Source organism: Vibrio sp. 10N.222.47.A9, assembly GCF_963872585.1.
Taxonomy (GTDB): domain Bacteria; phylum Pseudomonadota; class Gammaproteobacteria; order Enterobacterales; family Vibrionaceae; genus Vibrio; species Vibrio splendidus.
Map to the genome: position 1 here is coordinate 1 of NZ_CAWNBB010000041.1, position 57,671 is coordinate 57,671.

The following is a 57,671-nucleotide window of genomic DNA, read 5'->3' on the forward strand; positions in this document are numbered from 1 at the left end:
AAAGATGACGCTGCGGGCCTACAAATCTCGAACCGTTTGAACGTTCAGAGTCGTGGTCTTGATGTTGCTGTACGTAACGCGAACGACGGTATCTCTATTGCACAAACTGCTGAAGGTGCAATGAACGAGACAACGAACATCCTGCAACGTATGCGTGATTTGTCTCTACAATCTTCAAACGGCTCAAACTCAAAATCAGAGCGTGTAGCGATTCAAGAAGAAGTAACAGCACTGAACGACGAACTGAACCGTATCGCGGAAACGACGTCTTTTGGTGGTAACAAGCTACTTAACGGTACTCACGGTACTAAATCATTCCAAATCGGTGCGGATAACGGTGAAGCGGTAATGCTTCAACTGAAAGACATGCGCTCTGATAACGCTCAGATGGGTGGTAAGAGCTACCAAACTGAGAACGCGAAAGACAAAGACTGGAACGTTCAAGCTGGCGCAAACGACCTAAAAATGTCGTTCACTGATAACTTCGGCCAAGCACAAGAAATCGATGTGTCTGCGAAAGCGGGCGACGACATCGAAGAGCTAGCAACGTACATCAACGGTCAACAAGATTCTGTTAAAGCGTCTGTAACTGAAGACGGTAAGCTGCAAATGTTTACTGGCAACAATAAAGTTGAAGGCGAAGTGGCATTCTCTGGCAGCCTTGCTGGTGAACTAGGCATGCAACCTGGCAAAGATGTAACGGTTGATACTATCGACGTAACATCAGTTGGCGGCGCGCAAGAATCTGTAGCAGTAATCGATGCGGCACTTAAGTATGTAGATAGCCACCGTGCTGAGCTAGGTGCTTTCCAAAACCGTTTCGACCACGCTATCAGCAACTTAGACAACATTAACGAGAATGTTAACGCATCTAAGAGCCGTATTAAAGATACCGATTTCGCGAAAGAAACGACTCAGATGACTAAGTCTCAGATCCTTTCTCAAGCATCAAGCTCGATTCTTGCTCAAGCGAAGCAAGCACCGAACTCGGCACTTAGCCTACTAGGTTAATCGATTGAAAGGCCACGTTGCTACGTTGGTTATAAGCGCTGTTGATCATAGGCGTTAACGTAAGGCTTCCACAAATTAGCTCGTGGTGAGAGATGAGCGCTAAACAGACCCAGCTTCGGCTGGGTTTTTTATTGCCTGTTATTTGGTAAACGAAGGGCTTGGGAAATAGTAGAGTTGATGATCAGGAGCAAAAGCGAGATTCCCTATCACGTTCGTTCCTCACTGTAGGTAATGACGACTATAGAGAGGTAGCCATCCATTGTTTACTTGAATCGAAGTCGTTGGTCGTCATCCCAGAATCGAGTAGAACGAGATATCAGGGATCTCTGTTTGTTAAAATTCACAAGTGTAATTTGATGTATAGGTGAAATGCCTTGAATAGCGCTTAACAACGTTTAGTAAAAGCCAGGTCGGATAGCAGGGGATAAACGGTCAGTGTAGTTGTCATTGGTTGAGGGAGCCAGGAGAAGGGTTTCGGTGTGATAGTCAGTAATGCCTATCTGAGGTATTGAACAAATATAGCAGGCACAAAAAACGCCACCCTTAGGTAGCGTTTTAATTAAAGCAGAGAAGTAATCGAAATTACTTAGTTACTTTAAGAACTGGAGTTTCGCCAACAGTTACAGAACCAGAAAGCTTGTTCAGCTCCTTGATTTCGTCCATGTTAGAGATAACAACTGGAGTAAGCGTAGATTTCGCTTTCTCTTCTAGAAGCGCTAGGTCGAAAGTGATGATAGTGTCACCAGCTTTAACAGATTGACCTTCTTCAGCAACACGAGTGAAGCCTTCGCCTTTAAGTTCAACAGTATCGATACCGAAGTGAACGAAAAGCTCAACACCGTCGTCAGACTCGATAGAGAATGCGTGGTTAGTTTCGAAGATCTTACCGATAGTACCGTTAACTGGAGCTACCATTTTATCGCCAGCTGGTTTGATAGCGATGCCGTCACCAACGATTTTTTCAGCGAAAACTACATCTGGCACGTCTTCGATGTTTACGATTTCACCAGAAAGAGGTGCGATGATTTCGATTGCACCAGCATCAGCGCTGTCATCAGATACAAGCTTTTTCAGTTTGTCAAACAGACCCATTGTGTCATGCTCCTAACGTTTAGTTTTATTCTGTAGAATATACTATACCAATCTAACAAATTAGACGACTATTTTTAGCCGTCTAACTTTATTAAGCTCTTGGTGATTACTGAGTTTTCTCAGCGATGAATTTTTCTACGCAAGCTTCAATTTCTGCAGCTGTAGGTAGAGATAGCGCTTCGTCAGCCATAGCTTTAACTTCTGCGAAGTTAGAGTTACGGATTACTTTCTTAACTTTAGGGATAGAGATACCGCTCATAGAGAACTCATCTAAACCCATACCAAGAAGAAGTAGAGTTGCACGCTCATCGCCTGCTAGCTCGCCACACATACCTGTCCATTTGCCTTCTTTATGAGAAGCATCGATTACTTGCTTGATTACAAGAAGAACCGCTGGAGACAGTGGGTTGTAAAGGTGAGAAATCATCTCGTTACCACGGTCAACTGCAAGAGTGTATTGCGTTAGGTCGTTAGTGCCGATAGAGAAGAAAGCCACTTCTTTAGCAAGGTGGTGTGCGATTGCAGCAGCTGCTGGAGTCTCAACCATTACGCCAATTTCGATGTCTTCATCGAAAGCATGACCTTCAGCACGAAGTTCAACTTTGTACTCTTCGATTGCTTTTTTCAGTTCACGGATCTCTTCGATAGAAATGATCATTGGGAACATGATACGTAGCTTACCGTGTGCAGATGCACGAAGAATGCCGCGTAGTTGGTCACGTAAGATTTCACGACGATCCAAGCTGATACGTACTGCACGCCAGCCTAGGAAAGGGTTCATCTCCTGTGGAAGATCCATGTATGGTAGATCTTTATCGCCACCGATATCCATAGTACGGATAATCACTGACTCACCGTGCATTGCTTCAGCTACTTCTTTGTAAGCAACGTATTGCTCTTCTTCAGTAGGAAGTGCAGTACGGTCCATGAATAGGAATTCAGTACGGTACAGACCAACACCTTCGCCACCGTTGCGCAGGATACCGTCACAGTCTTTAACTGTACCGATGTTGCCGCAAACTTCTACTTGATGGTTATCAAGTGTGATAGCTGGTAGGTCTTTAAGTTTTGCTAGTTCAGCCGCTTCTGCTTCAAAATCAGATTTGATTTTCTTAGCTTCTGCTAATTCAGCGTCAGAAGGGTTGATGATGATCTTATTGTTCATCGCGTCTAGCACAAGCATGTCGCCGTTCTTAACTTGCTTAGTGATATCGTTAGTACCAACGATAGCTGGAAGCTCAAGTGAACGTGCCATGATTGAAGTATGAGATGTACGACCGCCGATGTCACAAGCGAAACCAAGAACGTAGTCTAGGTTGATTTGTGCAGTTTCAGATGGCGTTAGGTCGTAAGCAACTAGGATAACTTGTTCATTGATATCTGCTAGAGACACAATGTTAATGCCTAGTGCATTTTTAACGAAGCGAGTACCGATATCACGGATATCAGTCGCACGTTCTTTTAGGTACTCATCATCAAGCGACTCAAGTGCAACAGCTTGCTCTTCGATCACTGTGTAGATCGCGTTGTCTGCATGCATTTTGTCTTTCTTGATGAGTGCTAAAATCTCTTCTTCTAGCTCTTCATCTTCAAGCAGCATGATATGGCCTTCAAAGATTGCTTCTTTTTCTTCGCCAAAAGTTTCAAGTGCTTTTTGCTTTACAACTTCAAGTTGTTGAGAAGATTTGTTACGAGCGTCAAAAAAACGCTGAACTTCTGCTTCAACTTGATCGTCTGAGATAGATTGAGTGTTTAGGACAATTTCATCTTCTTGAAGTAGTAGTGCTTTACCGAAAGCAATACCAGGAGATGCTAGGATGCCTGAAATCATAGCCTTACCTTAGTTGTTCAACTGTAAACGGGAGAATGTGTGACTTTAAGTCGTCGACTAATGTCGCGCTTATCGCTATCTATTTCGAACAAAGCCACTTTGCTGTGCAAAATGGCTTTGAAAGAAGGAGACCGTATTAGTGTAGTTGATCCATAAGAGCAACTAGGTGGTCTACTGCTTGCTGAGCTTGAGGGCCTTCAGCAGAAATAGTTACGTTAGTACCTTTTACTAGGCCTAAAGTTTGTAGTTTGAACAGGCTTTTAGCGCTAGCGCTTTTGCCGTTAGAAGTCACTGTGATGTCAGCATCGAAAGATTTTGCTTCTTTAACGAACTGTGCAGCTGGACGTGTGTGAAGGCCGTTTTCTGCTGTGATTTCTACTTGCTTCTCGTACATTTTATATACCCCAATTAATTTATTTTTTGTAAGTTTGTAACCAGATTAGCTTAACTGCTTTAGCCCAAATGCGCTAGAGGCTAGTACGCCATGTTCGTGTTAGAACTTAGACTGGTTATAAATTTTTATCCAGCCATGGTCGTCTTTTGTTGAGTACTCATGACTTTCAGAATTTGTTTATTGCTTCTTTTATTTTGAAGCGAAAAATAAAACAGACCCGATATTACCAAAGGTGGGGCAGGGATCAACAAAAAAGCCCCTAAACGGGGCTTTTTTGGACGAAAAATTGATTTGACCACATATTATTGTTGGTTCTCTTTCTCCGTAAAGATGCCTGCAAATAGGGCTGTACTTAGGTAACGTTCGCCAGAGCTTGGCAGTACGGTGACAATGGTTTTTCCTGCAAATTCAGGTAGTTCCGCGATTCTGTTCGCCGCTACTACCGCTGCGCCAGATGAGATGCCTGCAAGAATACCTTCCTCTTTCATTAGGCGTTGAGCCATCTCAATCGCTTCTTCAGAAGTTACTGGCTCTACACGGTCGATAAGGTCCAAATCTAGGTTTCCAGGGATAAAGCCTGCACCAATACCTTGGATTTTGTGTGGAGCTGGTTTGATTTCTTCGCCAGCAAGCGCTTGTGCAATCACTGGAGACTCTGCTGGTTCAACCGCTACTGAAGTGATCGCTTTACCTTTCTCGCCTTTAATGTAACGGCTTGTACCAGTAAGCGTACCGCCGGTACCTACGCCAGCGACAAATACATCGATTTCGCCATCTGTTGCTTCCCAAATTTCAGGGCCAGTTGTCTTCTCGTGAATTTGTGGGTTAGCTGGGTTGTTGAATTGCTGAAGTAGCAGATACTTTTCTGGGTCTGAAGCGACAATTTCTTCTGCTTTAGCTATCGCGCCGTTCATGCCTTTTGGTGCTTCAGTCAGTACTAAGTTTGCACCTAGTGCTTTAAGCAACTTACGACGTTCTAGGCTCATTGACTCAGGCATCGTTAGCGTTAGCTTGTAACCGCGAGCGGCTGCTACGAATGCAAGAGCAACACCTGTATTACCACTGGTAGGTTCAACAAGCTCGATACCTGGTTTTAAAGTTCCTGCTTTTTCTGCTTCCCAGATCATGTTTGAACCGATACGACACTTAACGCTGAAGCTTGGGTTACGAGCTTCAATCTTAGCTAGAACGTTGCCTTTGCTTACTTTGTTAAGGCGGACTAGCGGTGTGTTACCAATTGTTAGGGTGTTGTCTTCGTAGATCTTGCTCATGCGATATTCCTTCATTTAATGACAGAACTAAACGTAGTATATCAATCACTTTACCGTCTAGTGTCTTTCGATGTTTGTTTAGCTTGAATTTAGATTAAACAAGTTGAAAAAAAGGTAAAAGGATTAAAAAGTTATATCATATAGATATGTAGCAGAGTTCACGCCTATCTTTATTGTGTTCAGAACTTCAAAAAGATAGGCGTTGTTAAAGAGAGAATGAAGGTTATAGACGAGAACGCAGAGCTTGGTCTTTAAACTCAGCAACCCACATTGCAGTAGCGCCGCAGACGGCAACGGGCATGACGATCAGATTTAAAATTGGAATCGTTGTGAAAACAGACACAAGTGCACCGAAGCTGTAGCTCTTACCTTGTTTTTGTTTCAAATTGTTTCTCATATCATCAAATTTGATTTTATGGTTATCAAATGGGTAGTCGGCGTACTGGATCGCTAACATCCATGCTGTGAAAATGAACCATAAAAACGGTGCAACGGTTTGTCCTAGTGCTGGAATTAACAAAAGTAGGAATAAACCTATCGCTTTTGGCAGAATGTAGACAAGCTTGCGCCATTCTCTCGCTAAAATACGTGGGGTATCTTTGAGTGCATCCAGCAAACCATCGTCATTGACTTTTTTGCCACTGAGTAGCTCTTCTACCTTTTCTGCGAGCAACCCATTGAAAGGTGCGGCAATGAAGTTAGCGAGCGTACTAAAGAAATACGAAAACGTGGCTAAGACGGTTAACACAAGTAGTGGCCATAGAATGTATGACAACCACGACAAAAAGCTTGGTAATGCGCCAATCCAGCCCTCAATCCAAGTGTTTAGGTTGGAGAAGATATAAAACAAGGCACCACCAACGAGTAACACGTTAGCAATAAGTGGCATTAGTACAAACTTACGAATGCTCGGCGACAAAGCGATTTTTATTCCGAAAATAAAATAGCCAAAGCCTGAGCGGGGAACAGATTCAATAGTCATATTTAAATTAGGTCACATGTGAATTTGGTTAAATAGCAAACATCCCTAGTGTACTAGACCGAAATTAAGAAAAAAAGCGTGGTGAAAATCACACCATGTAAGGAACTAATTGTATTAAGTTGTTCTAAAACAGTGGCTACTTTTGATAGAGTAGTGAGATTAGCCAAATTAACCCAACTTAGTGACAGCGTGTTTATAGCTAGTCGACTAAGAAAGCTGAGAGCGAAAAATGCAGGAATTGCGATTTGTACTCATTATTGTTGGCGCATTAGCTATCGCCGCATTATTGTTCCATGGTCTATGGACGAGTAAAAAAGAAGGGAAAGCAAAGTTTGGAGATAAGCCGCTTGGTAAGCTTGATAACGACAGCTTAGATGAAGCAGAAACGATCCCAAACCGTTCATTCGCCCCAGAAGATGATTTTGAGATAATCCGAAAAGAGCGTAAAGAGCCGGATTTTGCAGTCTCACCATCTGAGACTGATCCGCTGATTGACTCAGATCCGCTGACAGCGCCACAAACGAAAGAAGTTATCGAAGACGATATCGAATTGAATGATCTTCCTTCTTTCAGTGTTAAAGAAGAACCAGTTCAGATCGAGAGTGAACCTGAAGACATACAAGAGGCCACTGAACCAGAGGTCCCAAGCTTTGAATTGACTGACGAGCAAAAAGAAAGTCATGCTGGTTTTCAAGAGCAGTACGGTTCGTTTGAAGAAGCTTCTGATTCGGTTACAGAGCCACTCGTTCCTAGTGAATCATTGACGCCAAGTGAACCGCTTGTTTCGAAAGAGGTCGTTGCTCCACAAAGCGCCGCGCCTGTTGAAGAAGCTAAGCCAGATGAAGAACTTGGCTTAGAAGTGATTGTTCTTAATGTTCACTGTGCTGGAGAGATCCCGTTTGTAGGGACTGAACTTTTCCGTAGTATGGAGAATAACGGCCTAACTTATGGTGAGATGTCTATCTACCATTGCTTTGCACAATCTAGCGATGAGCCCAAAGTTATTTTCAGTGTTGCGAACATGATGCAGCCGGGAACTCTAGAACATGATGATCCCGCCGACTTTACAACGAAAGGTATTTCGTTCTTCATGACACTGCCTTGTTACGGTCAAGCTGATCAGAACTTCAATGTAATGCTGAGTGCAGCTCAGAAAATTGCTGATGATATGGGCGGAAACGTTTTGGACGAGTCACGTAATTTAATGACGCCCAATCGTTTGTCAGACTACCGTAAGCAAATCAGAGACTTTATGACGGCTACGAATGCCTAGCCGTATTGTTTAGCCTTGTAAATAATCTATATTTATAGAAAAGGGCTCCTAAGGGAGCCCTTTTTGATATTTCAATCACGACAGAGAATGATATGAAAGAATCGATTCAAGTTACCTTAGAGCAGTTAAGAGAAACTCTGCACTATCATGCCGTTCGTTATTACGTAGAAGATAGCCCTGAGATCCCTGATGTCGAGTACGATCGATTAATGCAGCAATTGCTAAAGATCGAAGAAGAGAACCCGGAGCTAGTGACGGTAGATTCTCCGAGCCAACGTGTTGGTGGTCAGCCTCTCGATGGTTTCACTCAAGTGACTCATGAGATCCCAATGCTTTCTCTGGACAATGCTTTCTCTGATGAAGATTTAGATGCGTTCAATAAGCGAATGTCTGATAGAGCGCCAACCGCAAACCTTAAGACTTTCTGTTGTGAACCTAAGCTTGATGGCTTAGCGGTAAGCCTACTCTATGTAAATGGCACCTTAGTTCAGGCAGCAACGCGTGGTGATGGCGCTACTGGCGAAAACATCACAGAAAACGTACGAACGATCAGCTCTATTCCGCTTAAGTTGCAAGGCGAAGGTTGGCCAGAACGCATTGAGGTTCGTGGTGAAGTGTTTATGCCCAAAGCAGGCTTCGATAAATTGAATGAGATGGCTTTGAAGAAGGGCGACAAAGTTTTTGTTAACCCACGCAATGCCGCTGCAGGTAGCCTGCGTCAGCTTGATTCTCGTATTACAGCGAAACGTCCATTGGCTTTCTACGCATACAGTGTCGGTGTTGTACAAGGCGCTGAGCTATCAAATAGTCACTATCAACGCTTTTTACAGCTTAAAGGTTGGGGCTTACCTATGTGCCCTGAGACTAAGCAACTGACCTCTCTTGAAGACGTGAAAGCCTATTACCAAGATATTATGACTCGTCGTGATGCGTTGGCTTACGAGATTGATGGCGTGGTGATTAAGGTTGATGACATTGCCGCACAAGTGACTCTAGGCTTTGTTGCACGAGCACCTCGCTGGGCAATTGCTTACAAGTTCCCCGCTCAAGAAGAGATCACTCTGCTTAACGATGTTGAGTTTCAGGTGGGTCGTACAGGCGCAATTACGCCGGTGGCTAAACTAGAACCTATCTTTGTTGGTGGTGTGACGGTAAGTAATGCCACGTTGCACAACGCTGATGAGATTGCTCGCTTAGGTGTGAAGGTAGGCGATAGCGTGATTATCCGTCGTGCTGGTGACGTTATCCCTCAAATTGTGGCTGTGGTACTCGATCGTCGCCCTGAGTCGGCAAAAGATATTGTATTCCCTGATGCTTGCCCAGTATGTAACTCTGCAGTAGAGCGCGTTGAGGGAGAGGCTGTAGCGCGTTGTACTGGTGGCTTAGTCTGTCAGGCACAGCGTAAAGAAGCGCTTAAGCACTTTGTGTCTAGAAAGGCTCTGGATGTTGATGGTCTTGGCGTAAAAGTGATAGAGCAGCTTGTAGACCGTGAAATGGTAGAAACTCCAGCCGATCTCTTTAAGTTAAGCGCTGGCGTGATTACGGTTCTTGACCGTATGGGGCCTAAATCGGCACAGAATGTAGTGAGTGCGCTTAATAAAGCTAAAGACACGACATTAGCGCGTTTCCTTTATTCTCTAGGGATTCGAGAAGTGGGCGAAGCGACGGCTATGAACTTAGCTCAACACTTTAAGACGCTGGAGTTGGTTCAAGCTGCCACTCATGAACAGTTGGTTGAAGTGTCAGATATTGGTGACATCGTAGCAAGCCACCTCACGAGCTTCTTTTCACAAGAGAAAAACAGAGCCGTAGTCGAACAGTTGTTAGATCTAGGTGTTAACTGGCCTGCAATCGAAGAAGCTGCAGATGATCAAGAACTGCCATTAGAAGGTAAGGTGGTTGTATTGACGGGATCATTATCTAAATTAGGTCGTAGTGAAGCCAAAGCAGCACTGCAAGCTCTGGGTGCGAAAGTAACCGGTAGCGTATCTAAGAAAACGGATATCTTGTTTGCTGGTGAAGCCGCTGGTTCTAAACTGACTAAAGCACAAGATTTAGGTATCGAAATAAGAACGGAAGAAGATCTAATTGCACTTATTTCGTAAGTAAATACAGATAAAAAAAGCTCAAAAGCACTCCTTTAGAGGGAGTGCTTTTTTTGTGTCTGCTACAAATTAGATGTCTTTTTAATTGTTGAGAATTTTGTTCTTATACGAACTCCAAAATCAGGACAGTGACGCTGCTCAACATTAATGAAATACTGTTATGGTTGTATCAAAAATGCGAGTCACTTCTATATTCACAAAAGATAATCGTCACTAATTAATTGATTTTTAATGGTTTTATTGTTTTTGTGTGTGTGCTTTACAATTTATCGATCTGGATCACTAAGTACCTACTAAATTTGCACCAACTCATATTTTTTTAGATGAAAATTAAGTTCTCATTGATCTTTTTGAGGGCGAAGTTAGTCTTAATGCCATGGATGCACACGATGTGCATAACCAGAAAGGAAATAGAGAATTCAGAGTTTAGGGTTCTCAAACAAGAAAAGGTATTTCTCTCTACGGCGGCCAACTTTAGGCGGGGAATATTCAAACAGCTATATCCATTTTTAGGAGTTTTATTCCATGGAAAACAAATTTTTTAAAGTATCTGCGATTACTGCAGCAATGGTAGGTGCACTTTCTGCTGCTCCAGCTATGGCCGAAGATCCAATCGGTCCTGAGTATTCTGGTGAAGTGTCTGAGTTCTTCTCTGAATCTACAATTAGCGGTAATCTTAATTTCATGATGCGTGCTCGTGATCGTGGTAACGTCGATGCGAATGGCAACAATACTAAAAAAGTAACTAACCTAGACCATGGTTCAGTTTTTGCTAATTTAGGTTTTAACTCTGGTTATATTGGTGGTGTTGTTGGTGCAGATGTTGTTATTTATTCAACATTTGACATGTGGAACAATGGTGGTCCAGACCATGAGATGAACTTTTGGGGTGTTGATAACCCATATGATAAGAACCCTTCTGATAGCGGTTGTTCAGGTACTTGGGATTCTGACTGTACTGATAACGGCGTTTCGTTTGCTACAGCAAGTGCTAAATTCAAGTTTGGTGACAGTGCTACAGCTAAACTTGGTTATTTCCAACCATCAGTACCAAGTTCTCTAGGAGTTAACTGGTCTTTTGCCCCTGGTACTTACATGGGTGGTGAAGTTGGTGCGACATTTGGTGATCTATCTCTAGGCTTGGTTGTTGCTGATGAGTACAAAGCTCCTTGGTTCAAAGAAACGTATGAATTCCAAACTACAAATGGCGAAGATGCGGGTACTCTATACTCAATAGGTGGTCGTTATGCTATGCAAAATGGTATCTCAGTTGATGTTGGTTACGGTGCATTGACAGACGGCGATCGTAAGAACTTCCATGTTAAGGTTAAGGGCACCACAGATGGTGGTTTATACTGGTCTCCACAACTTTATGTAGTTGATGATGACGAGCAGTATGACAGCACTGCATTCCAAGCTGCGATGCTAACAGCGTTTTCTTCAGGTCAATACTCTTACCGTGCTGAAGCTACATATACCGCAGCAGAATCAGTTGATTCAGCTCTAGCTGGTAATATGGCTTACCGTCTGACTAGTCAGTATGGTGGCTCAAATGGCGCTTATGACATCTGGTGGAATAACCGTTCTGACTTTAACCATGATGGTGAAATTGCTTTCTTCCTATCAGCAGCTCGTGATTTCTCTGATATCGGTGGTAAAGGCTTTAGTGCTGGTGTGAACGGCGCGTACGGCTTTGGTTCTGAAGCTCAAGGGTTCGAGGATCTAACAGAGTACTCATACAGCTTCTTTGCAAACTACGCAATTCAAGCGGGTGCTTTGAAAGACGCAAACGTTAGTTTCTACTACACTAACTACTACAACGACACCGATGCACCAAACTGGACTGGTTACACGAACTTATTCCAAGATGAAGAAGACTTTAAACTTATGTTAACAATTCCTTTTTCTGTAAAGTAAGTTGATGACATGGTAATTGAAGCTGGGCTAGTGCCCAGCTTTTTTGCTTTTTAGGAGATATTTATGAAACGTATTATTGCCGTTACATTAATCGCTTTTAGTTTAGCCGCATGCACCTCTCCACCGAAAACAGCTTCTGAGTTTTGGTATGGTCAAGGTGAGCGCTTTGGCTCTCGCGGGTATACGATAGATAATGACTCGTTGGCAAGTATCAAAGAAAAGGTAGAGTTTGATGAATCGGCTTACCTTGCTGGTTATGAAAAAGGAAAATCAGAGTATTGTGATCCCTTCAAAGCATTTGAAAAAGGGATTACAGGGACAAGGTATACAGATCAATGCGCGGATATGCCTCAAGAGGTGATGATCAAAGCTGAGTGGCAAAGAGGTTGGGATGCATTTATTGGAGCTGATTTTTACCGAGTTAGGTAGGTTGAGGTATTTTAACCCCTACCTACCAAATGAAGCTTTATTGATGAGAACCACCATATGCCTTACATAATTCTCGGGGGAGATGTTTTACTGCCCCGTCACTAAATGTGCACTGGACACCTGCACCAAATACTTTTCCCGCGCTGTTTTGAGCAATCGAGTTAGGGGCTAAAAAAATAAATACTGAGGCTAACGCTAAAGTTAAAAGTTTCATGTTTGCCATCCTTTAAACTTACCAAAATTAAAATAAATCGCATTTAAACGTCATGCTTAATACTCAATTATGTATACGGTTGATGAAAGATCAAAGTTCTATAAAAATTTTTAATGAAAAATAACAAAAGTTAATTTCAACATATCAATCAGTAACTTATTGATTCTTGGTGTCTGGAAGTGTCCGTAAATGGAAGGTATTTTCTTTGTTGAAAGCAAAACGGTTATAAACAGAAGACTTTATTTTCTCAAATTATATTTGTTATGTATTGACGGACTCTAGGCGTATTATTTTTTCTTGCATCAAAGGCAGTAAAGGTTCATAAATGCATAAAGTGCAACTGGTTATTAGAGTAATATCATGAACATAAGTGAAGCGGCTAAACTTACTAACTTATCAACGAAATCTATTCGTCTTTACGAAGACAAAGGGGTTATCACTGCGCCTTTCCGCTCGGAAAATGGTTATAGAAGTTATGATAAGAAGCAGATTAAAGAGCTTGGGATCGTTGCGAAAGCAAGAAGCGCTGGTTTTTCGCTTGATGAGTGCCGTGCGCTTGTTGAATTAGCTGACAATCCTTGTCGAGAAAGTGCCGACGTTAAAGCAAAAGCGCTTAGTAAATTGGAAGAAGTAAACAAAAAAATTGAAGATCTATTGGCAATTCAGAAGACATTGAAAGAGTGGGTTGAACAATGTCCAGGTGACTCAAATAGCCATTGCCCGATCATTGATTCACTTGTAGAGAAAAAGCCATAATTTGGTTACTTATGGCTTTAATAAGGAATGCTTGAATTACTCTTTAGTTGGAGTAATCGTTAATACTATGCCATCTACAGCAGTGACAATCACCTCTGTGCCTGCTTCTAAGTCCTGAGCACTAACAGCTGACCACGTAGTATCACCTAGACGGATGCGACACTTGCCTTTTTGAATGTCAGTGTCGACTCGAGTTGTTTGCCCTACAAGTTGTTTTTCTCTTTGATTTAGCTCTCGTCCAGCGTCTGACTGCTTGTCATTCGATAGTTGTCTTCTCCACCACAACCAAGTGGTGATAAGTGAAAAACTCGCAAAGGACAACCATTGCATCTGCCAACCGATTGGTAGCGCGCCTAATAGCGCTCCGACCAACATGGCAGATATGCCTATCCACAAAAAGTAACCAGCAGTACCAACCAGCTCTAGGGCTAGCAGCGCTAGACCAAATGCTAACCAATGCCAGTGGTTTACTTGCTCTAGTAACTCGAACATAAGTTAGTCCTTACTACCCTTGTCGTTGCTTTGTGCAAACATCTCTGCGATACCTGCAACAGAGCCCATTAGGCCAGTCGCTTCGAGTGGTAGCATGATTATCTTGCCGTTTTCAGCTTGGCCAATAGACTTCAGTGCGTCGGTGTAACCTTGTGCGATGAAGTAGTTGACCGCTTGCATGTCACCTTGAGCGATGGCCGTCGACACCATTTCTGTCGCTTTAGCTTCTGCTTCTGCTGCACGCTCACGAGCTTCTGCTTGCAGGATGGCTGCTTGCTTTTGACCTTCTGCTTTTAAGATTTCTGATTGCTTATGACCTTCCGCTTTTAGGATCTCAGCTTGTCTGACACCTTCAGCCGATAAAATGTCGGCACGTTTGTTTCGCTCAGCTTTCATCTGGGCATTCATCGCAGCGGTCAGATCGGCTGGTGGCTGTACATCTTTGATCTCGATACGAGTAACTTTTACGCCCCATGGGTTAGTTGCTTCATCCACGATATTTAGCAGCTTGGTATTGATCATGTCACGCTGGCTAAGCATTTCATCTAGCTCCATAGAGCCAAGTACAGTACGGATATTGGTGAGGGTTAAATTACGGATCGCATGCTCAAGGTCATTTACTTCATAAGCCGCTTTCGGTGCATCGATAACTTGTACGAAGCAGACAGCATCAATCATGACATTAGCATTATCTTTGGAGATGACTTCTTGAGCTGGGATATCGAGAACTCGTTCCATCATACTGATGCGTTGTCCGACTTTATCGATAAATGGAATGATCAGGTTTAGGCCTGGTTTGAGTGTCTGTGTATAGCGGCCAAAACGTTCTACGGTCCAGTTATTGCCCTGTGGAACGGTTTTGACACCAGCGAAAATGAACAGTAGTGCGACGACAGTAAAGACGCCAATAGTAATCAATGTATCAATAGCCATACAAAATCCTTTGTAAGTTTAAGTTTTTGATAGTTCACTATTGATACTGGCTCATATTTAAATTCTGAGCAAATTTATAAACGAGAAATGGGCCATAAAATATTGATTTTATGGCCCATTTTATATTGTTTCATTCGATAAACTAATTGATTAAATTATCAGTTTTCGATGTTTAATCTAACGATTTTAGGGTTTTGTTAGTAAAGCAGAGAGTACAGTTGTCGACGGTACTTACTGGCAACTGGGTTTCCTTGCCCAAGCGCACTTAAGATGTCCATGAACTCTTTTTTCATATCGCCATCGCAAGCATTTAGATCTTTTGCTAGGAAAGACCACAGCAGCTCCATCGCTTCTTCGTTGCGGTTCACTTGGTGATATTGCAATGCTAACTCAGAGGCAGTCTTAGCATCATTCGGGTCTTGCTGCAGAGCTGTTTCTAATGCCTGTATTTCAGGGCTGTCTGCTGCTTGCTTGTGAAGTTCAAGTTTCGCGACTAAGCCTTTGTAGTAGTTGTCTTGGTACTCTAGAGGAATGGTGGCTAGCTGAGTTTCAGCAAGATCAAACTGTTGCGTTTCTAACAAACACTCTGCGATCGCCAGTTTTACTTCGCCTTTGCTTGTTAGCGCAGCTGGAAGTTGTTGCATTGCTGCCAGTGCTTGTGTGTGCTCACCTGCTTGCATTTGCTCTAGAGCTTGACGTAATGCAAGTTCATCTTGGCTAGGGAGGTGCTTGTTTAGCATTTCAACAATGGCTTCTAAGCTCTGAGGGCCACCAAGGCCATCGACAGGCTGACCGTTAACAAACAGTGCAATAGTCGGTAGTGCTTGAACCCCAAATTGGCTAGCAATGGCTTGCTCTTGCTCGCAGTTCAATAAAGCTAGGGTGAAAGCGCCATTGTATTGCTGAGTTAATGTTTGCAGTTCAGGAATGACTTGGGCGCTCTCTTGGCTCATTGGTGCCCAAAATTGGATGAGTACAGGGGTCTGCATCGAACCTTCTAATACTTGACGAAAGTTCTGCTCATTAAGTTCAACAATATGCGGAGATTGCATTTACGTTCCTTGAGGTTTGTTTATGGATACGTTGCAAATATGGGGGGATAAGTCGGTAACTTCAAGATCTAACTGGGGTATCTCAGATAAAAAGAGACAAAAATAGAAAAACGCTATGCTTCGATGTTGGTAGGATGTTTATCTCTACATAGAAGGCATAGCGTAATCATTGAGGTGGTCAGTGAGGTATTGCGTGAGATACTCAAAACAGAATAAACAACGTAATCGCCAAACTCACGCCTACCCAATTAAGGCGGTTTAAAGTCATGAAATATCCAGATTAGATTCACCAATTGGGAGTAATTGATGAGATAGCATAAATGATGACATCTTATTGTTACGGAAAAATTACATCGTTACATTAAAGTTTGCGACTGTGCATTCAAAGTTAGAAAATTATGCAGCTTTTCTCAAAATAGGGTCTAGCCAGCGACTCGGTAGAATCCTTTTCAATACCGCGAACACTTTAGTCGGGGTCGTAACTCGGTATCTTAGCTTGGGTCTATTGGCCGTAAGTGCGTGAAAAACAGGTTCGATACAACTCTCAGGTGGCAGAACAAAAGCGTTGTTCGATGACTCCTTTTCAAGTCGGTCTTTTTGTTGTTGATAAGCTTCTTGATGAGCGCTGCCAGCAATGGTGATCCATTTATTGAAGGCTTTCAGGGCATTATTTCTAAATTGGGTTTCTATTGGACCTGGCTGTAATAACGAGATATGAATACCGCTGCCATGCAGTTCTAAACGTAACGTATCTGTCCAGCCTTCTAGCGCGAACTTTGAAGCGTTGTAAGCGCCACGATATTTCATTGCGGCAAAACCTAATACGGAACTGTTTTGCACGATTCGGCCTTCACCACGTTCGCGCATGTGCGGGAGGATCTGACAAACAAGATGATGCCAACCAAAGAAGTTGGTTTCGAATTGCTCCCTGAGCCCCTGGGTAGGTAAGTCTTCTAGCGCGCCTGCTTGACCGTAAGCGCCGTTATTGAATAATCCATACAATCCGTTAGGTGCGAGTGCAATCGCAACCTTGGCGCCATTCTCGATACTCTCTTGGTTGGAAAGATCTAATTGAATACAAGTGAGGCCTTCATCTTGAAGGCGTTGAACATCTTGTGGGTCACGGCAAGATGCAATGACATGAAAGCCACGCTTTTGTAGTGCATGCGCACATGTATAGCCAATACCCGTTGAGCAACCGGTGATCAGAATCGACTTGTTCACGCTTAATCCTTCATTAGAGTCTTTATCGCTCTAGGGTAAAGAATTAGTCTTGATGTTGTAACAAGTTTTTTAAGGCTGGTTCTATTCTTGAGTAACTAAAGATAAACCCCATTTCAGTGAGTTTCTTTGGTTTGGAACGAATGCTGTCAAAGAGCAGGCAAGAAGATTCACCCATCAGAAGCGACATTGCCCATTTCGGAGTGAATAAGAAATGAGGTCGGCGCAGTTGCTTGGCGAGTGTGCTGCTGAACAGTTTGTTGGTGACAGGGTGTGGGGCACACATATTAAATTCCCCTTGAGCGTGAGGAATCGACAATAAGTGGTTGATGGCTCTCACCATATCAAGCATGTGAATCCAAGGCATGTACTGTTCGCCTGAACCAAGTGGCCCGCCTACTCCGAGTTTGTACGGCATTAGCATCTTCTTTAAAGCACCACCATTTTCACCTAACACAATCCCCGTTCTTAGTAGTATCACACGCGTCTCATCGGATTGGGCTCTCTTGGCTATCTCTTCCCAGTGCGCACAGACTTTATGAGGAAAACTTTCGTCTTCTACTTGTAGTGATTCATCAAATGGGTGTTGCTGTTGATCGCCATAGTAACCTACAGCCGAACCGCTAATAAAAGCCTCCGGTGGGTTGCTACTGGCATGAATTAACTCGACCAGTTTTTCGGTAATGTGCCAGCGGCTATTGCAGATCCTCTCTTTTTGCTCCGCACTCCAACGCTTGTCAGCGATCGGTTCGCCAGCAAGATTGACCACAACATCGAAGTCATTGAGATCGCTGAGTTCATCAAGAGATTGAATGTAATGAAGGTTATTCTGGTTCAGATGATTTAGGTTTTGCTTCGCTTTTTCGGGGCTCCGCGTCAACAATGTCACGTCGTCAGTATTCCAACTTTTGACCAATTCAGAACCAATAAATCCCGTACCACCCGTTAACAATATCTTCATACCAATCTCCCTATTAAACATAATTATAGACATGGCTTGTTTTTGAACGCCAATCAATACGAAAAAATCACTATAACGATCAGTTGGTTTCAATCGTGTGATACCTAATTTACGCCTTATGCAATTTACTCAGGAGTGAAATTAAATCCACCTAGCTCGTTTGCAAACTAGGCAACTCTCGCTGAGCCACGCATCTTGAGGTTACTTGGGTATATACCGCTATCACATTTATGCACTTTACTCCGATATGTTACCAACTGCGTAATATTTGTCACATAAGGAATGATAAGGATTTGTCATGATTATTAGTAATTAATAACCAGACACAATTTCAGTCACAAGGAGTTGCGATGACGGCAGTGCTTGCTTTGTTTCGAGCCATGTTAGGTAGCCTAAGGGATCTCTTGCCGATCGTGGCGGTGATTGCTTTCTTCCAACTTGTCGTCCTGCAAGAACCACTCCCTCATCTTTTGTCTATTCTAACCGGCTTAGGGTTGGTGGTCTTTGGGCTGACTTTCTTTATCTTTGGCCTTGAAATGGGGTTGTTCCCGATTGGCGAATCGATGGCGCAAGCATTTGCCCGCAAGGGAAGTGTGGTCTGGTTATTGACCTTCGCTTTCTGTTTAGGTTTTGGTACCACCATTGCCGAACCCGCGTTAACCGCAGTGGCTGCTGAAGCAGCAGAAGTTGCAGCTGAAGGTGGTGTTATTCCCAACTCTTTAGATGAAAGGGAACAATATGCCGATGGCCTGCGCTTCACCGTGGCGTTATCGGTCGGTATTGCCATTCTATTAGGAGTACTTCGGATCTTAAAAGGTTGGCCAATCCAGTACATGATCATCGGAGGTTATATTGGAGTGGTGGTGCTCACTGCATTTGCCCCGGAAAACATTATTGGGATTGCGTACGACTCTGGCGGTGTCACAACATCGACGATCACCGTTCCGTTAGTGACCGCATTAGGGGTGGGTTTAGCCTCGGCGATTAAAGGACGAAATCCTATGATTGATGGCTTTGGATTGATCGCGTTTGCTTCACTGCTGCCGATGATGTTTGTCATGGTGTACGGGATGGTGGTGACATGATCAGTGTGCAGCAATTTATCGACACCTTTCTAGGCACTGTGATGGATGTGATTCCGATTGCGGTGATCATCTTCGGTTTTCAGTTAGCGGTACTGCGTAAGCCTGTCAATAACCTTGCCAAAGTGCTCATCGGTTTCTTTTACGTCATTCTTGGCTTATCACTCTTTTTGATGGGGTTGGAGCTCGCGTTATTCCCTCTAGGGGAGACGATGGCAATGCAACTCACCGAACCAAGCTTTTTGACTGAGTTTAAGATCAGCTCTGGTCTTTCATTGGCTTGGTTTGATTATTACTGGGTTTACCTGTTTGCGTTTTGTATTGGTTTTAGTACCACGATAGCCGAGCCTTCTTTGATTGCTGTAGCGATTAAGGCAAACCAAGTATCCGGTGGCAGTATCAGTGTTAACGGACTGAGAATCGCTGTGGCATTAGGCGTTGCCATCGGTATCTCATTGGGTAGCTACCGTATTGTTGCGGGCGATCCTATCCATTACTACATTATTTGTGGCTATGTCATTGTGGTGATTCAAACCTTTTACGCCCCCAAATTGATCATTCCATTGGCCTACGATTCAGGCGGGGTTACGACATCTACCGTGACTGTACCTTTAGTGACGGCTCTTGGATTAGGGCTTGCTTCAACTGTACCGGGACGAAATCCAGTAATAGACGGTTTCGGCTTAATCGCCTTTGCGAGTTTGTTCCCCATCATTTCGGTGATGAGCTACGCCCAAATAACCCAATGGTTAAACCGTTTACACACCTCTAAGGAGAGCAAAGATGCGCTTTAAACTTATCCTAGCGTTTGTAGAAGAGAGCAAAACCGACATTGTGCTCGATGCCGCGCGTGATGCGGGCGCAACCGGAGCAACCGTGATTAATAATGCCAGAGGGCAGGGCTTAAACCAAAAGCGCACCTTCTTCGGATTAACATTAGAGGTGCAAAAAGATGTGCTGCTGTTTGTCGTTGAGGAGCATCTAGCAAGGCATATTCTTGAAAGAATTAGTGAGGTGGGGGAGTTTGACCAAGAATCGGGACAGGGTATTGCAGTACAGATAGATGTGGAAGATGCAGTCGGCGTTGCGCATCAAGTTGAGACGTTAACAAAGGTTGTGGAGGATGAGCTATGAGTACCAGTGAAAAGATCCGAGTAGGCGATGTCATGGCCAATACGTATGTGATTATCGATGGGCTAACTACGGTGTTAGAAGCGATAGAGATGGCTAAGAAGCACAAAGTGAAAGCAATCATTGTCGATAAACGCCACGAGGATGACGAGTACGGTATCGTGTTGATGAATGATATAGCAAAGAAAGTGTTGGCTAAAAATCGATCTCCGAAGCGAACTAATGTTTATGAAATCATGACCAAGCCAGCGCTAAGCGTGTCTGCTGAGATGAACGTAAAGTATTGCGCTCGCCTGTTTGAACGCTTTGGTATCAGTCGCGCGCCAGTAGTTCGTGATCACAAGATAGTCGGTATGGTTAGTTACAATAATATCGTGATCAACGGTATGGCGAGAGATGACGTGTAGCATTTAGATACGTACAATAGGCTCATAAATTTTATGGAGAAGTACGTGTGAAATTATTTTTTGCTTCAGACCTACACGGTTCGCTGCCAGCAACAGAAAAGGTATTAGAACTCTACCAAGCATCTGGTGCGCAATATTTAGTGCTATTGGGTGACATTCTGAATCATGGGCCAAGAAATCCGATTCCAGAAGGATACAATCCACCGGCGGTTGCAGAGAAGTTGAATGCGTTTTCTCAAGAGATCATCGCCGTTCGTGGTAACTGCGACAGTGAAGTGGATCAAATGCTGTTGTCTTTTCCAATGATGATGGATTACTCATGGGTGTTATTGGAATCAGGTCAGCGTATCTTTCTAACTCATGGTCATTTGTATAACACCACTAAACGACCAGCACTAAAAGCGGGTGATATTATTGCCCATGGGCATACCCATATTCCAGTTGCCGAATACCAAGATGATATCTTTATCTTTAACCCTAGTTCGGTGACATTCCCACGAGATGGTCACGCAGCGAGCCATGGCATCTATGAAAATAATACCTTTAAAGTCATTAGCCTTGAAGGTGACGTAATTGTGAGTGGCGAGCTTTAAATAAACTCAATCGGCGGAGTTAGAAAAGGCTCACTTTGAGTCTACGTGGCCGAGGTCCCTGTCTGGAGCAATGATGTTTCGCACTCTTTGCTTCAGAACTTTCGCTTCTGGAAAACCTTCATCCGCTTTTCTTTCCCAAATCTGCACACCATTACAAAAGATTTCGAACCTGCCTCCGGTGTCTGGATGCAAGCTCACTTGTTCAATTTCTTCGCTAAAGGTATGCAGCAGCTCTTGGCATAACCAACTAGAACGAAGCATCCAATTACACTGACGGCAATAGTGTATTGCGATTGTCGCTTTTGTTGCTGTCTCTTTAGCTGGCGTCAGATTTGGTTGATCCGTATTCATAGTTAATCCTTAAAATGCTACATCCGTAATTTGATACCAACGGCTAACAAAAAAAGGGGCATCATGCCCCTTATCTATTGGTTTACCGTTTAATGGTATTCAGCTATTTTTATACAAAAATAACTGCAGAGTTTTAGTTTGAGAACAAAACGGTAGAACCGTGATTTAAGCTAGTGAGCAGCAGTGCTTTCTGATTAATAATATCAATGCGTCGGCTTTGCTCTGCATCCATCTTAATCACTTGAGTGATAAGCTCGAGTTGCTCTTCCGAAAAGTCTTGGCGCTCAGCCGAAGTTACATCTTTAAACTCCGTTGGCGAAATCAGTAAATAGTTATCGTTAATATCCCACTGACCTGTTTCTGATATGTTGATCACATTCGCAGGTGCAGTTTGAGTGCTGTACAGCCTAACCACTGACATTCTCAGGTACGTACCATTTGGTAGGTATTTCGCATTCGATGATAGTTCAACTCTACGCAGCGGGCCGATTGCATCAGCTTGCTTGTTGTCGCTAATCAGAGTCACCATTTTCGATTGCCACTCATGCTGAGTGAGTAAGCGCTCTACTTTTGCGTCGCTGCCCCAATATAACCAACCACTTAAGAATGCAGATAGAACCAGTAAAATAATCGATACTTTTAATTTCATGTTACTGACCGCCGTTACAAATGTCGTTTACATCCGACTGGTTTGCGTAAATTCTTAGGGTTACATTTTCGCTAGAGTAATCTTGCGGGTGAATGTAGTTGAGGGCAAGGTTGTTGGTTTGTCCGCCTGTTGCAATCACCTCAGTCGGTTTCAACATACCAGTGTGATTGGTGTTGTAGCGCAATACACACTTCTCTATCGCAGGTAGCCAACTACTGAGATCAGGATGATTGATTGGGGTTTGAATCTTTACACCATCCACTTCAGTCAATGTTCTGAACTCGGATTCTGCGGGGTTAGTAAACGTTAAAACCAGAATTGGCATGATGAAAGCCGCAAGCAATAACGAAAACGCTAACCACTTATTGGTGCTTTTAACCGGGGTAGCAGTTGGTGTTGTTGCTGGTTCCACTTCAACTTTGGTTTCTTGAAACTTTGTAATTGACTCGAGCTCGACAGCTTCAGTCATTGCTTCTTCGGTCATTGTAGGCGTTGCAAACGTTAAGATAGGTTCTACGTCATTTTCTGCAATTTCAGCCGCTGCTGGCTGATCATTTGATGAAAGTGGTGCAGAGCGTTCAACGGTTGCAATAAATTGGTAACCGCGTTTAGGTACCGTTTTTACGAATTCTGGAGATTTGGTTGAGTCCTTGAGCATCTTTCTCAGGGTCGAAACTGCTTGCGTTAAGCTTGAGTCATCAACCTCAAAGCCTTGATCTCGCCAAACATACTCGTGCAATTCATTACGAGTGATAACTTCATTGGGTCTTTCTGACAGCATCAGGAGAATGCGGCTTTCATTGCTGCCAAGGCGCACGACTTCGCCGTCGCTCATTTGGTCAACAAGTGAATTGCTATTTGGATCGAATACGAACCGCTGTGCGAGAATAAACTTTGTGCCGATATTGCTCATTGAATTCTTCTATTTTGGATGATTTTGAGTGCGAAATAGACAAATCTCAGGTGAAGTTCCGTTAATTCTTCACCAAATCATGGCTTCTTTTATGTTCTTTTATATTTATCAGGCTCAAGGATAATAAAAACAGATCAAAAAAACAGTGTTTTTATGATTTTTGACCTTGAATTTACATTTGTCATCCTCATGTTAATGAACATAAGAGTGGCATCAAGTGTTACGCCCCTATGGTATTCAACATAAAGTATAGATGTTTTGGAGTAAAAATGAGCGAAACAGCAACGCAAAATAAAGAGACTCGTGGCTTTCAATCTGAAGTAAAACAACTACTTCACCTAATGATTCACTCACTGTATTCAAATAAAGAAATCTTCCTACGTGAGCTGATCTCTAACGCATCTGACGCGGCTGATAAGCTTCGCTTCCAAGCCTTGTCAAACGGTGACCTTTACCAAGGTGATGCAGACCTAGGCGTAAAATTATCTTTTAGCGCTGAAACCAATACTTTAACGATTTCTGATAACGGCATCGGCATGAGCCGCGACAACGTTATTGAGCATTTAGGTACGATTGCTAAATCGGGTACTGCAGACTTTTTCTCAAAGCTGTCTGAAGACCAAAGCAAAGACTCTCAATTGATTGGTCAATTTGGTGTTGGTTTCTATTCTGCATTCATCGTTGCAGACGCGGTAACGGTTCGCACACGTGCAGCAGGTCTAGCGAGTAATGAAGCTGTTCAGTGGCACTCTGCAGGGGAAGGTGATTACACCATCGAAGACATCACTAAAGAGTCTCGTGGTACTGATATCATTCTTCATATGCGCGAAGACGGTAAAGAATTCCTAAATGAATGGCGTCTGCGTGAAGTCATTGGTAAATACTCTGATCACATCGGTATCCCTGTTTCTATCTTAACTGCGGTTAAAGATGACGAAGGTAAAGACACCGAAGAGAAACATTGGGAACAGATTAACAAGGCTCAAGCGCTTTGGACTCGTAACAAGTCTGATATCGAGAAAGAAGAGTACCAAGAGTTTTACAAGCACGTATCTCACGACTTTGCTGATCCACTAACGTGGAGCCATAACAAAGTTGAAGGTAAGAACGACTACACAAGCCTACTTTACATCCCAGCTAAAGCACCTTGGGATATGATGAATCGTGACCATAAGAGCGGCCTTAAGCTTTATGTACAGCGAGTATTCATCATGGATGATGCAGAGCAGTTCATGCCATCTTACATGCGTTTCGTTCGCGGCTTGATTGACTCAAACGATCTACCACTGAACGTGTCTCGTGAAATCCTGCAAGATAATAAGGTAACTCAGTCTCTTCGTGGCGCATGTACCAAGCGTGTCCTGACTATGCTTGAGCGCATGGCGAAGAATGACAACGATAAGTACCTAGAGTTTTGGAAAGAGTTTGGCCTTGTACTGAAAGAAGGCCCAGCGGAAGACATGGCGAACAAAGAAAAAATTGCTGGTTTACTTCGCTTCTCATCAACGGAAGTTGACTCTGCTGACCAAGCTATCAGCCTAGTGTCTTACGTTGAACGTATGAAGGAAGGTCAAGACAAGATTTATTACCTAACAGCAGATAACTACGCTGCCGCTAAGAACAGCCCGCATTTGGAGCAGTTCAAAGCAAAAGGTATCGAAGTGGTTCTAATGTACGATCGTATTGATGAGTACGTAATGAACTACCTGACTGATTTTGATGGTAAGCAGTTCCAATCGATCACTAAAGCGGGCTTAGACCTAAGCAAATTCGAAGGCGAAGAAGAGAAAGAGAAGCAAAAAGAGGCAGAAGAAGAGTTCAAATCTGTTGTTGAGCGCACTCAATCTTACCTAGGTGATCGTGTTAAAGAGGTTCGCACGACATTCAAGCTAGCAACTACGCCTGCTGTTGTTGTTACCGATGATTTCGAGATGGGCACTCAAATGGCTAAGCTTCTTGAAGCTGCGGGTCAAGCTGCTCCTGAGGTGAAGTACATCTTTGAGATTAACCCTGAACATGCGCTAGTTAAGCAGATGGCTGATGAAGCGGACGAACAAGCGTTTGGTCGCTGGGTTGAGCTATTACTTGGCCAGGCTATGCTGGCTGAAAAGGGCTCAATGGAAGATCCGTCACAATTCTTAGGTGCAATCAACGAACTACTGACAAAACGTTAGTCTTTCGACTTTGGGCTAAGCCCATAATTATGAATAAAAGCTCGCGAATGCGGGCTTTTTTTATGAACGTCGCTTAACTTCATCGAAATGTCGCTAAAGTTGCTAACAAGACGAACGCGAACGCTGTCGATACATTCTTTAGTCTTAATTTCAGCCAAATTGAATATTAATGTGATAGAATGCTCGACCTAATCAGCTGGTACTATGAACCTATCGTCTCCAGTTGTATGATTTTTAAACGTTATACCGAAACTTACCGTTTTGCTTCTGTTTACAGTTGTGCTTAGCCTCAGTTGTTACCTAACCTCTCTTGTTTGACCTAAATTAAACCAGAAAGGCGGGATAGTGAGCTTCGGTATAAATCATAATTTTTATAAGAGGATTAAACATGCGCATCATTCTTCTAGGTGCTCCTGGCGCGGGTAAAGGTACTCAAGCTAACTTCATCATGAACAAATTTGGTATCCCTCAAATTTCAACTGGTGACATGCTACGTGCTGCTATCAAAGCGGGTACTGAGCTTGGTAAGCAAGCAAAATCAGTAATCGACGCTGGTCAGCTAGTTTCTGATGAAATTATCCTTGGTCTTATCAAAGAGCGTATCGCTCAAGATGACTGTGAGAAAGGTTTCCTACTAGACGGTTTCCCACGCACAATCCCACAAGCGGATGGCCTAAAAGAAATGGGTATTGCTGTTGATTACGTTGTTGAATTCGACGTAGCTGACGATGTGATTGTTGAGCGTATGGCTGGTCGTCGTGCTCACCTTCCTTCTGGTCGTACATACCACAGTGTGTACAACCCACCTAAAGAAGAAGGTAAAGATGACATCACTGGCGAAGAGCTTGTTGTACGTGATGACGACAAAGAAGAAACAGTTCGTGCACGTCTAGGCGTATACCACGATCAAACGGCTCCGCTTATTTCTTACTACGGTAAGGAAGCAGAAGCAGGTAACACTAAGTACCTTAAATTTGATGGTACTAAGCAAGTTGCTGAAGTTAGTGCAGAACTTGAGAAAGCACTAGCATAATTGGCTAACAGCCAGTTTTAGAATTTGATATATTGGAAGCGACCGTTAAGGTCGCTTTTTTTGTTTCAATTTTTAGTAATATACCAATCTAGATAAATCGATTGTGTACTGTTTTCGCGGTGCGGCTTAGATTCGCGAGGCTAACGCTCAAGGTGATGTTGTGATAACCCAGGTTAAGAACGATTATTCTTAAATTTAGTGGCACAACAATGATCTTAAACTTATGCCGATTAGTATATTACGTTCCAGAAAATCACACATTGGTCTCAGGTATCTATGGAAAATAATAAAAAGCAGGGCGTTTTACTGGTGAACTTAGGAACACCAGATTCGGCGACCCCGGCTGGCGTTCGTCGATTTTTGAGTGAATTCTTACACGATAAGCGAGTCGTAAATCTAACGCGTTGGCTTTGGTGTCCTATTTTACATGGGGTGATCTTACCGATTAGAGCGCCGAAAGTGGCTAGGCTGTATCAGTCTGTTTGGATGGATGAAGGCTCACCACTGCTTGTATATTCTCAAAGACAAGCCGACAAGCTCCAGAAAAAATTAGAGATGCCCGTAGCGCTGGGTATGACCTATGGCAACCCAAGCCTTAAGGCGGGGGTCGAGCAACTGATGGAGCAGGGCGTTGAAGACATTATCGTCCTGCCTTTATATCCTCAGTACTCAGGTACAACCACAGCGGCTGTTTCTGATGGTTTAACCAAAGCCTTTAAGCAAATGCCTGTGATTCCGAGCTATCGCTTTATTCGCGACTACTACGCTCACCCAAGCTACGCAAAAGCATTGGCTGAAAGTGTTCGTAGCCATTGGGATAAAAATGGCAGAGGTGATCATTTAGTGTGTTCCTTCCACGGTATTCCGAAGCGACTCGCTGATGAAGGTGACATCTACCCTCAGCATTGTGAAGCGACGACAAAATTACTTGCTGCTGAGTTAGGCTTATCAGCGGACGATATCACCATGACATACCAATCTCGATTTGGTCGAGAAGAGTGGTTGAAGCCTTATACTGACGAGACACTTGAATCACTGCCGAGTAAGGGCATCAAGAAGATTGATATCATGGCTCCTGCGTTCTCGGTTGACTGTTTGGAAACGTTGGAAGAGATTTCTGACCAATGTAAAGAGACGTTCATTGATGCTGGTGGCTCAGACTTTAGCTACATTATGTGTCTTAATGACAGAGACTCACACATCGATATGATGGCTGAGCTAGTGGCACTTCATCGCTAACTGATATGCCAATAGAATAAATAACAAAAGGGCTGCTCATTGAGCAGCCCTTTTTGATCTTGATGTTTCTTCTTGAAATCGATCTAGCTATTAAGCGACCGAAGTTTCTGCTTTTGGTTCTGCTTCAAGCGTCATGTTGGTTTCTACACCATGCATCCATGATACAAGCTTGCCAGCACAAAGAAGCAGTAAGACGCCACTTATTGTCGCTGTAATTGCGATACCACCGAAGATAGACATTGCGCCAAGCTCACCAACGTGAGAACCCACAAGGCCAGCTACGTAGTTTGCGACAGCATTGAAACCAAACCATGCACCCATCATTAACGATGCTAGACGAAGCGGAGCTAACTTAGTGACCAACGACAGGCCAATAGGAGATAGACAAAGCTCACCAAGAGTATGGAAGAAGAAAGCACCGACTAGCCACAGCATTGATGTTTTCACTGTTAGGTCGCCACCTTGCTCCATTACTGCGCCCATCATGCACACAAAGCCTAGTGCTAAGAAAAACAACGCCATCGCAAATTTCACTGGCGAGTTTGGTTCACGCTTACCAAGCTTGACCCAAAATGCAGCAATGATTGGTGCAAGTGTAATGATGAAAAATGGGTTCAGAGATTGGAACCAAGCTGCAGGAACTTCAAAGCCACCAATCATACGGTCAGTATATTGTTGAGTGTAGATGTTCATCAAACCGCCAGCTTGTTCAAAGCCAGCCCAGAAAACGATTACGAACAGACCCATAACAAGAATAACTTTTAGTCTGTCGAACTCTTCTTTGGTCAGTGGTGTTTTCTCTTTCGATTTGTTCAGCGCTTTCGCACGTGCAGCTGCAGGTACTGAGCCAATGTTGCCTAACCATGACTGAGCCATCGTCAATTGCATAACTAAGCTAATAACCATACCGATACCAGCGGCTAGGAAGCCAGCTTTCCAGCCGAATGAATCGACTGCAGCACCTGAAATTAAGCCACCCAGTAGCGCGCCTAAGTTGATGCCCATGTAGAAAATGGTGAAAGCGCCGTCACGTCGGTTATCGCCTTCTTGGTATAGGTCGCCAACCATGGTCGAGATGTTTGGTTTAAACATACCGTTACCACTGATAAGCAGTGCTAAACCTAGATAAAGAGCATTTACTTGGTCTAAGCCAATAGCGCCGTTAGGAAGAGCAAGTGTAAATTGGCCTAATGCCATTAATACACCGCCCACTAGGATCGATTTACGTTGTCCTAAGTAGTTATCGGCAAGCCAGCCGCCGATTAATGGCGTGATATAGACTAAACCAGTATAGATACCATAAAGATCGAGGGCATCTTTTGTTGACCAACCAAGGCCACCATTGATAGTGGTATCGGTAAGAAATAAAACAAGGATCGCACGCATTGCATAGTAGGAGAAACGTTCCCATAGCTCTGTGCTAAAAAGTAGAAATAGGCCTCTAGGGTGGCCAAAGATGTTGTGATTGCTTGGCATAAGTTTTACTAATTTTAGGTATTAAAAGATTTTATAGTTCCTTATGTATACAGAGTGGAATAACCATCTGCAATAGGCGTCTTTTATGGTCACGATAACTGGTTTTTTATAAGTTTATGAAAATAATGGGTTTTATTGATAATGTTGCCCAGATAATGCGTGCTGCAAACTAATTTTCCAGTTTTGAGTTGAGCGCATAGTGTTCTTTTTAAAAGAATTATCGAATGCTAACCGTCGAATTGATTGGTTTGTTGGATGGTTTCTGGGTTTAAATGGTATCGCGTTCCTTTTGTGTGTCGCATACATAGCCTTACAATAATGCATCTTTTTATCTGTAAATGTTCCCTGTACAATGCTTAACCACTTTTTGTCCCTATGGCTTTTTGTTGATAAGTTGGTCTGTTACGCATAATTTATTGCTTATCAGGATTCATTTTATTAACGGTGATTAACGGTTTTAGGCTTGTGGTAATATGTCCCAAAATAGAAAATGGCTAGTAAAATGAAACGTTGGTATTTACTTTACTGTAAGCGTGGTGATCAAAAACGCGCTCAACAGCACCTAGAAAACCAGGGGGTAGAGTGCTTTTATCCTCAAATCGATGTCAAGAAGGTCGTGAGAGGGAAAGAGAAGCAGGTCAAAGAACCGCTGTTCCCGTCTTATATCTTTGTTCGCTTTGATTATGAGCAAGGCCCTAGTTTTACGACAGTTCGTTCGACTCGTGGCGTTGTCGACTTTATTAAGTTTGGAGCAAGGCCACATGAAGTCCAAGGCGACTTAGTGTATGAACTGAAAGAGTTTGAGAAGTGTTGCGAAGATGAACCTGAAGAGTGCTGTGTTGAGTTTGAATCAGGGCAAGTGGTCAAGATCAATAGTGGTCAGTTTGCTGGGGTTGAAGCTATTTTCCATCAGAAAGATGGTGAAGCTCGATCTATTATGCTGGTAAAAATGATCAGCAAAGTGGTTCCGATCAGTATTGAGAACGAAGCACTACAAGCTCACGCATAAGTGCAGTAATACAAAGCAAAAAATAGGCTTAAAACAAAAAGGCGCATAATGCGCCTTTTTAGTCTTTAGGATTTGTTCAAAACGCGCTAAGCGTTGTAAGCATCGTTGTGAACGGCTTGTACTGCACGACCTGATGGGTCGACACAGTTTTTGAATGACTCATCCCACTCAATCGCTTTCGCTGATGAACAAGCAACTGAAGGACCACCAGGTACACATTCTGCCGCTGATTCTAGAGGGAATAGCTCCTCAAAAATTTCACGGTAAGCATAACCTTCTTTGGTTGTTGGCGTGTTGTAAGGGAAACGGAACTTCGCAGCTTCCATTTGTTGATCCGTTACTTTTTCTTCAGCCGTTGCTTTTAATGTGTCAATCCAATCGTAGCCAACACCATCAGAGAACTGCTCTTTTTGACGCCATGCAATTGAATCTGGTAGGTAGTCTTCAAAACACTCACGTAGAATGTGTTTCTCCATTTTACCGTTACCACACATCTTATCTTCAGGGTTCAAACGCATTGCTACATCGATGAACTCTTTGTCCAAGAATGGAACACGACCTTCAACACCCCATGCCGCAAGAGATTTATTGGCGCGAGCACAGTCAAACATGCTTAGAGCAAGAAGTTTACGCACGGTTTCTTCGTGGAACTCTTTTGCGTTTGGCGCTTTATGGAAGTACAGGTAGCCACCAAAGATCTCATCAGCACCTTCACCAGACAGTACCATTTTGATACCCATTGCCTTGATCTTACGAGCAAGCAAGTACATCGGCGTTGAAGCACGAATCGTCGTTACATCGTAAGTTTCAATGTGGTAGATAACATCACGGATTGCATCTAAGCCTTCCTGAATGGTGTAAGTCATCTCGTGGTGTACGGTACCAATCTTATCAGCAACTTCACGAGCAGCGATCAGATCAGGCGCGTTTTCTAGACCTACTGCGAATGAGTGCAGTTGTGGCCACCAAGCTTCTGATTGCTCATCGTCTTCGATACGCATTGCAGCAAAACGTTTAGCGACTGCTGAAGTGATTGAAGAATCAAGACCACCAGATAGAAGTACACCATAAGGTACATCTGTCATTAGTTGACGTTTAACTGCAGCTTCTAGCGCTTCAGTCAGTTCTTCTTTACTTGTGCTGTTACCTTGTACCGCAGCGTATTCATTCCAATCGCGGATGTAGTAGCGTTGAGGCTCTGCATCTTTCGAAGAATAGAAGCTACCAGGAGGGAACTCACTGATCGTCTTGCATACTTCAACGAGTGCTTTCATCTCTGAAGCAACGTAGTAGTTGCCGTGCTCGTCGTAGCCTTGGTAAAGCGGGATGATACCAATATGGTCACGGCCGACTAGGTACTCGTCTTTCTCTTCGTCGTATAAAACGAATGCGAAAATACCGTTAAGTTCTTCTAAAAGGTCCGCGCCCATTTCTTGGTATAACGCTAGGATAACTTCACAGTCAGAGTCAGTCTGGAACTGGTACTTATCTTCATAGCGTGCACGAAGTTCTTTGTGGTTATAAATTTCGCCATTCACTGCAAGAATGTGCTTTTTATCTTGGCTGTATAGTGGTTGTGCACCACTGTTAAGACCAACGATAGCCAAACGCTCGTGCGCAAGAATTGCTTTTTCACCAGCATAGATACCAGACCAGTCTGGGCCACGGTGACGAAGCTTTTTAGACATTTCTAAAGCAATAGGGCGAAGTGCTGCGGCATCACTTTTAATGTCGAGAATGCCAAATACTGAACACATAGAACTTCCTTTTAAATAATTTCTAAATCAACTGTATTCAATTTGCCATTCTGGCTAAAAAAAGCAACCGAATGTGAGCAAAAAAATAATATAAAGGGGTTTATGTTAGAAATTATCTAATTTTAAGGTGGTTTTGGTGAGTGGTGTCTAATTGCGGTTGGTTTTTTAAACAAAAACCTCTCAAAAGTGTAAAAGAACAGCAATTTTGAGAGGTTAACTAGACAATGTTTAGGATTAGATCTTATTGATGTTAGGGTTTAATTGCTCACATACGTGTCGAGCAAAACCACTACCAGCTTCACTGTAGATGTTGAATGCTGCATCGACACCATTCTCTTTCAATGTTTCTAGCTGGTCGGAGTATTCAGCAATGGCTGCGATTTGACCTTTAAAATTACGTGATTTTAGCTGTTCTAAGGCTGTTTGATTACCTTGGTGATGAGGCATCGCCAAGATCACTAGCTTCACGTTTGCTGTATCTAAGATACGCTCCCAGAAATCTGGGTCAGTTGCATCGCCAGAAATAACGTTTCTTCCAAGGCTTCTATGGTTGTGTGCGGCTTCTTCACGAACTTCGACACCTAAGCTAACCTTGCCATAGCGAGAACGCAATTCATCGTAGGCGCCGGTACCAATGCGCCCCATACCAAGAATAAGCACTTGTGCGCGACCAGGATCTATTCGTTTATCACGTTGGTGAAGCTTTTCAGCAGCGTGCTCTTTGAGCCACTTACCTGACTGTTGATAAAGCTTATGACCCGCTTTGTTTAAAGGAGCAGCGATTAAGAACGATAACGAAACCGCAATTGCCACCGCTACTAATATATCGCCAGACATCCACCCCATCTTAAAGGCAAGACCACCGACGATAAGACCAAATTCACTGTAGTTAAATAGTGATAGAGAGGCGAGTAGAGAGGTTCGAACACGGAATTTGAAGCGGTTGAGTACCAAGAAGTAAAGCACGCCTTTCACTGGCAGCAACAGCAAGAATAAGATGGCGAGCATAAAGCCTTGAATGGTAGGTTGCTCGGATAATCCAATATTCAAGAAGAAGCAGACAAGGAAAAGCTCTTTGAGGTTAAACAGCGATTTCGACAGCTCTGAAGCTTTTGGGTGACCGGCTAACAACATACCTAAGATCAGAGCACCTAGATCTGGTTTAACCCCTACAAACTGGAACAAGCCTGCACCGACGACCAATGCGAAGAAAATGCCGAACAGCACCAACATTTCGCCGTGACCAACCCAGTCGAGGACTTTGTAGAACAATGGACGACAGAATGGCAAAGCGAACAGTGCGATGGCATACCACTCTGGAATTTTGCCTGTCGATGCCGTTAAGAAGACCACGGCAAAGATATCCTGCATGACCAGAATACCGATCGCTAATGTTCCATAGGTCGCATTCATTTCCCCTTTTTCTTGCAGAGACTTAACTGCGAATACGGTACTAGAGAATGAAAGGGCAAAACCGAGTAGAACAATCTGTTCTATTGACATGGCTGCCAACGAGGAAATACCTAGGAATTTAAAACCAAACAGGGCGACCGCAAAAAACAGAGTGGATAAAAGGTTGTGGATTGTTGCGCCAGCCCAGATCTCTTTAGAGAGCAGGGTTTTGATATCGAGCTTTAAGCCAATCGTAAATAGAAGCAGGGTGACACCAAGGTCTGCCAAGGTAATGATGGTGTCATTGGTTTCAAAACCCAGAGCAAAGAGCCCAAAACCAGCGACCAAAAAGCCGACCAATGGGGGAAGGTGACACTTTAAAGCAATAAATCCTGCAATAAACGCAGTGGATATTAATATAAGTTCCATAACTTGTAGTAGTAGTTCCCTAGCTTAAAAAAACGGGCCGTGTTTATACAAACACGGCCCGCGGAAAATCAGAGTTGTTTTTCTTTAGTCTTCAAGAAGCTTTTGAAGTAACACACCGTTGAGCATGGCGCGCTTAATCATGGCAAAAGCTCCCATCGTAGGATGTTTATCGATCTGTGATGCTACAATAGGCAGGCCGCTATGGAAAGCCGTTAACGACTGATTCTCTACATTGCGCTTAATTGCAGGGAAAACAATCTCTTGTGCCTTTGTAATATCACCAGCAATGATAACTTTTTGAGGATTAAACAAGTTAATCGTCATTGCGATAGCTTTACCCAGTTGATTACCTACTCGAACCAAACTTTGCTTAGCCAGTTCGTCGCCATTGATAGCATGGTCACATACATCTTGAATGGTAATGTGTTCAATCTCTGTTAGCGAGGACTCATAACCTTGCTTAATTAGCTTTTGGACACGTTCAACAATGGCAGGGTTTGCCGCTACGGTTTCAAGACAACCGAAATTACCGCATTGGCATTGCTCGCCAAGTGGATCAATTTGGATATGACCAATTTCACCCACGTTGCGGTTATGGCCAAGAAAAACCTGACCATTAACAATAATACCAGCACCAGTACCACGGTGAACGCTAACCAAAATAGAATCTTGGCTGTCTTTACTTGCACCGAAGTAGTGCTCAGCAAGCGCCATTCCTCGAACGTCATTACCAACAAAACAAGCAACATGGAATGTGTCGCGAATAATGTCGCTTAACGCAAGGTTATCGATGTCTGTATTTGGCATGTACTCAACGACACCTGTCGTTGGGTTAACCAAGCCTGGAAGAGTGACACCAATGGCAATCAGTTGGTCGATCTTTGGTTGGTGTTCAGCAATGAAAGCCTTCAAGTTATTGACCAAGCCTTGGGTGAGGTCTGATTGGTCTGAGTAATTCAGGTCTTGCTGTTGGAAAGCCAGCTCACGACCGCCAAGGTCATGCAGGCTTATTTGAATGTAGTCTCGACCCAAGCGCACAGCGACAGAGTGAAAAGGCTCTACTTCTGTGGTTAGGGAGATAGCGCGTCTACCGCCAGTAGACGCTTGCTGCGCAACCTCTTTAATTAGGCCGCGCTCTAAAAGTTGGCGGGTAATTTTTGTAACACTTGCCGGTGCGAGTTGGCTTACATCAGCCACTTGTATACGACTGATAGGCCCTTGTTGGTCTATAAGTCGGTATACCGCCGCACTGTTTAGTTGTTTAACTAAGTCTACGTTACCTATTTGTCCGCCATTCATACTTAATTGTGCTCGTATTGTCCGTTAACAACAGTCGCTTTAACGTTAAAGTCTCGGTCAAATACAGCTAGGTTTGCAACCATGCCTTTTTTGATTCGACCTAGCTTGCTTTCTACACCGATAGCCGTAGCTGGGTATAGCGTAGCCATGCGAAGAGCTTCGTCTAAAGCGATACCGGCGTGCTCAACTGTATTCTGAACTGCTTCAATCATAGTCAGAGCTGAGCCGCCCAGTGTGCCGTTTTCATCAACACACTTACCATCACGGTAATATACTTTCTTACCGACAAAAATAAAGTATTCCATGTCAGCACCTGCAGGAGCTGTGGCATCCGTCACTAATACCAACTTTTCTCCCTTGATTTTATGCGCAATTCTGATGTTTGCGTAATCAACGTGGAAGCCATCGGCAATAATGCCAGCATAAACCTCAGGTGTATCGTAAATCGCGCCAACAACGCCAGGTTCACGACCAACCATTGGTGTCATCGCGTTGAACAGGTGAGTGGCAAATGTAATGCCTGACTCAAAACCTTGACGCGCTTCTGCGTACGTTGCATTCGTATGACCAATCGAAACAACCACACCAGCTTTGCGCAGACGCTCAATGTGTTCTGGGTCGTTGAGTTCTGGAGCCAATGTTACTTTTGCAACAAGGTCATTGTTCTCACAGATAAGCTCAATCATTTCGCTGTCTGATTTACGAATGTGATCGACGCTGTGAATGCCTTTTTTCGCAACGTTTAAATACGGACCTTCAAGGTGTAGGCCAAGAGATTGGTTTTGGTATTGGTTGTGATATTCACGAGCTGCGGTAATAACCGCGCGCATGTCTTCGTCAGAAGAAGTGATTAGCGTTGGCAGGAAGCTAGTACAGCCAGATTTAAGGTTTGCTTTGTGCATGATCTGCATTGTGTCTGCAGTGATCTCATCGTTAAGCATTACACCGCCACAACCATTCAATTGTAGGTCAATGAAGCCTGGGCTTAGGTTTGCTCCGTTTAGGTCGCGAACTTCGATTCCTTCTGGTAATTCAGAGATAGGACAGACTTTTTTGATCAGTTCGTTTTCGATTACAACAGCATGATCGGTTAGAACATCACTACCAGTGTAAATTTTACAGTTACTTAGCGCGTACATAGTCAGCTAATCCTTATTTCGTGAGATCTTTAAAATTTGTTCGTTACCTAAATGTGGACTTAGTTTGCGAGCATCATTTACGTAACGATTTATCTTTTATGGGCAAACGGCTTCAAAACGGGAAGCGATTTAAGTTGTTGAAAAGTATAAGAACAATTGATTATCGATATACATTTAGGTTCACTTTTAATGATTATTTATTGGACAGTGTAAACCCAGAGATAGCATCATTTTGTCTAATGATTAGGTTTAGATTTTATCTATAAACGTTCATTTTTTTGAATGATAAAATAAGTTTTATGATCTCGCTAGCAAAAACCTCTGGATTTGGTAAAAACTGGTGATTACGATCACAAATGGTAAGGTTTTAATTTGCGGAGCAAAATTAATTGAATACACTGAATAGGACTAAATTGAGCGACTAAAATAAGTTTCTCAAACGAATTCTAAAAAATCCTATAGGGGGAAACAACTGGTGAATATTCTAGGATATGCACAGAAGCTTGGTAAGGCGTTAATGCTACCAATCGCAACGCTTCCGATTGCGGCGCTTCTTTTACGTTTAGGTCAAGGCGATCTACTTGATATTCCATTCATGGCAGAAGCTGGTGGTGCTATCTTCGGTAACCTACCATTGCTATTTGGTCTAGGTATCGCGATTGGTCTTTCTAAAGACGGTAACGGCGCAGCGGGTCTTGCTGGTGCAGTTGCTTACTTCGTACTAACAGCAACAGCAACGACAATTAACGCAGACGTTAACATGTCATTCTTCGGCGGTATCTTCGCAGGTATCATCGCAGGTCACTCTTACAACGCTTTCCATGCAACACGCCTTCCTGAGTGGCTGGCTTTCTTCGCGGGTAAACGTTTAGTACCTATCATGGCCGGTCTATTTGCACTTGTTGCAGGTGCTGTGTCTGGTGTGGTTTGGCCTGGTATTCAATCTGGTCTAGATGCACTAGCTCACGCGGTATCAACGTCTGGTGCTGTTGGCCAATTCGTTTACGGTACTCTTAACCGTGCACTAATCCCTGTAGGTCTACACCACGTATTGAACTCATACTTCTGGTTCGGTATGGGTACGTGTCAAGAAATCATCGTGGCTGGTCAAGGCGCATTCGCTAACATCACTCAACTTTGTGTTGACCCTGCACTGGCTAAAACTCTAGTTGTTGGTCAAGAGCATACATTCACATTCGCTAACTCAGTAACTCCAGAGATTACTACTGTTGTTAAAGAAGTGACTGAAACAGTTAAATCTGGCGACCTACACCGTTTCTTCGGTGGCGATAAAGGCGCTGGCGTATTCATGAACGGTTTCTTCCCAGTAATGATGTTCGGTCTACCAGGTGCTGCACTTGCAATGTACCTAGCTGCTCCTGCTGAAAAACGTAGCCAAGTTGGTGGCGCATTGTTCTCAGTTGCATTCTGTTCATTCCTAACAGGTATCACAGAGCCGCTAGAATTCATGTTCGTATTCCTAGCTCCTGCTCTATACGCAATGCACGCGGTATTTACAGGTCTGTCTCTAGTAGTGGCAAACATGTTTGGTACTCTGCACGGTTTCGGTTTCTCTGCTGGTCTAATCGACTTCGTACTGAACTGGGGTCTAGCAACTAAACCATTCACTCTACTATTGATTGGCTTAGCATTCGGTGCTCTATACTTCTTCACTTTCTCTTTCGCAATCCGCGCTTTCAACTTGAAATCGCCAGGTCGTGAAGATGATGACGAAGCTGCAGCAGCTCCTGCTGGTGACGCTCCAAAAGGTGACGTTGCTCGTCAATACCTGAAAGCTCTAGGTGGTCACGAAAACCTGACTTCAATCGATGCTTGTATCACTCGTCTACGTCTAACGCTTAAAGACCGCTCTATCGCTGATGAAGTTGTTCTTAAGAAACTTGGCGCTAAAGGTGTGGTTAAACTAGGTGAGAACAACCTACAGGTTATCCTAGGCCCACTAGCTGAAATCGTCGCTGGCGAAATGAAAGCTATCGGTGCAGGTGAAGACCTATCTGATGTAAAACTTCCATAGTAAGGGAAGTACTTATTAAGACGTAACAACGGCTCTTAAGTAAGTTTCAAATTGAAAGCCTCCCACACGGGAGGCTTTTTTGTACTTGTCATTTACAGCCAGTGAGCAAGGTTCGTTCTATTCTTCATCGAATAGCAGAAATAATCACAATTAACTGATGGTTCTTATTGTGCAAAGGCGAAGAATTGTGGATGATTAGCAACAATGATCTTTCTATCTTTGATAGGCAGCAAAAGCGGCCTTTGTCTCGGATATGAAAGATAACTTTCTCTGACAATACTAAATACATAGAGGTGCTATAGATGAGTGAAGCTGAGGCTCGTCCATCGAATTTCATTCGCCAAATTATCGATAAAGATTTAGCGGATGGTACACACAGTAGCGTGCATACTCGTTTCCCGCCGGAGCCAAATGGCTACCTGCACATTGGTCACGCTAAATCTATTTGCTTGAACTTTGGTATTGCTCAGGACTACCAGGGACAATGTAATCTTCGTTTCGATGATACAAACCCTGAAAAAGAAGACGTTGAATACGTTGAGTCAATTAAGAATGATGTAAGCTGGTTAGGCTTCGAATGGTCGGGTGATATTTGTTACTCATCAAACTACTTCGATACGCTTTACGCTTATGCTGTGGAATTAATTAATAAAGGCTTAGCGTATGTTGACGAGCTAAGTCCTGAGCAGATCCGTGAATACCGTGGCACGTTAAAAGAGCCTGGTAAAGCGAGCCCATATCGTGATCGCAGCCCTGAAGAAAACCTAGCGTTGTTTGAAAAAATGCGTGACGGTGGCTTCGAAGAAGGCAAAGCATGTTTACGTGCTAAGATCGACATGAGCTCATCTTTCATGGTTATGCGCGATCCAGTGATCTACCGTGTTCGTTTTGCTCACCACCATCAGACTGCAGACAAATGGTGCATTTATCCAATGTACGATTTCACACACTGTATTTCTGATGCGTTAGAAGGCATTACGCACTCTATCTGTACACTTGAGTTCCAAGACAACCGTCGTTTGTATGATTGGGTTCTAGATAACATCACGATTGATTGTCAACCTCGTCAATACGAGTTTAGCCGACTGAATCTTGAATACACGGTAATGTCGAAGCGTAAGCTGAACCAACTTGTGGTTGAAAACCTAGTTGAAGGTTGGGACGATCCACGTATGCCAACTATCTCTGGTTTACGTCGTCGTGGTTTCACTTCAAGCTCTATCCGTGAATTCTGTAAGCGTATTGGTGTGACTAAGCAAGAGAACATGATTGAGTTCGGTTCACTTGAATCTTGTATCCGCGATGATCTGAACGAAAATGCACCTCGTGCAATGGCTGTTCTTGATCCGATCAAGGTCGTGATTGAAAACTACGATGCTGATACGGTAGAAACACTGACAGTGGCAAACCACCCGAACAAGCCAGAAATGGGTACTCGTGAAGTTCCATTTACACGCGAAGTTTGGATTGAGCGTGACGACTTCCGTGAAGAAGCAAACAAGAAATACAAGCGTTTGGTTCTTGGCAAAGAAGTTCGTCTACGTGGTGCTTACGTGATCAAAGCTGAACGTATCGAAAAAGATGCAGAAGGCAACATTACGACTATCTTCTGTTCTTACGATAACGAAACACTCGGTAAGAACCCAGCAGATGGCCGTAAAGTGAAAGGTGTTATCCACTGGGTATCAGCTGATAAAGCGCTACCTGCTGAGATTCGTTTGTACGATCGTCTATTCACAGTGGCAAACCCAGCCGCTGCTGATGATTTCGCTGCAACGCTTAACCCTGAATCACTTGTTACGCTAAACGGGTTTGTTGAACCTAGCCTAGCAGAAGGTGTGGCAGAGCAAGCGTATCAGTTTGAACGTACAGGCTACTTCTGCGTAGATTCGAAAGACTCGAAAGCAGACGCGCTAGTATTCAACCGTACGGTTGGCCTACGTGATACTTGGGGTAAAACTGAAGCTTAATGGCTTTGTTTTTCTCAGCTCTGTTTTTCCAAGCTTAGTGTCTTAAAGCTTAGTTTCTCAAGATACGCTTAATAAAAAACCGGCTTAGAGCCGGTTTTTTTGTGTCTGGGAAATAACCAAATTGTGGGCCAAGTTACTGTGATTCTTAATACGGTATCAGCCCAAATAAAAAACGCCGGCCTAAGCCAGCGTTCTGTGTTACTTCTTCGCTTTATGCGCGTCTGGGTTGCCTTTGCAATCCCCAGTGATGCTTTTACCATACAGATATAAACTGTGGTTAGTTAACTGTACGTTGTAGCGTTGAGCGATTTCTTTTTGTCTTTCTTCGATAAGATCATCAGAGAATTCGATAACTTCACCGCAGTCTAAACATACTAGGTGATCGTGGTGATGCTGTGTTGAAAGTTCAAATACAGACTTGCCGCCTTCGAAGTGGTGGCGAGTTACAATGCCAGCATCATCGAATTGGTTCAGTACGCGATAAACGGTCGCAAGACCTATCTCTTCACCTAAGTCGATCAGCTTTTTATATAAATCTTCAGCACTAATATGTTGGCAGTCTGGTTGTTGTAATACTTCTAAAATTTTGAGCCGTGGGAGGGTCACTTTAAGACCAGCATCTTTTAGCGCTTGATTATTGTCTGACATATACTTTCCTGTTGATGATCTGCAGCAATTAACAGAATTCAATATTAATACCATTATAGTTTAGTCAGGCATAACAATAAACCACGAACTTCAAAGGGTTACTTACTGACATCACAATCTGTTTTGTAAATTGGAAGTATCTCACTTATAGTGGAGGTACGACCAGTCAAGCTGACGGTGTTTCTGATATGAACATGGAATGTTGTTATGAATAAGCAACTCGCAAAAATATATAAACCCAACATTGTAAAATTTGCTCTCAATATTTGGCCTCCTTTTTGGGGATCGGGAATTCGAATCGCTCACATTAGCCCTGACTTTAGGGTTGTTAAGACGATACTAAAGCTGCGCTGGTGGAATAAGAACGCCAATCGTACTCAATATGGCGGCAGTATCTTTTCTCTTACCGATCCAGTTTACTCTTTGATGTTAATAGGAATTTTAGGTGAGCGGTATTATGTTTGGGATAAAGAGGCGAGTATTAACTTTATCAAGCCGGGTCAATCTGACTTGTATGCAGATTTTGAGATAAGCCAAGGGCAATTGGATGATATCTATCGTCAGACACAGCTTGGTGAGAAGTGTTTCCCCGAATTTATTATCCACGTTAAAGATAAGCAGGGGAATGTAGTGTCAGAAATTCAGCGAACCCTGTATGTGAGAAAGAAACCACAATTTAGAGATGATGACGAAGCATTAGAAGCTGAATGTTGATTGGTGAACATTAAATAGCAAAAAACCTCCTATAAGGAGGTTTTTTCATATCTACATATCGGTCATTAATTGTAACAATTAACAATCGCTAGAGAATTAGTCTTCTAGCTCTGCTAGGCACATTTCTTCGTGGATTTGTTTAACCCAGTTAGATACACGCTCATCAGTTAGCTCAGGTTGACGGTCTTCATCGATACATAGACCAACGAATTGGCTGTCATCGCCTTCAACTAAGCCTTTCGATGCTTCGAATTCGTAGCTTTCAGTTGATGTGTGACCTAGGATAGTACCGCCTTTCGCTTCAACGATGTCACGGATAGTACCCATAGCATCACAGAAGTATTCTGCGTAATCTTCTTGGTCGCCACAACCAAAGATAGCAACAAGCTTAGTTGAAAAATCAATAGCTTCTAGCTCAGGGAAAAAGTCGTCCCAATCACATTGTGCTTCGCCGTAGTACCACGTAGGGATACCAAGCAGCAGTAGATCGAAGTTATCGATATCTTCTTTGCTGCTTTTTGCAATGTCTTGAACTTGAACGAGCTGCTTGCCCAATTGCTTTTGAATCATCTTAGCAACAGCTTCAGTGTTACCTGTATCGCTACCAAAGAAGAGACCTACACTTGCCATAGAATCATTACCTTTCATTTTGTCTGTTGTCGGTGTAATAAAGTTCGGAGGAAATCGTTAGATTCCAGTTCCTTCCCAGCTTAGTTGGATTATCCCTTTTGCGATAAAACCTGCGCAGCCAAGGAAAAGTACTAACCATACGATGCGACGACCAAATGCAGGAACATTTCCTTCCTTTAGAACGTCTTTAATTGCCATTCCGATTAGAAAGAAAATCGCGGCAAACAGAAGATCTAAACCAATAGATTCAATGATGTTCATGTAGTCGTAAAGCATGGGAACCTTATATACCAAATTTGCTTGGGCGCACTATATCACTGTTGTGAGATAAAGTTAATCTGCTGTGATTACACAGCTCTCATTTATATCGACTAATCAACCTATCTAAGCGATGAATTTTCTTATTGCACGGAGTACTTCAGCTGGCTTTTCCGCGTGTAACCAGTGTCCCGTGTTAGCGATAACATGAGCCTTTGCGTTGGAAAACTGCTGTTGAACGGCGGTTTGATGCTCAGCTGTGAGGTAATCAGAATCCCCACCTTTTATTAACAAGGTTTTGACCGAGGTTTTCTCGATCGGTTCCCAACCAATAATTTGTGGATAGTTGCTCAATAACGAAGCAACGTTGAAGCGCCATTCCATGATGCCTTGTTCCGTTTTGAACAAAGATTTGGTCAAGAACTGGCGAACCCCATCAATTTCGATATGTTTTGCGAGGATCTTAAGCGCGTCTGAGCGTGATGTCGGTTTTTCTTCTATCACGGCTTGTAGGCCGGCGAATACGTTGTCGTGACGACTTTGGGTGTACGCGACTGGTGCCATATCCAAGACAATCAATTTATGCAGCGTAAGATGTTGTGTCAGCGCCATCGCTACCTTGCCACCCATGGAATGACCAATCACAGTGACATCATTTAACTCAAGATCATTCAGTAGTTGAGCCACATCTTGTGCCATTGCTTGATAGTCGTGAGTGTCACTATGGAAGGATTGGCCGTGGTTGCGTAGATCGATACTAAGTACCTGGTGTTCGGCTTTTAGATCCCTAGCGAGCAAGCCAAGGTTGTCCAGATTACCGAATAATCCATGGATCAAAACAATGGTGTGACCCGCACCTTCTAATTTATAGTTGAGCTGTACTGACATTTTTATCTTATTCATGGTGGGTTTGACGTAGAGTATCCGCGCGGATCTCGCTATAATCCCCCTGAGTTTAAACATTGAGATTGTGAAAAGCGAATGAAAACAATTGAGGTTGATGAGGACCTATACCGTTTTATTGCGGGTCAGACAGAACGTATTGGCGAAAGCGCTTCAGATATTCTGCGCCGCTTATTACAGGTTGATAGCCAAGGCATGGTTCCGATCGAAGAGATCGTTGAGCCAAAAGGTATCGTTGTTAGCAAAGAGGTAGGCTTTACTCCAGAGAAGTTCGATGGTGTTAAAGAAATGCGCTCACTACTAATATCAGATGAGTTTGCATCACTGAAGAAAGCCATTGATCGTTTCATGCTTGTGTTATCGACACTGCATAAAATCGACCCTTTAAGCTTTTCAGAAGCAACTCAAGTAAAAGGCCGCAAGCGTGTTTACTTTGCAGACAACGAAGAGACCTTGCTAGCAAACGGCAACACAACTAAGCCTAAAGCCATTCCACAAAGTCCTTTTTGGGTTATAACTAACAATAACACTAGCCGTAAAAGACAAATGGTTGAACAGCTTATGAGCCGCATGAGTTTCCAAGCAGAATTGATAGAAAAAGTAACAGGTTCAATTTAACGAAATCTGATTTAAACCTCATAATATCCATGGATAAGAAGATATTATGAGGTTTTTTTGTTTTTAAATTTTATATATAAGGATGTCGAAAAATGGCTATGCACCCTCGTGCTGGGCAGAAAGCTCAGCAGGAAGATCTTCATAATATTCCGGCTTTAGTGGCTAACTATTTCTTACAGCAACCGGATGCTACTAACCCAGACCACAAAGTACTGTTCGGTACTTCAGGTCACCGTGGTACAGCAGACAAATCAACATTTAATGAAAACCACATCCTAGCGATCGCACAAGCGGTGGCTGAAGTTCGTGCTGAGCACGGTACAACAGGGCCTCTTTTCCTAGGTAAAGATACTCACGCTCTCTCTGAGCCTGCGTTTTCTACTGTAATCGAAGTGCTTGTAGCCAACGATGTTGAAGTTATTATTCAAGAAAACAATGGCTTTACTCCAACACCAGGTATCTCGCACGCGATTCTTACGCATAACTTAGTGAATGAAAAAAAAGCAGACGGCATTGTTATCACGCCTTCGCATAACCCACCACAAGACGGTGGTATTAAATACAATCCGACACACGGTGGCCCTGCTGAGGCTGAGCTAACTCAAGCGATTGAAGATCGTGCGAACGTCATCATTGCTGAGCAAATGCAAGGTGTAAAGCGTACTCCTATCGCACTGGCTAAACAGTCTGAGCTAGTGAAAGAAGTTGATTTAGTTGCACCATACGTTGCTGACTTGGTTAACGTGGTTGATATGGAAGCGATCCAGAAAGCAAACATCAAGATTGGTGTTGATCCACTGGGTGGTAGCGGTATTGATTACTGGCGTCAAATTGGCAAAGCGTACAACCTAGATCTCACTCTGGTCAGTGAAGCGGTTGATCCTTCGTTCCAATTTATGTCTCTAGACAAAGATGGGGTGGTTCGTATGGATTGTTCTTCTCCGTACGCAATGGCAGGTTTACTGGCGCTTAAAGACGACTATCAACTAGCGTTTGGTAACGACCCTGATTACGATCGCCACGGCATCGTTACGCCAAAAGGCTTGATGAATCCAAACCACTTCCTAGCGGTTTGTATTGACTACCTATACCGTAACCGTGAAGGTTGGGGCAAAGACGTTGCAGTGGGTAAAACACTAGTATCAAGTGCACTAATCGACCGTGTTGTTGCTGACTTAGGCCGTGAACTTTGTGAAGTGCCAGTTGGTTTCAAATGGTTCGTTGATGGCTTATACAACGGTCAGTTTGGTTTCGGTGGTGAAGAGAGTGCGGGTGCATCTTTCTTACGTAAAGACGGAACGCCTTGGTCAACAGATAAAGATGGCCTAATTCTTTGTTTGCTTGCGGCTGAGATCACAGCAGTAACGGGTAAGAACCCACAAGAATATTACGAAGAGCTTGCTGCTAAACACGGCGAATCTAAGTATAACCGTATTCAAGCGGTAGCAAATGGTGCACAAAAAGACGTACTTAAGAAGCTGTCTCCAGAGATGGTTTCTGCTGAGACGCTGGCTGGTGACCCAATTACTGCACGCCTAACGCACGCTCCGGGTAATGGCGCTGCGATTGGTGGCCTAAAAGTGACGACTGAAAACGGTTGGTTTGCTGCTCGTCCATCAGGTACAGAAGACATCTACAAGATCTACTGTGAAAGCTTCAAAGGTGAAGAGCACCTGAAAGCAATCGAAGCAGAAGCTCAAGAGATTGTTAATCAAGTATTTGCAGCTGCTGGCCTATAATCGAATACCGATTAGTAGAGTCACAAGGTAAATAGTGAAAGGGTTGATGTGAAAGCATCAGCCCTTTTTATTTGTCTGTAAGCAAGTGGCTAAGGCTAAGTCTACTCAATGGCTGAATAGATTATCCGTGTGGCCAGCTTTGTGGCATCACAAACCAGAATTGACCAGATTTGGTTTGCCCATGAACGAAGCGATCACCAAACTCAGAAAGAGGTTCACAGCTGAAGTCATCAGTGCCAGCTGCCCATTGCTCTTTGGTGAGAGGGTAGAGCACGTCAGTAATTAAATGGGCTTGGTTTTGATAACACCAAAAACCGTTTACTTGGCTTGAATTAATGTCATAGCCCAAACATTCAGTAGGTACTTTTTGATCTAAGAATGGGTTGGTATATAGACGACCCTGCATGAGGAGATGTTTTGAGTCGACATCGATCTCTGGATATTGCTCCACAAACGCCGCTGAAGAGGACATGCCAAGTTGATGGGTGAGCATCCTGTCTAACTTCTTATCCAATTGGTCGTGAGAGTTAGGACCAAACCATGTCTGTTCATGGAGCAGGTAAAACTTGATCGCGACTTCCCAGTGTTGCAGCTTTTGGTTGTTCTCTTTTTCAAGAATAAAGTCGATAGCACCGAGTGTTCTTCCCTCAACATTAATTTGAATCTCATCGTACTTGACCGAATACTCAGGTGAGGCTTCAATGACTTGTTCACATAGATGCTGGTAGAGGAAGCCTAACCTTGGGTTTCCGTTATAAGTGTGTGATGAGTCGATGGCATGGGGGCTTAAGAATGCACCAAGATCGGAAATCGGTGGCTTAATTTTCAGTAACGGCGGTGAGTCGATGACCCATTGGTAAAAACGTTGCAGTGCTGTCATCGGTTCCTCATAAACTCATCGTGGGGCTTTCGACATTCTACCCGTAAATTGATATAACGACGTTATTATAAAGTTAAGCTGGAAAGAAAAATGAATAACTTACAATTAGAAAAGCTACTTAACGAAAAACTTCAGCCACAGCAGATTAAAGATTACTGTCCTAATGGTCTTCAAGTGGAAGGTACTTCTCAAGTAAAGCGGATTGTTACTGGTGTGACAGCTTCTCAAGCATTAATTGATAAAGCGGTAGAACTGAACGCAGACGCTTTATTGGTCCATCACGGTTTCTTTTGGAAAGGTGAGTCAGAAGCCATTCGTGGTATGAAGGGTAAGCGCATTCGTACCTTGATTAAAAATGACATTAACCTTTTGGGTTACCATTTGCCTCTTGATATTCACCCTGAGTTAGGCAACAACGCCAAGCTTGCTGAGTTGCTTGATATCGAAGTTGAAGGCGGTTTAGAAGGGCACCCACAATCAGTTGCGATGTTTGGTAAGTTGAGTTCACCAATAACTGGTGCGGAGTTCGCAGAAAAGATTGGCCAAGCTTTGAACCGCAAGCCATTACATATCGCTCCAGAAAACCAAGATAAAATGATTACGACTGTCGGTTGGTGCACTGGTGGTGGTCAAGATTACATTGAGTTAGCTGCGTCTCAAGGTATTGATGCGTTTATCTCTGGTGAAATTTCAGAGCGCACAACGTACTCAGCACGTGAACAAGACATTCATTACTTTGCCGCAGGCCACCATGCAACAGAACGCTACGGTGTGAAAGCGCTAGGTGAATGGCTAACGAAAGAACATGGCTTAGACGTAGAATTTATCGATATTGATAATCCAGTGTAGCCACATTTAGAGGTTATGACTTTCTGGATATTTGTACCTTCATTGAAGTGATACGAAATACTGGAAGACAAAAAAGGGTTGATGTTAATACATCAACCCTTTTGGATTTCAATCGATTAGAAAAGTCTAAACTTTACTATTCGCGCTCGTGTAGAGCTTGGAAATCACGCTGTTCTTCACCAGTATACAACTGACGAGGACGACCGATACGGTTCGTCGGATCGCTGTGCATTTCGTTCCAGTGTGCAATCCAACCGATAGTACGAGACATCGCGAAGATTACTGTGAACATAGATACTGGAATACCGATCGCTTTCAGAATGATACCTGAGTAGAAATCTACGTTCGGGTATAGCTTCTTAGAAACAAAGTACTCATCAGAAAGAGCGATGCGCTCAAGTTCCATTGCTACGTCTAGTAGTGGATCTTGAATGTTTAGCTCTTTAAGTACTTCGTGACACGCTTCACGCATTACCGTTGCACGTGGATCGTAGTTCTTGTAAACACGGTGACCGAAGCCCATTAGGCGGAATGGGTCATCTTTGTCTTTTGCTTTTGCTACATATTCTTCAATGTTGTCTACGCTACCGATCTCTTCAAGCATCATTAGACAAGCTTCGTTAGCACCACCGTGAGCAGGGCCCCACAAAGAAGCGATACCAGCAGCAATACAAGCAAATGGGTTTGCACCCGAAGAACCTGCTAAACGAACCGTTGACGTTGAAGCATTTTGTTCGTGATCAGCATGTAACGTAAAGATTTTGTCCATTGCGCGAGCCACAACAGGATTTACTTCGTATTCTTCACATGGGTTTGCATACATCATGTGTAGGAAGTTTTCTGCGTAGCCTAGGTCATTGCGCGGGTAGATAAACGGTTGACCGATAGAATATTTGTAACACATTGCAGCCAGTGTAGGCATTTTTGAAATTAGGCGGTATGCCGCAATTTCACGGTGTGTGTCGTTATTAACATCTAATGAATCATGATAGAACGCAGCAAGCGCACCTACCACACCACACATAACAGCCATTGGGTGAGCATCACGGCGGAAACCGTGGAAGAAACTAGCAATTTGCTCATGAACCATGGTGTGACGTGTGACTGTCGTCTTGAACTCTTCGTATTGAGCTCGAGAAGGGGCTTCGCCGTATAAAAGAATGTAACAAACTTCTAAGTAATCAGCGTTATTGGCCAGTTGATCAATTGGATAACCACGGTGTAGAAGAATACCTTTTCCACCGTCAATATAAGTTATTTGCGATTCACAAGATGCAGTGGCAAGAAAACCAGGATCAAAAGTGAAAAAACCATTAGAACCCAGTGTACGAACGTCGATGACCGGAGTACCAAGTACACCTTCTGTAATCGGCAATTCGATCGGTGCTTGACCTTCAATATGAAGGGTAGCTTTCTTATCCGCCATAACAATCTCCTTTGTTATTATTAATCCGTCCAGGATGTTTATGTGCCATTTTTTTACTGGTCTTACGTGAAAAAGTCAATTTTTCTGCAGCTTTGTGTGCACTTGTTAGTGTTTTTTACATTAAATTCGTTAAAAATCTGTTCTGTGTAGCATTATTTGTTGCATCAATTGTATTAGAATGTTGCCAGCCGTATAGTGGCGCTGAAAAGTTTGGTTAAAACCTTATAAATGCAAGGCTAAGAAGAAATGTGAGGTGTCTTCAGAAACCTAGCTGTTAACAATTATTTTACAATTATCTAAGGCTCAACTTACGTTATTTGTTAAGTTAATGTTAAATTTTAAAGGTTTGCAATCAAATTTTGTCCATAACAATACATAAGGTTATTTAATGACCATCATGCTCAATGGAGCTGAGTGAGCGAGCCCGTGAAAGAAAGAAAGACAAGACCTGTTAATTTAGATTTACAGACCATCCACTTTCCTATCACAGCAATAGCTTCCATCCTACACCGTGTGTCTGGGGTGATTACTTTTGTTGCGATCGGAATTCTGCTTTGGTTACTATCCATTTCCCTCTCTTCCCCTGTAGGCTTTATGGAAGCTAGCGACATTGTCGACGGTTTCTTCGTGAAGTTTATTCTGTGGGGCATTTTAACCGCTTTGGCTTACCACATTGCTGGTGGTATTCGTCACCTTCTTATGGACCTTGGTCACTTTGAAGAGCTGGAATCTGGCGCTAAGAGCGCGAAGGTTGCATTCGCAGCAACAGCGGTATTGTCTCTACTAGCGGGGATCTTAGTATGGTAAACAACGTTTCTACTTTTGGTCGTAATGGTGTGCATGATTATCTATTGATTCGTGCAACAGCCATCATTATGACGCTTTACACTATCTACCTAGTGAGCTTCTGTGCTTTCTCAGGTGATATTTCTTACGCATCTTGGACGCAATTCTTTGGTGGTACCTTCACTAAAGTTTTCACCATGTTAGCACTTACTTCAATTTTGGTTCACGCGTGGATCGGCTTGTGGCAAGTACTAACTGACTACATCAAATGTGCAAAATTGCGCGTTGGTCTTCAAGTCGGTGTTGTTGCGGTTCTTCTAGGATATTTCTTCTCTGGTCTGTTTATTTTGTGGGGTGCGTAAGTGACTATTCCTGTTCGTGAGTTTGATGCTGTAGTAATCGGTGCTGGTGGTGCTGGTATGCGCGCCGCGCTACAAATTTCTGAGCAAGGCCTATCTTGTGCGTTGCTTTCTAAAGTTTTTCCAACTCGTTCTCATACTGTATCTGCGCAAGGTGGTATCACCGTTGCTCTTGGTAATGCGCATGAAGATCACTGGGAACAACACATGTACGATACGGTTAAAGGTTCCGATTACATCGGCGACCAAGATGCTATCGAATACATGTGTAAAAATGGCCCTGAGTCGGTTATCGAATTAGAAAAAATGGGTCTTCCATTTTCTCGTTTTGATAACGGCAGTATTTACCAACGTCCGTTTGGTGGCCAATCTAAGAATTTTGGTGGTGAGCAAGCGGCTCGTACAGCAGCGGCAGCCGACCGTACTGGTCACGCACTGCTACACACGCTTTACCAACAAAACATTAAACACAAAACGACGGTTTTCTCTGAGTGGTATGCACTGGATCTTGTTAAAAACGAAGATGGTGCAATCTTAGGTACTACCGCGCTTTGTATGGAAACGGGCGAGGTTTGCTACTTCAAAGCGAAGGCAACAATCCTTGCTACCGGCGGTGCTGGTCGTATCTACGCATCAACAACGAATGCACACATTAACACTGGTGACGGTGTTGGCATGGCAATTCGTGCTGGCGTTCCAATGCAAGACATCGAAATGTGGCAGTTCCACCCAACGGGTATCGCTGGCGCAGGTGTTTTGGTAACAGAAGGTTGTCGTGGTGAAGGTGGTTACCTTCTCAATAAAGACGGCGAGCGCTTCATGGAACGTTATGCTCCGAATGCTAAAGATTTAGCAGGTCGTGATGTGGTAGCTCGTTCGATGATGGTTGAGATTCGTGAAGGTCGTGGTTGCGATGGCCCATGGGGTCCTCATATTAAGCTGAAACTTGATCACCTAGGTAAAGAGACGCTTGAGTCTCGTCTACCGGGTGTATGTGAGCTGTCTCGTACGTTTGCTCACGTTGATCCAGTTAAAGAACCAATTCCTGTAATCCCAACGTGTCACTACATGATGGGTGGTGTTCCAACTCAGGTTTCTGGTCAAGCAATTAAACAAACTGAAGATGGTTCAGACGTTGAAATTCAAGGTCTATTTGCTTGTGGCGAAATCGCTTCAGTATCTGTACATGGTGCAAACCGTCTAGGTGGCAACTCGCTACTTGATTTGGTTGTGTTCGGTCGTGCGACAGGTCTTCACCTTGGTGAGACTCTGAATAAGCAAGCTGAAGCAAAACCTGCAACTGAAGCCGACATTGAACGTTCACTAGAGCGATACAATCGTTGGGAAAACAGTACAGACGGTGAAGACCCTGCGGTAATTCGTAAAGATCTTCAGCAATGTATGCAGAACAACTTCTCTGTATTCCGTGAAGGTAAAGCGATGGCTGATGGCTTAGAAGAGCTTAAAGTGATTCGTGAGCGTCTTAAGAATGCACACCTTTCAGACAAGTCGACAGAGTTCAACACGCAACGTATTGAGTGTTTAGAACTTGAAAACTTGATGGAAACGGCATTCGCAACTGCGGTTGCAGCAAACTTCCGTACAGAGAGTCGTGGAGCGCATGCTCGTTTTGACTTCCCAGACCGTGATGATGAGCAATGGCTATGCCACTCACTTTACAACCCAGAATCAGAAAGTATGACTAAGCGTGGCGTGAACATGGAACCTATCCATCGTGAAGCATTCCCGCCGAAAGCACGTACGTACTAAGGAGATATGACCATGAAACTGAATTTCTCTTTATACCGTTACAACCCAGATGTGGACCAGAAGCCTTACATGAAAGAGTACACCCTAGAGGTGGAAGAAGGCTCTGACATGATGCTTTTGGATGCGCTTATTCTTTTGAAAGAGCAAGATCCAACGATTTCATTCCGTCGTTCATGCCGTGAAGGTGTATGTGGTTCTGATGGCTTGAACATGAATGGTAAAAACGGATTGGCGTGTATTACGCCTCTGTCTGCTCTTACTGGCCAAGATAAAATCGTAATTCGCCCACTTCCAGGTTTGCCTGTGGTACGTGATTTAATCGTAGACATGACTCAGTTCTACGATAACTACGAAAAAGTTAAGCCGTTCTTAGTGTCTGATGGCAATGTGCCACCGGCTCGTGAAAACCTACAAAGCCCTGATGAGCGTGCTCATTTAGATGGTTTGTATGAATGTATCATGTGTGCATGTTGTACGACTTCGTGCCCATCATTCTGGTGGAATCCAGATAAGTTCATCGGACCAGCTGGCTTGCTTGCAGCATACCGTTGGCTAATAGATAGCCGAGATACGGCGACAGACGAACGTCTGTCCGATCTTGATGATGCATTTAGCGTTTTTCGTTGCCATGGCATCATGAATTGTGTAAGTGTTTGTCCTAAGGGATTAAATCCGACGAAAGCGATTGGTCACATCAAGACCATGCTTGTGAATCGTTCGGTTTAAGTTATATAAAAATTGCCGCCCTAGAAGTTTTGGGGCGGCCTTTTAATAGCTCGGCATAGACCGCAGCAAACGTGAAAACTACTGGTTAAGGGAAAATATGCACAACGGCGTGATGAAGGCATGGCTCGAGTCTTCACACTTGGCTGGCGCCAATGCAACGTACGTAGAAGAACTCTATGAACTGTATCTAAGTGACCCCGATTCGGTAAGTGACGAATGGAGAAGTGTTTTTGAAGAACTGCCTGTGCAAGCTTCAGAAGCAGTGGAACAACCACACTCTCGTGTTCGTGAATACTTCCGTCGACTCGCTCAAGAAACAAAGCATTACAGTGTCCAAGTTAGTGATCCAGATGTCGATGCGAAACAAGTAAAGGTTCTGCAACTTATTAATGCCTATCGATTCCGAGGGCATCAATCAGCAAATCTAGACCCCCTAGGTTTATGGGAAAGAGATACAGTCGCTGAACTGGATCCTTCTTTTCACACTCTTACCGAAGATGACCTCAATGAGACGTTTAACGTCGGCTCTTACGCCATTGGCCAAGAGACGATGGTGCTTCGAGATTTGTACAAATCTTTAAAGCAAACTTATTGTGGTTCGATTGGTGCTGAATACATGCACATGACTAACACAGAGCAAAAGCGTTGGATCCAACAACGTTTAGAGTCTGTTTCTGGTCAACCCTCTTTCGATAAAGAAGAAAAGCAAGCTTTCCTAGAAGAGCTAACTGCTGCTGAAGGTCTTGAGCGCTATCTTGGTGCTAAATTCCCAGGCGCAAAACGCTTCTCGTTGGAAGGTGGTGATGCGTTGATCCCAATGACGAAGGAAATTATTCGTCATGCAGGTGGACAAGGCATGCGTGAAGTTGTTGTTGGTATGGCTCACCGTGGTCGTCTAAACATGCTGGTCAATGTGCTTGGTAAAAAGCCACAAGACCTGTTTGACGAGTTTGCGGGCAAGCACAGCGATGACTCGTGGGGCACTGGTGATGTGAAATACCACCAAGGTTTCTCTGCGGATTTCGCAACACCAGGCGGCAACGTTCACTTAGCACTTGCATTTAACCCATCTCACTTAGAAATCGTAAACCCGGTAGTTATCGGTTCGGTACGTGCTCGCCAAGATCGTCTAGACGATAAAGATGGCAGCCGCGTACTTCCAATTACTATCCATGGTGATTCAGCTATCGCTGGCCAGGGTGTAGTACAAGAGACGTTCAACATGTCTCAAGCTCGTGGTTTCTGTGTTGGTGGTACGGTTCGTATCGTTGTAAATAACCAAGTTGGTTTTACAACGTCTAACCCTCGCGATACACGTTCTACGATGTACTGTACCGATATCGCGAAGATGGTTCAGGCTCCGATTTTCCACGTTAACTCTGATGATCCAGAAGCTGTCGCTTTCGTAGCACGTCTTGCATTAGATTACCGTAATACGTTTAAGCGTGATGTTGTTATTGATTTGGTTTGTTACCGTCGCCACGGTCACAATGAAGCCGATGAGCCGAATGCAACGCAGCCTTTGATGTACCAAAAAATCAAGAAGCATCCAACGCCACGTAAGCTTTATGCTGACGTGCTAATGGAACGCGGTGAGTTTGGTATTGATACGGCAACTCAACTCGTTAATGAATATCGTGATGCACTTGATCACGGTGAAGTTGTGGTTAAAGAATGGCGCCCAATGGCACTTCACTCAGTGGACTGGTCACCTTACTTAGGTCATGACTGGAACATCGAATGGGACAACAAGATTGATATCGAGCGCCTGAAAGAGCTTGGTAGCAAACTTTGTCAATACCCAGACAGCCATAAGCTGCAAAGCCGAGTAAACAAACTGTACAACGATCGTACTGCCATGGTGAATGGTGAGAAACAAGTCGATTGGGGTATGGCCGAGACTCTGGCTTACGCAACACTTGTTGATGACGGTAAGCGTATTCGTATCTCAGGCCAAGATTCAGGTCGTGGTACGTTCTTCCACCGTCACTCAGTACTGCACAATCAATCAGATGCAAGCACGTATGTTCCTCTTGCGAACATTCATGATAAACAAGGGCCATTCCAAGTATTTGACTCTGTGTTATCTGAAGAAGCGGTACTCGCATTTGAGTATGGTTATGCAACGGCAGAACCAAGCGGTCTAACCCTTTGGGAAGCACAATTTGGTGACTTCGCAAACGGTGCACAAGTTGTAATCGACCAATTCATTTCGTCGGGTGAGCAAAAGTGGGCACGTTTATGTGGTCTAACTATGCTGCTTCCTCACGGCTATGAAGGCCAAGGCCCAGAGCACTCATCTGCTCGTCTTGAACGTTACCTTCAATTATGTGCTGAACAAAACATGCAGGTTGTTGTTCCTTCAACGCCGGCACAGGTTTATCACATGATTCGCCGTCAGGTTGTTCGACCAATGCGTCGTCCACTGATCGTAATGTCACCTAAGTCATTGCTTCGTCACCCTCTATGTACGTCTTCTATGGAAGATCTAGCAGAAGGTACGTTCCAACCAGCTATCGCAGAAATTGATGATCTGGCTCCTGAGAACGTAAAACGCATCGTGTTCTGTTCAGGTAAGGTTTACTTTGACCTGCTTGATCAAAGACGTAAGAACGAGCAAGACGATGTCGCTATTGTACGTATTGAGCAACTTTACCCGTTCCCTTACGAGGACGTGAGAGCTGCAATCGCACAGTACACAAATGTAGTCGATTACGTTTGGTGTCAAGAAGAGCCACAAAACCAAGGTGCTTGGTACAGTAGCCAACATAATTTCCGAGCTGCTATCCCAGTGGGTGCTGATATTCAATATGCAGGTCGTCCTGCATCAGCATCACCAGCTGTTGGCTATATGTCGGTACACTTGAAACAACAAAAAGCGTTAGTTGACGACGCTTTGACCCTACTTAAGAACTAGAAGTAAAAGGAAAATACGCACATGACAATTGAAATTCTGGTTCCAGATTTACCTGAATCTGTGGCTGATGCAACAGTGGCGACTTGGCACAAAAAACCAGGCGAAGCCGTTGCACGTGATGAAGTCATTGTAGACATCGAAACAGATAAAGTAGTTCTAGAAGTACCTGCTCCTGAAGCGGGTGTTCTGGAAGCTATCCTAGAAGAAGAGGGTGCTACGGTACTTTCTAAGCAGCTTCTTGCAAAGATCAAACCTGGTGCTGTCGCTGGTGAACCAACGAAAGATACCACTGAAGATACAGAAGCTTCTCCTGATAAGCGCCACAAAGCGGCACTGACAGAAGAAAGCAACGACGCACTAAGCCCAGCTGTTCGTCGTCTTCTTGCAGAACATAACCTACAACCAGCTGACGTCAAAGGCACTGGTGTTGGTGGTCGTATTACTCGTGAAGACATCGACGCGCACCTAGCAGCAGCGAAAGCGGCTCCGGTAGCAGCATCTGCACCAGCAGTTGAAGCGCCAGCAGCGGCTCGTAGCCAAAAACGCGTGCCTATGACTCGCCTACGTAAGACCGTTGCAAACCGTCTTCTAGAAGCGAAGAACAGCACAGCAATGCTGACTACTTTCAACGAAGTGAACATGAAACCAATCATGGACCTTCGTAAGCAGTACAAAGACCAATTCGAGAAGCGTCACGATACGCGTCTTGGTTTCATGTCTTTCTATGTGAAAGCAGTAACAGAAGCGCTGAAGCGTTTCCCAGAAGTTAACGCTTCGATTGATGGTACAGATATCATTTACCACAACTACTTCGATATCAGCATGGCGGTATCTACGCCACGCGGTCTAGTGACTCCAGTACTGAAAGACTGTGACACACTAGGTTTTGCTGATATCGAAAAAGGCATCAAAGAGCTAGCAATCAAAGGCCGTGACGGCAAGCTAACTGTTGATGAGCTGATGGGTGGTAACTTCACTATCACAAACGGTGGTGTATTTGGTTCTCTAATGTCTACGCCAATCATCAACCCGCCTCAAGCGGCAATTTTGGGTATGCATAAGATCCAAGATCGTCCAATGGCTGTTGATGGCAAGGTAGAAATTCTACCAATGATGTACTTAGCGCTTTCTTACGATCACCGTCTAATCGATGGCCGTGAATCAGTTGGCTTCCTAGTGACTATCAAAGAGCTTCTAGAAGATCCTGCACGTCTGTTATTAGACGTTTAGTATCGCTAAAACGTCTAGTTAACCTCGTTAGCTAGACGTAAAAAGTTTCAAAGGCTAGGCTGCTCAACGTCTGGCCTTCACTTGAACTGTAAAGCCATTAGAAAATGGACAGCAGTTGATTTGAGAAGACCCTACAGACGTACCACAGGAAACTGTGTCGTTATGGAAATAATAATCCCTTAAGGGAAAATAAACGGAATATCAAAATGAATTTGCATGAATACCAAGCCAAACAGCTGTTTGCAGAATTCGGTTTGCCTGTACCAGAAGGTTTCGCATGTGATACAGCACAAGAAGCTTTCGAAGCTGCAGGTCGTATCAGTACAGCCAAGAAAGTCGTTAAGTGTCAAGTACACGCTGGTGGTCGCGGTAAAGCGGGCGGCGTAGAGCTACATGACACTAAAGAAGGCGTTAAAGAGTTTGCACAAAAGTGGCTAGGTAAAAACCTAGTGACTTACCAAACAGACGCTAATGGTCAGCCTGTAACAAAGATCCTAGTTGAAGAAGCATCAAACATTGCTAACGAACTTTACCTAGGCGCTGTTGTTGACCGTGCAACTCGTAAAATTGTATTCATGGCGTCAACTGAAGGCGGCGTGGACATTGAGAAAATCGCTGAAGAAACTCCAGAGTTGATTCACCAATCTGCGATCGATCCTCTAGTTGGCCCTCAAGCTTACCAAGGCCGTGAATTGGCATTCAAACTTGGCTTAGCTGGCGATCAAATTAAACAGTTCGTTAAGATCTTCATGGGTCTTGGTGAAATGTTCGCTCAGTACGACCTAGCTCTACTAGAAATTAACCCGCTTGTTATTACAAATGAAGGTAATCTTCTTTGTCTAGACGGCAAGATCAACATTGACTCAAACGCAATGTACCGTCAGCCAAAGCTTCGTGAAATGCACGATCCTTCACAAGAAGACGAGCGCGAAGCGCACGCAGCTCAGTGGGAACTGAACTACGTAGCACTTGATGGCAACGTTGGCTGTATGGTTAACGGTGCAGGCCTTGCTATGGGTACGATGGATATCGTAAACCTACACGGCGGCAAGCCAGCAAACTTCCTTGATGTAGGCGGCGGCGCAACTAAAGAGCGTGTAGCTGAAGCATTCAAGATCATCCTTTCTGATGACAATGTTAAAGCAGTACTCGTAAACATCTTCGGTGGCATCGTTCGTTGTGACATGATCGCTGAAGGTATTATTG

The 57,671-nt window shown here is 43.7% G+C and carries 54 protein-coding genes (1 of these 54 running past the window's edge); 29 read left to right on the top strand and 25 right to left on the bottom strand.

The features are described 5' to 3' along the window. Positions 1–1,011: flagellin (locus AACT19_RS12140; protein ID WP_076646474.1), on the top strand; the 1,011-nt coding region annotated here is incomplete at its 5' end. A 582-nt stretch (positions 1,012–1,593) separates the two neighbouring features. Here AACT19_RS12140 and crr read toward each other — a convergent pair. The 5 genes from crr to cysZ form a co-directional block, all read right to left on the bottom strand. Then, positions 1,594–2,103, bottom strand: coding sequence for a PTS glucose transporter subunit IIA (gene crr / locus AACT19_RS12145; protein WP_004737851.1), 510 nt, complete (start codon positions 2,101–2,103; stop codon positions 1,594–1,596). A 106-nt stretch (positions 2,104–2,209) separates the two neighbouring features. Next, positions 2,210–3,934: a phosphoenolpyruvate-protein phosphotransferase PtsI gene (gene ptsI, locus AACT19_RS12150; protein WP_017079443.1), complete on the bottom strand. Its 1,725-nt coding sequence runs from the start codon at positions 3,932–3,934 to the stop codon at positions 2,210–2,212. Positions 3,935–4,070: 136 nt separating this feature from the next. After that, positions 4,071–4,328: an HPr family phosphocarrier protein gene (locus tag AACT19_RS12155; protein WP_004734263.1), complete on the bottom strand. Its 258-nt coding sequence runs from the start codon at positions 4,326–4,328 to the stop codon at positions 4,071–4,073. 302 nt (positions 4,329–4,630) lie between these two features. Further along, positions 4,631–5,599 (bottom strand): cysteine synthase A, encoded by a 969-nt coding sequence (cysK, locus tag AACT19_RS12160; protein ID WP_017079444.1) that lies wholly within the window; start codon positions 5,597–5,599, stop codon positions 4,631–4,633. 223 nt (positions 5,600–5,822) lie between these two features. Next, positions 5,823–6,581 carry a sulfate transporter CysZ gene (gene cysZ / locus AACT19_RS12165; RefSeq protein WP_004734260.1) on the bottom strand — a complete coding sequence of 253 codons (759 nt, stop codon included), beginning with the start codon at positions 6,579–6,581 and terminating at the stop codon, positions 5,823–5,825. A gap of 229 nt (positions 6,582–6,810) precedes the next feature. Between cysZ and zipA the strand changes: the two genes are divergently transcribed. From zipA to AACT19_RS12190, 5 genes are all read left to right on the top strand, one after another. After that, on the top strand, positions 6,811–7,854 hold the full coding sequence (gene zipA, locus AACT19_RS12170) for a cell division protein ZipA (RefSeq protein WP_004734259.1): 1,044 nt from the start codon (positions 6,811–6,813) through the stop codon (positions 7,852–7,854). A gap of 92 nt (positions 7,855–7,946) precedes the next feature. Then, positions 7,947–9,959 carry an NAD-dependent DNA ligase LigA gene (ligA, locus tag AACT19_RS12175; protein ID WP_076646476.1) on the top strand — a complete coding sequence of 671 codons (2,013 nt, stop codon included), beginning with the start codon at positions 7,947–7,949 and terminating at the stop codon, positions 9,957–9,959. Positions 9,960–10,348: 389 nt separating this feature from the next. After that, positions 10,349–10,504 (top strand): hypothetical protein, encoded by a 156-nt coding sequence (locus tag AACT19_RS12180; RefSeq protein WP_004734257.1) that lies wholly within the window; start codon positions 10,349–10,351, stop codon positions 10,502–10,504. Then, positions 10,485–11,876 (top strand): hypothetical protein, encoded by a 1,392-nt coding sequence (locus AACT19_RS12185; protein WP_004734256.1) that lies wholly within the window; start codon positions 10,485–10,487, stop codon positions 11,874–11,876. Before AACT19_RS12180 ends, AACT19_RS12185 begins: the two co-directional genes overlap by 20 nt. A 63-nt stretch (positions 11,877–11,939) precedes the next feature. Next, complete coding sequence (locus AACT19_RS12190; RefSeq protein ID WP_004734255.1) at positions 11,940–12,305, top strand: DUF2799 domain-containing protein; 366 nt, start codon at positions 11,940–11,942, stop codon at positions 12,303–12,305. Positions 12,306–12,342: 37 nt separating this feature from the next. Here the strand turns inward: AACT19_RS12190 and AACT19_RS12195 are convergent, their stop codons facing one another. Further along, complete coding sequence (locus AACT19_RS12195; RefSeq protein ID WP_004734254.1) at positions 12,343–12,519, bottom strand: hypothetical protein; 177 nt, start codon at positions 12,517–12,519, stop codon at positions 12,343–12,345. Between the two features lie 360 nt (positions 12,520–12,879). Here AACT19_RS12195 and cueR point away from each other — a divergent pair, with 360 nt between their 5' ends. After that, complete coding sequence (gene cueR, locus AACT19_RS12200) at positions 12,880–13,275, top strand: Cu(I)-responsive transcriptional regulator (protein WP_017085964.1); 396 nt, start codon at positions 12,880–12,882, stop codon at positions 13,273–13,275. Between the two features lie 36 nt (positions 13,276–13,311). Here cueR and AACT19_RS12205 read toward each other — a convergent pair whose 3' ends face one another. From AACT19_RS12205 to AACT19_RS12225, 5 genes are all read right to left on the bottom strand, one after another. Continuing rightward, positions 13,312–13,767: an NfeD family protein gene (locus AACT19_RS12205; RefSeq protein ID WP_004734252.1), complete on the bottom strand. Its 456-nt coding sequence runs from the start codon at positions 13,765–13,767 to the stop codon at positions 13,312–13,314. A 3-nt stretch (positions 13,768–13,770) separates the two neighbouring features. Further along, positions 13,771–14,700, bottom strand: a complete 930-nt coding sequence (locus tag AACT19_RS12210; RefSeq protein ID WP_004734251.1) for an SPFH domain-containing protein — start codon at positions 14,698–14,700, stop codon at positions 13,771–13,773. Positions 14,701–14,897: 197 nt separating this feature from the next. Then, positions 14,898–15,752 carry a thioredoxin family protein gene (locus AACT19_RS12215; protein WP_017084098.1) on the bottom strand — a complete coding sequence of 285 codons (855 nt, stop codon included), beginning with the start codon at positions 15,750–15,752 and terminating at the stop codon, positions 14,898–14,900. Between the two features lie 396 nt (positions 15,753–16,148). Beyond that, entirely contained in the window at positions 16,149–16,976 is an 828-nt protein-coding gene (locus tag AACT19_RS12220; protein ID WP_065606323.1) for an SDR family oxidoreductase, read from the bottom strand. A 43-nt stretch (positions 16,977–17,019) separates the two neighbouring features. Further along, positions 17,020–17,934, bottom strand: a complete 915-nt coding sequence (locus AACT19_RS12225; RefSeq protein ID WP_017106102.1) for a TIGR01777 family oxidoreductase — start codon at positions 17,932–17,934, stop codon at positions 17,020–17,022. Between the two features lie 350 nt (positions 17,935–18,284). Between AACT19_RS12225 and AACT19_RS12230 the strand changes: the two genes are divergently transcribed. Genes AACT19_RS12230 through yfcE form a run of 5 tightly spaced genes read left to right on the top strand, consistent with a single transcriptional unit; the run spans position 18,285 to position 21,147 of the window. Next, positions 18,285–19,019 (top strand): DUF1538 domain-containing protein, encoded by a 735-nt coding sequence (locus tag AACT19_RS12230; RefSeq protein WP_076646478.1) that lies wholly within the window; start codon positions 18,285–18,287, stop codon positions 19,017–19,019. Further along, positions 19,016–19,810, top strand: a complete 795-nt coding sequence (locus AACT19_RS12235) for a DUF1538 domain-containing protein (RefSeq protein ID WP_017090179.1) — start codon at positions 19,016–19,018, stop codon at positions 19,808–19,810. The genes AACT19_RS12230 and AACT19_RS12235 overlap by 4 nt, the downstream gene beginning before the upstream one ends. Beyond that, the gene (locus AACT19_RS12240) at positions 19,800–20,150 is read left to right on the top strand and encodes a P-II family nitrogen regulator (protein WP_004734245.1); all 351 of its coding nucleotides are present in this window, start codon (positions 19,800–19,802) and stop codon (positions 20,148–20,150) included. The genes AACT19_RS12235 and AACT19_RS12240 overlap by 11 nt, the downstream gene beginning before the upstream one ends. Next, complete coding sequence (locus AACT19_RS12245; RefSeq protein ID WP_076646480.1) at positions 20,147–20,554, top strand: CBS domain-containing protein; 408 nt, start codon at positions 20,147–20,149, stop codon at positions 20,552–20,554. The genes AACT19_RS12240 and AACT19_RS12245 overlap by 4 nt, the downstream gene beginning before the upstream one ends. Before the next feature lie 47 nt (positions 20,555–20,601). Continuing rightward, positions 20,602–21,147 (top strand): phosphodiesterase, encoded by a 546-nt coding sequence (gene yfcE, locus AACT19_RS12250; protein ID WP_004734243.1) that lies wholly within the window; start codon positions 20,602–20,604, stop codon positions 21,145–21,147. A gap of 30 nt (positions 21,148–21,177) precedes the next feature. On the opposite strand, the gene AACT19_RS12255 is transcribed toward yfcE, so the two are convergent. From AACT19_RS12255 to AACT19_RS12265, 3 genes are all read right to left on the bottom strand, one after another. Continuing rightward, positions 21,178–21,498: a SelT/SelW/SelH family protein gene (locus AACT19_RS12255; RefSeq protein WP_004734242.1), complete on the bottom strand. Its 321-nt coding sequence runs from the start codon at positions 21,496–21,498 to the stop codon at positions 21,178–21,180. Positions 21,499–21,631: 133 nt separating this feature from the next. Next, positions 21,632–22,147, bottom strand: a complete 516-nt coding sequence (locus AACT19_RS12260) for a regulatory protein ToxS (protein ID WP_004734241.1) — start codon at positions 22,145–22,147, stop codon at positions 21,632–21,634. Between the two features lies 1 nt (position 22,148). Beyond that, complete coding sequence (locus AACT19_RS12265; RefSeq protein WP_076646482.1) at positions 22,149–23,060, bottom strand: transcriptional regulator; 912 nt, start codon at positions 23,058–23,060, stop codon at positions 22,149–22,151. A gap of 269 nt (positions 23,061–23,329) precedes the next feature. On the opposite strand from AACT19_RS12265, the gene htpG reads away from it, so the two are divergent. The 3 genes from htpG (at position 23,330) to hemH (ending at position 27,506) form a co-directional block, all read left to right on the top strand. Beyond that, a complete protein-coding gene (gene htpG, locus AACT19_RS12270; RefSeq protein ID WP_004734239.1) occupies positions 23,330–25,234 on the top strand; it encodes a molecular chaperone HtpG in 1,905 nt (634 codons plus the stop codon). Between the two features lie 388 nt (positions 25,235–25,622). After that, a complete protein-coding gene (gene adk, locus AACT19_RS12275; RefSeq protein ID WP_004734238.1) occupies positions 25,623–26,267 on the top strand; it encodes an adenylate kinase in 645 nt (214 codons plus the stop codon). A 276-nt stretch (positions 26,268–26,543) separates the two neighbouring features. Next, the gene (gene hemH / locus AACT19_RS12280) at positions 26,544–27,506 is read left to right on the top strand and encodes a ferrochelatase (protein ID WP_076646484.1); all 963 of its coding nucleotides are present in this window, start codon (positions 26,544–26,546) and stop codon (positions 27,504–27,506) included. 90 nt (positions 27,507–27,596) lie between these two features. On the opposite strand, the gene AACT19_RS12285 is transcribed toward hemH, so the two are convergent. Further along, positions 27,597–28,982 (bottom strand): peptide MFS transporter, encoded by a 1,386-nt coding sequence (locus tag AACT19_RS12285; protein WP_004734236.1) that lies wholly within the window; start codon positions 28,980–28,982, stop codon positions 27,597–27,599. Positions 28,983–29,484: 502 nt separating this feature from the next. Here AACT19_RS12285 and rfaH point away from each other — a divergent pair. Then, positions 29,485–29,991, top strand: coding sequence for a transcription/translation regulatory transformer protein RfaH (gene rfaH, locus AACT19_RS12290; RefSeq protein ID WP_004734235.1), 507 nt, complete (start codon positions 29,485–29,487; stop codon positions 29,989–29,991). Positions 29,992–30,077: 86 nt separating this feature from the next. Here rfaH and asnB read toward each other — a convergent pair whose 3' ends face one another. From asnB to nagA, 4 genes are all read right to left on the bottom strand, one after another. Next, positions 30,078–31,748 carry an asparagine synthase B gene (asnB, locus tag AACT19_RS12295; RefSeq protein ID WP_017079461.1) on the bottom strand — a complete coding sequence of 557 codons (1,671 nt, stop codon included), beginning with the start codon at positions 31,746–31,748 and terminating at the stop codon, positions 30,078–30,080. A gap of 234 nt (positions 31,749–31,982) precedes the next feature. Next, positions 31,983–33,569 carry a cation:proton antiporter family protein gene (locus AACT19_RS12300; RefSeq protein ID WP_017079462.1) on the bottom strand — a complete coding sequence of 529 codons (1,587 nt, stop codon included), beginning with the start codon at positions 33,567–33,569 and terminating at the stop codon, positions 31,983–31,985. An 84-nt stretch (positions 33,570–33,653) separates the two neighbouring features. Beyond that, positions 33,654–34,868, bottom strand: coding sequence for a DNA-binding transcriptional regulator NagC (gene nagC, locus AACT19_RS12305; protein ID WP_004734232.1), 1,215 nt, complete (start codon positions 34,866–34,868; stop codon positions 33,654–33,656). Positions 34,869–34,870: 2 nt separating this feature from the next. Then, positions 34,871–36,007 (bottom strand): N-acetylglucosamine-6-phosphate deacetylase, encoded by a 1,137-nt coding sequence (nagA, locus tag AACT19_RS12310; RefSeq protein WP_017079464.1) that lies wholly within the window; start codon positions 36,005–36,007, stop codon positions 34,871–34,873. Between the two features lie 475 nt (positions 36,008–36,482). Here nagA and nagE point away from each other — a divergent pair, with 475 nt between their 5' ends. After that, positions 36,483–38,042 (top strand): N-acetylglucosamine-specific PTS transporter subunit IIBC, encoded by a 1,560-nt coding sequence (gene nagE, locus AACT19_RS12315; protein WP_017079465.1) that lies wholly within the window; start codon positions 36,483–36,485, stop codon positions 38,040–38,042. A gap of 302 nt (positions 38,043–38,344) precedes the next feature. Continuing rightward, positions 38,345–40,012 carry a glutamine--tRNA ligase gene (gene glnS, locus AACT19_RS12320; RefSeq protein ID WP_017085952.1) on the top strand — a complete coding sequence of 556 codons (1,668 nt, stop codon included), beginning with the start codon at positions 38,345–38,347 and terminating at the stop codon, positions 40,010–40,012. A gap of 198 nt (positions 40,013–40,210) precedes the next feature. On the opposite strand, the gene fcrX is transcribed toward glnS, so the two are convergent. Next, the gene (fcrX, locus tag AACT19_RS12325; RefSeq protein WP_004734226.1) at positions 40,211–40,660 is read right to left on the bottom strand and encodes a ferric iron uptake transcriptional regulator FcrX; all 450 of its coding nucleotides are present in this window, start codon (positions 40,658–40,660) and stop codon (positions 40,211–40,213) included. A 207-nt stretch (positions 40,661–40,867) separates the two neighbouring features. On the opposite strand from fcrX, the gene AACT19_RS12330 reads away from it, so the two are divergent. Beyond that, the gene (locus AACT19_RS12330; protein ID WP_076646486.1) at positions 40,868–41,374 is read left to right on the top strand and encodes a DUF4442 domain-containing protein; all 507 of its coding nucleotides are present in this window, start codon (positions 40,868–40,870) and stop codon (positions 41,372–41,374) included. A 96-nt stretch (positions 41,375–41,470) separates the two neighbouring features. Here the strand turns inward: AACT19_RS12330 and fldA are convergent, their stop codons facing one another. The 3 genes from fldA to AACT19_RS12345 all read right to left on the bottom strand — a co-directional run bounded on the left by fldA (position 41,471) and on the right by AACT19_RS12345 (position 43,150). After that, positions 41,471–42,004 carry a flavodoxin FldA gene (gene fldA, locus AACT19_RS12335; RefSeq protein ID WP_004734224.1) on the bottom strand — a complete coding sequence of 178 codons (534 nt, stop codon included), beginning with the start codon at positions 42,002–42,004 and terminating at the stop codon, positions 41,471–41,473. A gap of 57 nt (positions 42,005–42,061) precedes the next feature. After that, positions 42,062–42,280, bottom strand: coding sequence for a DUF2788 domain-containing protein (locus AACT19_RS12340; RefSeq protein WP_004734223.1), 219 nt, complete (start codon positions 42,278–42,280; stop codon positions 42,062–42,064). A 108-nt stretch (positions 42,281–42,388) separates the two neighbouring features. After that, positions 42,389–43,150, bottom strand: coding sequence for an alpha/beta fold hydrolase (locus AACT19_RS12345; protein WP_076646488.1), 762 nt, complete (start codon positions 43,148–43,150; stop codon positions 42,389–42,391). Between the two features lie 93 nt (positions 43,151–43,243). Here AACT19_RS12345 and seqA point away from each other — a divergent pair, with 93 nt between their 5' ends. Together seqA and pgm are read left to right on the top strand one after the other, a co-directional pair. Further along, a complete protein-coding gene (gene seqA / locus AACT19_RS12350) occupies positions 43,244–43,783 on the top strand; it encodes a replication initiation negative regulator SeqA (protein WP_004734221.1) in 540 nt (179 codons plus the stop codon). A gap of 92 nt (positions 43,784–43,875) precedes the next feature. Next, positions 43,876–45,522 (top strand): phosphoglucomutase (alpha-D-glucose-1,6-bisphosphate-dependent), encoded by a 1,647-nt coding sequence (pgm, locus tag AACT19_RS12355; protein ID WP_076646490.1) that lies wholly within the window; start codon positions 43,876–43,878, stop codon positions 45,520–45,522. Positions 45,523–45,643: 121 nt separating this feature from the next. Here the strand turns inward: pgm and AACT19_RS12360 are convergent, their stop codons facing one another. Then, the gene (locus AACT19_RS12360) at positions 45,644–46,402 is read right to left on the bottom strand and encodes a DUF1853 family protein (RefSeq protein WP_076646492.1); all 759 of its coding nucleotides are present in this window, start codon (positions 46,400–46,402) and stop codon (positions 45,644–45,646) included. A gap of 90 nt (positions 46,403–46,492) precedes the next feature. Between AACT19_RS12360 and AACT19_RS12365 the strand changes: the two genes are divergently transcribed. Further along, the gene (locus AACT19_RS12365; protein WP_017084087.1) at positions 46,493–47,251 is read left to right on the top strand and encodes a Nif3-like dinuclear metal center hexameric protein; all 759 of its coding nucleotides are present in this window, start codon (positions 46,493–46,495) and stop codon (positions 47,249–47,251) included. A gap of 136 nt (positions 47,252–47,387) precedes the next feature. On the opposite strand, the gene AACT19_RS12370 is transcribed toward AACT19_RS12365, so the two are convergent. Continuing rightward, a complete protein-coding gene (locus tag AACT19_RS12370; RefSeq protein ID WP_004734217.1) occupies positions 47,388–48,677 on the bottom strand; it encodes a citrate synthase in 1,290 nt (429 codons plus the stop codon). Positions 48,678–49,091: 414 nt separating this feature from the next. On the opposite strand from AACT19_RS12370, the gene sdhC reads away from it, so the two are divergent. The 7 genes from sdhC to sucC form a co-directional block, all read left to right on the top strand. Next, positions 49,092–49,484 carry a succinate dehydrogenase cytochrome b556 subunit gene (gene sdhC, locus AACT19_RS12375; protein WP_012604532.1) on the top strand — a complete coding sequence of 131 codons (393 nt, stop codon included), beginning with the start codon at positions 49,092–49,094 and terminating at the stop codon, positions 49,482–49,484. Further along, positions 49,478–49,825, top strand: a complete 348-nt coding sequence (gene sdhD, locus AACT19_RS12380; RefSeq protein WP_004734215.1) for a succinate dehydrogenase, hydrophobic membrane anchor protein — start codon at positions 49,478–49,480, stop codon at positions 49,823–49,825. Before sdhC ends, sdhD begins: the two co-directional genes overlap by 7 nt. Further along, entirely contained in the window at positions 49,826–51,592 is a 1,767-nt protein-coding gene (gene sdhA, locus AACT19_RS12385) for a succinate dehydrogenase flavoprotein subunit (RefSeq protein WP_004734214.1), read from the top strand. It begins immediately after the preceding gene. A 12-nt stretch (positions 51,593–51,604) separates the two neighbouring features. Further along, a complete protein-coding gene (locus AACT19_RS12390) occupies positions 51,605–52,318 on the top strand; it encodes a succinate dehydrogenase iron-sulfur subunit (RefSeq protein ID WP_004734213.1) in 714 nt (237 codons plus the stop codon). Between the two features lie 97 nt (positions 52,319–52,415). Beyond that, positions 52,416–55,235 carry a 2-oxoglutarate dehydrogenase E1 component gene (sucA, locus tag AACT19_RS12395; protein WP_076646494.1) on the top strand — a complete coding sequence of 940 codons (2,820 nt, stop codon included), beginning with the start codon at positions 52,416–52,418 and terminating at the stop codon, positions 55,233–55,235. Positions 55,236–55,256: 21 nt separating this feature from the next. Then, a complete protein-coding gene (odhB, locus tag AACT19_RS12400; RefSeq protein ID WP_004734211.1) occupies positions 55,257–56,465 on the top strand; it encodes a 2-oxoglutarate dehydrogenase complex dihydrolipoyllysine-residue succinyltransferase in 1,209 nt (402 codons plus the stop codon). Positions 56,466–56,671: 206 nt separating this feature from the next. Beyond that, positions 56,672–57,671: the 5' portion of an ADP-forming succinate--CoA ligase subunit beta gene (gene sucC, locus AACT19_RS12405; RefSeq protein WP_004734210.1), read on the top strand. Its footprint extends 167 nt past the window's final position; 1,000 of the gene's 1,167 nt are visible here — the first part of the coding sequence; the start codon lies at positions 56,672–56,674; the stop codon falls past the right edge of the window.

What these genes read in the sequence shown, in the direction of transcription:
- AACT19_RS12265 (WP_076646482.1), bottom strand. Translation starts at nt 23,060, where the DNA reads ATGAGCAATATCGGCACAAAGTTTATTCTCGCACAGCGGTTCGTATTC.
- AACT19_RS12195 (WP_004734254.1), bottom strand. Translation starts at nt 12,519, where the DNA reads ATGAAACTTTTAACTTTAGCGTTAGCCTCAGTATTTATTTTTTTAGCC.
- cysK (WP_017079444.1), bottom strand. Translation starts at nt 5,599, where the DNA reads ATGAGCAAGATCTACGAAGACAACACCCTAACAATTGGTAACACACCG.
- cysZ (WP_004734260.1), bottom strand. Translation starts at nt 6,581, where the DNA reads ATGACTATTGAATCTGTTCCCCGCTCAGGCTTTGGCTATTTTATTTTC.
- AACT19_RS12205 (WP_004734252.1), bottom strand. Translation starts at nt 13,767, where the DNA reads ATGTTCGAGTTACTAGAGCAAGTAAACCACTGGCATTGGTTAGCATTT.
- glnS (WP_017085952.1), top strand. Translation starts at nt 38,345, where the DNA reads ATGAGTGAAGCTGAGGCTCGTCCATCGAATTTCATTCGCCAAATTATC.
- AACT19_RS12245 (WP_076646480.1), top strand. Translation starts at nt 20,147, where the DNA reads ATGAGTACCAGTGAAAAGATCCGAGTAGGCGATGTCATGGCCAATACG.
- odhB (WP_004734211.1), top strand. Translation starts at nt 55,257, where the DNA reads ATGACAATTGAAATTCTGGTTCCAGATTTACCTGAATCTGTGGCTGAT.
- AACT19_RS12260 (WP_004734241.1), bottom strand. Translation starts at nt 22,147, where the DNA reads ATGAAATTAAAAGTATCGATTATTTTACTGGTTCTATCTGCATTCTTA.
- AACT19_RS12360 (WP_076646492.1), bottom strand. Translation starts at nt 46,402, where the DNA reads ATGACAGCACTGCAACGTTTTTACCAATGGGTCATCGACTCACCGCCG.
- AACT19_RS12185 (WP_004734256.1), top strand. Translation starts at nt 10,485, where the DNA reads ATGGAAAACAAATTTTTTAAAGTATCTGCGATTACTGCAGCAATGGTA.
- AACT19_RS12285 (WP_004734236.1), bottom strand. Translation starts at nt 28,982, where the DNA reads ATGCCAAGCAATCACAACATCTTTGGCCACCCTAGAGGCCTATTTCTA.
- AACT19_RS12345 (WP_076646488.1), bottom strand. Translation starts at nt 43,150, where the DNA reads ATGTCAGTACAGCTCAACTATAAATTAGAAGGTGCGGGTCACACCATT.
- AACT19_RS12365 (WP_017084087.1), top strand. Translation starts at nt 46,493, where the DNA reads ATGAATAACTTACAATTAGAAAAGCTACTTAACGAAAAACTTCAGCCA.
- AACT19_RS12330 (WP_076646486.1), top strand. Translation starts at nt 40,868, where the DNA reads ATGAATAAGCAACTCGCAAAAATATATAAACCCAACATTGTAAAATTT.
- zipA (WP_004734259.1), top strand. Translation starts at nt 6,811, where the DNA reads ATGCAGGAATTGCGATTTGTACTCATTATTGTTGGCGCATTAGCTATC.
- nagA (WP_017079464.1), bottom strand. Translation starts at nt 36,007, where the DNA reads ATGTACGCGCTAAGTAACTGTAAAATTTACACTGGTAGTGATGTTCTA.
- rfaH (WP_004734235.1), top strand. Translation starts at nt 29,485, where the DNA reads ATGAAACGTTGGTATTTACTTTACTGTAAGCGTGGTGATCAAAAACGC.
- pgm (WP_076646490.1), top strand. Translation starts at nt 43,876, where the DNA reads ATGGCTATGCACCCTCGTGCTGGGCAGAAAGCTCAGCAGGAAGATCTT.
- cueR (WP_017085964.1), top strand. Translation starts at nt 12,880, where the DNA reads ATGAACATAAGTGAAGCGGCTAAACTTACTAACTTATCAACGAAATCT.
- ligA (WP_076646476.1), top strand. Translation starts at nt 7,947, where the DNA reads ATGAAAGAATCGATTCAAGTTACCTTAGAGCAGTTAAGAGAAACTCTG.
- AACT19_RS12300 (WP_017079462.1), bottom strand. Translation starts at nt 33,569, where the DNA reads ATGGAACTTATATTAATATCCACTGCGTTTATTGCAGGATTTATTGCT.
- hemH (WP_076646484.1), top strand. Translation starts at nt 26,544, where the DNA reads ATGGAAAATAATAAAAAGCAGGGCGTTTTACTGGTGAACTTAGGAACA.
- AACT19_RS12210 (WP_004734251.1), bottom strand. Translation starts at nt 14,700, where the DNA reads ATGGCTATTGATACATTGATTACTATTGGCGTCTTTACTGTCGTCGCA.
- crr (WP_004737851.1), bottom strand. Translation starts at nt 2,103, where the DNA reads ATGGGTCTGTTTGACAAACTGAAAAAGCTTGTATCTGATGACAGCGCT.
- AACT19_RS12240 (WP_004734245.1), top strand. Translation starts at nt 19,800, where the DNA reads ATGCGCTTTAAACTTATCCTAGCGTTTGTAGAAGAGAGCAAAACCGAC.
- fldA (WP_004734224.1), bottom strand. Translation starts at nt 42,004, where the DNA reads ATGGCAAGTGTAGGTCTCTTCTTTGGTAGCGATACAGGTAACACTGAA.
- ptsI (WP_017079443.1), bottom strand. Translation starts at nt 3,934, where the DNA reads ATGATTTCAGGCATCCTAGCATCTCCTGGTATTGCTTTCGGTAAAGCA.
- AACT19_RS12340 (WP_004734223.1), bottom strand. Translation starts at nt 42,280, where the DNA reads ATGCTTTACGACTACATGAACATCATTGAATCTATTGGTTTAGATCTT.
- AACT19_RS12370 (WP_004734217.1), bottom strand. Translation starts at nt 48,677, where the DNA reads ATGGCGGATAAGAAAGCTACCCTTCATATTGAAGGTCAAGCACCGATC.
- AACT19_RS12230 (WP_076646478.1), top strand. Translation starts at nt 18,285, where the DNA reads ATGACGGCAGTGCTTGCTTTGTTTCGAGCCATGTTAGGTAGCCTAAGG.
- AACT19_RS12215 (WP_017084098.1), bottom strand. Translation starts at nt 15,752, where the DNA reads ATGCAATCTCCGCATATTGTTGAACTTAATGAGCAGAACTTTCGTCAA.
- nagC (WP_004734232.1), bottom strand. Translation starts at nt 34,868, where the DNA reads ATGAATGGCGGACAAATAGGTAACGTAGACTTAGTTAAACAACTAAAC.
- AACT19_RS12225 (WP_017106102.1), bottom strand. Translation starts at nt 17,934, where the DNA reads ATGAAGATATTGTTAACGGGTGGTACGGGATTTATTGGTTCTGAATTG.
- AACT19_RS12155 (WP_004734263.1), bottom strand. Translation starts at nt 4,328, where the DNA reads ATGTACGAGAAGCAAGTAGAAATCACAGCAGAAAACGGCCTTCACACA.
- adk (WP_004734238.1), top strand. Translation starts at nt 25,623, where the DNA reads ATGCGCATCATTCTTCTAGGTGCTCCTGGCGCGGGTAAAGGTACTCAA.
- AACT19_RS12255 (WP_004734242.1), bottom strand. Translation starts at nt 21,498, where the DNA reads ATGAATACGGATCAACCAAATCTGACGCCAGCTAAAGAGACAGCAACA.
- AACT19_RS12390 (WP_004734213.1), top strand. Translation starts at nt 51,605, where the DNA reads ATGAAACTGAATTTCTCTTTATACCGTTACAACCCAGATGTGGACCAG.
- htpG (WP_004734239.1), top strand. Translation starts at nt 23,330, where the DNA reads ATGAGCGAAACAGCAACGCAAAATAAAGAGACTCGTGGCTTTCAATCT.
- AACT19_RS12190 (WP_004734255.1), top strand. Translation starts at nt 11,940, where the DNA reads ATGAAACGTATTATTGCCGTTACATTAATCGCTTTTAGTTTAGCCGCA.
- fcrX (WP_004734226.1), bottom strand. Translation starts at nt 40,660, where the DNA reads ATGTCAGACAATAATCAAGCGCTAAAAGATGCTGGTCTTAAAGTGACC.
- AACT19_RS12235 (WP_017090179.1), top strand. Translation starts at nt 19,016, where the DNA reads ATGATCAGTGTGCAGCAATTTATCGACACCTTTCTAGGCACTGTGATG.
- seqA (WP_004734221.1), top strand. Translation starts at nt 43,244, where the DNA reads ATGAAAACAATTGAGGTTGATGAGGACCTATACCGTTTTATTGCGGGT.
- sucA (WP_076646494.1), top strand. Translation starts at nt 52,416, where the DNA reads ATGCACAACGGCGTGATGAAGGCATGGCTCGAGTCTTCACACTTGGCT.
- AACT19_RS12180 (WP_004734257.1), top strand. Translation starts at nt 10,349, where the DNA reads ATGTGCATAACCAGAAAGGAAATAGAGAATTCAGAGTTTAGGGTTCTC.
- sdhD (WP_004734215.1), top strand. Translation starts at nt 49,478, where the DNA reads ATGGTAAACAACGTTTCTACTTTTGGTCGTAATGGTGTGCATGATTAT.
- asnB (WP_017079461.1), bottom strand. Translation starts at nt 31,748, where the DNA reads ATGTGTTCAGTATTTGGCATTCTCGACATTAAAAGTGATGCCGCAGCA.